This window comes from Pseudomonas sp. WSY_20, from assembly GCF_043104335.1.
Lineage (GTDB): Bacteria > Pseudomonadota > Gammaproteobacteria > Pseudomonadales > Pseudomonadaceae > Aquipseudomonas > Aquipseudomonas parafulva_B.
Genome location: NZ_JBICKP010000060.1, coordinates 1 through 55,998 on the forward strand (window position 1 = coordinate 1; position 55,998 = coordinate 55,998).

At 64.0% G+C, this 55,998-nt stretch carries 53 protein-coding genes and 1 pseudogene (1 of these 54 only partly in view); 16 read left to right on the forward strand and 38 right to left on the reverse strand.

The genetic code is table 11. The features are described 5' to 3' along the window. Positions 1–240 precede the first annotated feature (240 nt). The 11 genes from ACF8E5_RS14500 to ACF8E5_RS14550 all read right to left on the reverse strand — a co-directional run bounded on the left by ACF8E5_RS14500 (position 241) and on the right by ACF8E5_RS14550 (position 12,423). Positions 241–1,077 (reverse strand): beta-carotene 15,15'-dioxygenase, Brp/Blh family, encoded by an 837-nt coding sequence (locus ACF8E5_RS14500; protein WP_392475437.1) that lies wholly within the window; start codon positions 1,075–1,077, stop codon positions 241–243. A gap of 2 nt (positions 1,078–1,079) precedes the next feature. Continuing rightward, positions 1,080–1,772 carry a bacteriorhodopsin gene (locus tag ACF8E5_RS14505; RefSeq protein WP_197844866.1) on the reverse strand — a complete coding sequence of 231 codons (693 nt, stop codon included), beginning with the start codon at positions 1,770–1,772 and terminating at the stop codon, positions 1,080–1,082. Between the two features lie 322 nt (positions 1,773–2,094). Continuing rightward, positions 2,095–3,687 carry an argininosuccinate lyase gene (locus ACF8E5_RS14510; RefSeq protein ID WP_392475438.1) on the reverse strand — a complete coding sequence of 531 codons (1,593 nt, stop codon included), beginning with the start codon at positions 3,685–3,687 and terminating at the stop codon, positions 2,095–2,097. Between the two features lie 147 nt (positions 3,688–3,834). Further along, positions 3,835–5,118, reverse strand: a complete 1,284-nt coding sequence (gene dctM / locus ACF8E5_RS14515; RefSeq protein WP_058605875.1) for a C4-dicarboxylate TRAP transporter large permease protein DctM — start codon at positions 5,116–5,118, stop codon at positions 3,835–3,837. Further along, on the reverse strand, positions 5,115–5,750 hold the full coding sequence (locus tag ACF8E5_RS14520) for a TRAP transporter small permease (RefSeq protein WP_078477963.1): 636 nt from the start codon (positions 5,748–5,750) through the stop codon (positions 5,115–5,117). Before ACF8E5_RS14520 ends, dctM begins: the two co-directional genes overlap by 4 nt. 63 nt (positions 5,751–5,813) lie before the next feature. After that, positions 5,814–6,812, reverse strand: a complete 999-nt coding sequence (locus ACF8E5_RS14525) for a TRAP transporter substrate-binding protein (protein WP_058638410.1) — start codon at positions 6,810–6,812, stop codon at positions 5,814–5,816. 156 nt (positions 6,813–6,968) lie between these two features. Next, complete coding sequence (locus tag ACF8E5_RS14530; protein WP_392475439.1) at positions 6,969–7,796, reverse strand: HpcH/HpaI aldolase/citrate lyase family protein; 828 nt, start codon at positions 7,794–7,796, stop codon at positions 6,969–6,971. 15 nt (positions 7,797–7,811) lie between these two features. Next, on the reverse strand, positions 7,812–9,011 hold the full coding sequence (locus ACF8E5_RS14535) for a CaiB/BaiF CoA-transferase family protein (protein WP_058638412.1): 1,200 nt from the start codon (positions 9,009–9,011) through the stop codon (positions 7,812–7,814). A 20-nt stretch (positions 9,012–9,031) separates the two neighbouring features. Beyond that, positions 9,032–10,381 (reverse strand): MmgE/PrpD family protein, encoded by a 1,350-nt coding sequence (locus tag ACF8E5_RS14540; RefSeq protein ID WP_058638413.1) that lies wholly within the window; start codon positions 10,379–10,381, stop codon positions 9,032–9,034. Positions 10,382–10,395: 14 nt separating this feature from the next. Next, positions 10,396–11,559: an acyl-CoA dehydrogenase family protein gene (locus tag ACF8E5_RS14545; RefSeq protein WP_058605881.1), complete on the reverse strand. Its 1,164-nt coding sequence runs from the start codon at positions 11,557–11,559 to the stop codon at positions 10,396–10,398. Positions 11,560–11,589: 30 nt separating this feature from the next. Further along, positions 11,590–12,423, reverse strand: coding sequence for a MaoC family dehydratase N-terminal domain-containing protein (locus tag ACF8E5_RS14550; protein ID WP_196124371.1), 834 nt, complete (start codon positions 12,421–12,423; stop codon positions 11,590–11,592). 169 nt (positions 12,424–12,592) lie between these two features. Between ACF8E5_RS14550 and ACF8E5_RS14555 the strand changes: the two genes are divergently transcribed. Next, positions 12,593–13,480 (forward strand): LysR substrate-binding domain-containing protein, encoded by an 888-nt coding sequence (locus ACF8E5_RS14555; protein ID WP_058605883.1) that lies wholly within the window; start codon positions 12,593–12,595, stop codon positions 13,478–13,480. A gap of 389 nt (positions 13,481–13,869) precedes the next feature. Here ACF8E5_RS14555 and ACF8E5_RS14560 read toward each other — a convergent pair. The 15 genes and pseudogenes from ACF8E5_RS14560 to ACF8E5_RS14630 form a co-directional block, all read right to left on the reverse strand. After that, positions 13,870–16,261, reverse strand: a pseudogene (locus ACF8E5_RS14560) (TonB-dependent siderophore receptor). Between the two features lie 121 nt (positions 16,262–16,382). Next, entirely contained in the window at positions 16,383–18,326 is a 1,944-nt protein-coding gene (locus ACF8E5_RS14565) for a response regulator (protein WP_197844423.1), read from the reverse strand. Beyond that, complete coding sequence (locus ACF8E5_RS14570) at positions 18,323–19,165, reverse strand: sensor histidine kinase KdpD (RefSeq protein ID WP_078477957.1); 843 nt, start codon at positions 19,163–19,165, stop codon at positions 18,323–18,325. The genes ACF8E5_RS14565 and ACF8E5_RS14570 overlap by 4 nt, the downstream gene beginning before the upstream one ends. Continuing rightward, complete coding sequence (locus ACF8E5_RS14575) at positions 19,158–20,177, reverse strand: ATP-binding protein (protein WP_392475440.1); 1,020 nt, start codon at positions 20,175–20,177, stop codon at positions 19,158–19,160. The genes ACF8E5_RS14570 and ACF8E5_RS14575 overlap by 8 nt, the downstream gene beginning before the upstream one ends. Beyond that, on the reverse strand, positions 20,168–20,572 hold the full coding sequence (locus ACF8E5_RS14580) for an anti-sigma regulatory factor (RefSeq protein WP_058603627.1): 405 nt from the start codon (positions 20,570–20,572) through the stop codon (positions 20,168–20,170). The genes ACF8E5_RS14575 and ACF8E5_RS14580 overlap by 10 nt, the downstream gene beginning before the upstream one ends. Next, complete coding sequence (locus ACF8E5_RS14585; protein WP_058638419.1) at positions 20,569–20,931, reverse strand: STAS domain-containing protein; 363 nt, start codon at positions 20,929–20,931, stop codon at positions 20,569–20,571. Before ACF8E5_RS14585 ends, ACF8E5_RS14580 begins: the two co-directional genes overlap by 4 nt. Positions 20,932–20,934: 3 nt before the next feature. Further along, positions 20,935–21,786, reverse strand: a complete 852-nt coding sequence (locus tag ACF8E5_RS14590) for an STAS domain-containing protein (RefSeq protein WP_392475441.1) — start codon at positions 21,784–21,786, stop codon at positions 20,935–20,937. 606 nt (positions 21,787–22,392) lie between these two features. After that, entirely contained in the window at positions 22,393–23,784 is a 1,392-nt protein-coding gene (gene gabP / locus ACF8E5_RS14595; RefSeq protein WP_058638422.1) for a GABA permease, read from the reverse strand. A gap of 341 nt (positions 23,785–24,125) precedes the next feature. After that, positions 24,126–24,887: an ABC transporter ATP-binding protein gene (locus tag ACF8E5_RS14600; RefSeq protein WP_058638423.1), complete on the reverse strand. Its 762-nt coding sequence runs from the start codon at positions 24,885–24,887 to the stop codon at positions 24,126–24,128. Next, positions 24,884–25,945 (reverse strand): iron ABC transporter permease, encoded by a 1,062-nt coding sequence (locus ACF8E5_RS14605; RefSeq protein WP_058638424.1) that lies wholly within the window; start codon positions 25,943–25,945, stop codon positions 24,884–24,886. Before ACF8E5_RS14605 ends, ACF8E5_RS14600 begins: the two co-directional genes overlap by 4 nt. Further along, positions 25,942–27,057: an ABC transporter substrate-binding protein gene (locus ACF8E5_RS14610; RefSeq protein WP_392475442.1), complete on the reverse strand. Its 1,116-nt coding sequence runs from the start codon at positions 27,055–27,057 to the stop codon at positions 25,942–25,944. Before ACF8E5_RS14610 ends, ACF8E5_RS14605 begins: the two co-directional genes overlap by 4 nt. Positions 27,058–27,185: 128 nt before the next feature. After that, positions 27,186–28,196, reverse strand: coding sequence for an NAD(P)-dependent alcohol dehydrogenase (locus ACF8E5_RS14615; protein ID WP_145128902.1), 1,011 nt, complete (start codon positions 28,194–28,196; stop codon positions 27,186–27,188). A 48-nt stretch (positions 28,197–28,244) separates the two neighbouring features. Beyond that, positions 28,245–28,835, reverse strand: coding sequence for an HAD family hydrolase (locus ACF8E5_RS14620; protein ID WP_058638427.1), 591 nt, complete (start codon positions 28,833–28,835; stop codon positions 28,245–28,247). Further along, positions 28,832–29,701 carry an acyl-CoA thioesterase II gene (tesB, locus tag ACF8E5_RS14625; protein WP_058638428.1) on the reverse strand — a complete coding sequence of 290 codons (870 nt, stop codon included), beginning with the start codon at positions 29,699–29,701 and terminating at the stop codon, positions 28,832–28,834. The genes ACF8E5_RS14620 and tesB overlap by 4 nt, the downstream gene beginning before the upstream one ends. 141 nt (positions 29,702–29,842) lie before the next feature. Beyond that, on the reverse strand, positions 29,843–30,415 hold the full coding sequence (locus tag ACF8E5_RS14630; RefSeq protein ID WP_167338682.1) for a GNAT family N-acetyltransferase: 573 nt from the start codon (positions 30,413–30,415) through the stop codon (positions 29,843–29,845). 181 nt (positions 30,416–30,596) lie between these two features. On the opposite strand from ACF8E5_RS14630, the gene ACF8E5_RS14635 reads away from it, so the two are divergent. The 3 genes from ACF8E5_RS14635 to ACF8E5_RS14645 all read left to right on the forward strand — a co-directional run bounded on the left by ACF8E5_RS14635 (position 30,597) and on the right by ACF8E5_RS14645 (position 33,711). After that, positions 30,597–31,283 (forward strand): histidine phosphatase family protein, encoded by a 687-nt coding sequence (locus ACF8E5_RS14635; RefSeq protein WP_326384346.1) that lies wholly within the window; start codon positions 30,597–30,599, stop codon positions 31,281–31,283. A 111-nt stretch (positions 31,284–31,394) separates the two neighbouring features. Then, positions 31,395–32,309, forward strand: a complete 915-nt coding sequence (locus tag ACF8E5_RS14640; RefSeq protein ID WP_326384345.1) for a histone deacetylase — start codon at positions 31,395–31,397, stop codon at positions 32,307–32,309. Between the two features lie 148 nt (positions 32,310–32,457). Beyond that, positions 32,458–33,711 (forward strand): TIGR03862 family flavoprotein, encoded by a 1,254-nt coding sequence (locus tag ACF8E5_RS14645; protein ID WP_392475443.1) that lies wholly within the window; start codon positions 32,458–32,460, stop codon positions 33,709–33,711. 190 nt (positions 33,712–33,901) lie between these two features. Here ACF8E5_RS14645 and ACF8E5_RS14650 read toward each other — a convergent pair whose 3' ends face one another. The 5 genes from ACF8E5_RS14650 to ACF8E5_RS14670 form a co-directional block, all read right to left on the reverse strand. Next, positions 33,902–35,233, reverse strand: a complete 1,332-nt coding sequence (locus ACF8E5_RS14650; protein WP_144967808.1) for a DEAD/DEAH box helicase — start codon at positions 35,231–35,233, stop codon at positions 33,902–33,904. 81 nt (positions 35,234–35,314) lie between these two features. Beyond that, positions 35,315–36,208 (reverse strand): drug/metabolite exporter YedA, encoded by an 894-nt coding sequence (yedA, locus tag ACF8E5_RS14655; RefSeq protein WP_100852575.1) that lies wholly within the window; start codon positions 36,206–36,208, stop codon positions 35,315–35,317. 130 nt (positions 36,209–36,338) lie between these two features. Continuing rightward, the gene (locus ACF8E5_RS14660; protein ID WP_058603609.1) at positions 36,339–36,944 is read right to left on the reverse strand and encodes a PolC-type DNA polymerase III; all 606 of its coding nucleotides are present in this window, start codon (positions 36,942–36,944) and stop codon (positions 36,339–36,341) included. A 7-nt stretch (positions 36,945–36,951) separates the two neighbouring features. Further along, positions 36,952–37,431, reverse strand: a complete 480-nt coding sequence (locus ACF8E5_RS14665; protein WP_023534583.1) for an NYN domain-containing protein — start codon at positions 37,429–37,431, stop codon at positions 36,952–36,954. 71 nt (positions 37,432–37,502) lie between these two features. Then, positions 37,503–38,264, reverse strand: a complete 762-nt coding sequence (locus ACF8E5_RS14670) for a DUF2076 domain-containing protein (RefSeq protein ID WP_392475444.1) — start codon at positions 38,262–38,264, stop codon at positions 37,503–37,505. 168 nt (positions 38,265–38,432) lie between these two features. Between ACF8E5_RS14670 and ACF8E5_RS14675 the strand changes: the two genes are divergently transcribed. Then, positions 38,433–39,089 carry a hypothetical protein gene (locus tag ACF8E5_RS14675; protein WP_392475445.1) on the forward strand — a complete coding sequence of 219 codons (657 nt, stop codon included), beginning with the start codon at positions 38,433–38,435 and terminating at the stop codon, positions 39,087–39,089. Positions 39,090–39,105: 16 nt separating this feature from the next. On the opposite strand, the gene ACF8E5_RS14680 is transcribed toward ACF8E5_RS14675, so the two are convergent. Continuing rightward, positions 39,106–39,885 carry a helix-turn-helix transcriptional regulator gene (locus ACF8E5_RS14680; RefSeq protein WP_325942600.1) on the reverse strand — a complete coding sequence of 260 codons (780 nt, stop codon included), beginning with the start codon at positions 39,883–39,885 and terminating at the stop codon, positions 39,106–39,108. Positions 39,886–40,202: 317 nt separating this feature from the next. On the opposite strand from ACF8E5_RS14680, the gene ACF8E5_RS14685 reads away from it, so the two are divergent. After that, a complete protein-coding gene (locus tag ACF8E5_RS14685; protein WP_325942601.1) occupies positions 40,203–41,027 on the forward strand; it encodes a carbon-nitrogen hydrolase family protein in 825 nt (274 codons plus the stop codon). Positions 41,028–41,110: 83 nt separating this feature from the next. Next, the gene (locus ACF8E5_RS14690; RefSeq protein ID WP_392475446.1) at positions 41,111–42,433 is read left to right on the forward strand and encodes an APC family permease; all 1,323 of its coding nucleotides are present in this window, start codon (positions 41,111–41,113) and stop codon (positions 42,431–42,433) included. A 126-nt stretch (positions 42,434–42,559) separates the two neighbouring features. Here the strand turns inward: ACF8E5_RS14690 and ACF8E5_RS14695 are convergent, their stop codons facing one another. After that, on the reverse strand, positions 42,560–43,180 hold the full coding sequence (locus ACF8E5_RS14695) for a LysE family translocator (protein WP_392475447.1): 621 nt from the start codon (positions 43,178–43,180) through the stop codon (positions 42,560–42,562). 189 nt (positions 43,181–43,369) lie between these two features. Continuing rightward, complete coding sequence (gene hrpB, locus ACF8E5_RS14700; RefSeq protein ID WP_392475448.1) at positions 43,370–45,892, reverse strand: ATP-dependent helicase HrpB; 2,523 nt, start codon at positions 45,890–45,892, stop codon at positions 43,370–43,372. Between the two features lie 117 nt (positions 45,893–46,009). Between hrpB and ACF8E5_RS14705 the strand changes: the two genes are divergently transcribed. Further along, positions 46,010–46,429 carry a polyribonucleotide nucleotidyltransferase gene (locus tag ACF8E5_RS14705; RefSeq protein ID WP_078477945.1) on the forward strand — a complete coding sequence of 140 codons (420 nt, stop codon included), beginning with the start codon at positions 46,010–46,012 and terminating at the stop codon, positions 46,427–46,429. A gap of 21 nt (positions 46,430–46,450) precedes the next feature. Beyond that, entirely contained in the window at positions 46,451–47,320 is an 870-nt protein-coding gene (locus tag ACF8E5_RS14710; protein WP_058603559.1) for a cation diffusion facilitator family transporter, read from the forward strand. A 4-nt stretch (positions 47,321–47,324) separates the two neighbouring features. Here ACF8E5_RS14710 and ACF8E5_RS14715 read toward each other — a convergent pair whose 3' ends face one another. Beyond that, entirely contained in the window at positions 47,325–48,119 is a 795-nt protein-coding gene (locus tag ACF8E5_RS14715) for a DUF6515 family protein (RefSeq protein WP_392475449.1), read from the reverse strand. Between the two features lie 94 nt (positions 48,120–48,213). Between ACF8E5_RS14715 and ACF8E5_RS14720 the strand changes: the two genes are divergently transcribed. The 3 genes from ACF8E5_RS14720 to ACF8E5_RS14730 all read left to right on the forward strand — a co-directional run bounded on the left by ACF8E5_RS14720 (position 48,214) and on the right by ACF8E5_RS14730 (position 49,251). Then, positions 48,214–48,372 carry a hypothetical protein gene (locus ACF8E5_RS14720; protein ID WP_153302480.1) on the forward strand — a complete coding sequence of 53 codons (159 nt, stop codon included), beginning with the start codon at positions 48,214–48,216 and terminating at the stop codon, positions 48,370–48,372. 143 nt (positions 48,373–48,515) lie between these two features. Continuing rightward, positions 48,516–48,992: an Lrp/AsnC family transcriptional regulator gene (locus tag ACF8E5_RS14725; protein ID WP_023534579.1), complete on the forward strand. Its 477-nt coding sequence runs from the start codon at positions 48,516–48,518 to the stop codon at positions 48,990–48,992. A 55-nt stretch (positions 48,993–49,047) separates the two neighbouring features. Then, a complete protein-coding gene (locus ACF8E5_RS14730; protein ID WP_023534618.1) occupies positions 49,048–49,251 on the forward strand; it encodes a DUF2788 domain-containing protein in 204 nt (67 codons plus the stop codon). A gap of 36 nt (positions 49,252–49,287) precedes the next feature. Here the strand turns inward: ACF8E5_RS14730 and ACF8E5_RS14735 are convergent, their stop codons facing one another. The 3 genes from ACF8E5_RS14735 to ACF8E5_RS14745 form a co-directional block, all read right to left on the reverse strand. Then, complete coding sequence (locus tag ACF8E5_RS14735) at positions 49,288–49,926, reverse strand: pseudouridine synthase (protein ID WP_078477943.1); 639 nt, start codon at positions 49,924–49,926, stop codon at positions 49,288–49,290. Positions 49,927–49,932: 6 nt separating this feature from the next. Next, positions 49,933–51,396 (reverse strand): AMP nucleosidase, encoded by a 1,464-nt coding sequence (gene amn, locus ACF8E5_RS14740; protein ID WP_023534634.1) that lies wholly within the window; start codon positions 51,394–51,396, stop codon positions 49,933–49,935. Positions 51,397–51,507: 111 nt separating this feature from the next. After that, positions 51,508–53,151, reverse strand: coding sequence for an acyl-CoA dehydrogenase family protein (locus tag ACF8E5_RS14745; RefSeq protein ID WP_392475450.1), 1,644 nt, complete (start codon positions 53,149–53,151; stop codon positions 51,508–51,510). Between the two features lie 296 nt (positions 53,152–53,447). Here ACF8E5_RS14745 and ACF8E5_RS14750 point away from each other — a divergent pair, with 296 nt between their 5' ends. The 4 genes from ACF8E5_RS14750 to ACF8E5_RS14765 form a co-directional block, all read left to right on the forward strand. Then, positions 53,448–54,854, forward strand: a complete 1,407-nt coding sequence (locus tag ACF8E5_RS14750) for a PAAR domain-containing protein (RefSeq protein ID WP_392475451.1) — start codon at positions 53,448–53,450, stop codon at positions 54,852–54,854. Then, a complete protein-coding gene (locus ACF8E5_RS14755; RefSeq protein ID WP_392475452.1) occupies positions 54,847–55,224 on the forward strand; it encodes a hypothetical protein in 378 nt (125 codons plus the stop codon). The genes ACF8E5_RS14750 and ACF8E5_RS14755 overlap by 8 nt, the downstream gene beginning before the upstream one ends. 217 nt (positions 55,225–55,441) lie before the next feature. Continuing rightward, positions 55,442–55,819, forward strand: coding sequence for a hypothetical protein (locus tag ACF8E5_RS14760; RefSeq protein WP_196124397.1), 378 nt, complete (start codon positions 55,442–55,444; stop codon positions 55,817–55,819). 170 nt (positions 55,820–55,989) lie between these two features. Beyond that, positions 55,990–55,998, forward strand: the 5' end (the start) of a protein-coding gene (locus tag ACF8E5_RS14765) for a hypothetical protein (protein WP_196124399.1). The gene runs 378 nt beyond the window's last position; only the first 9 of its 387 coding nucleotides appear in the window; it begins with the start codon at positions 55,990–55,992; the stop codon falls past the right edge of the window.

Sequence of the window (55,998 nt, forward strand, 5' to 3'; positions counted from 1 at the left end):
GCGATACGTTATTGATCTGTCCCGCAAGGTACCGAGATGTCGGTTTGAAAAAGATCGATAGCTACGTCCATCGCTGTATTGCGTTGTCCGAGGCCAAGGTGCACGTCGCCGCCCCTGTCTCAAGCGACGATGTCGCGACGGAGGCCAAGCCGAATTGATCCGGCACCCTTCGTTTCATTGTTGATTGAACACCGGAGCGCCTTAGGGGGCTGCCCCCGGCGCACGTACGCGCCGGGGATGTCAAACCGGGCCCGGCACCTGAGGCAATGCTCGCCCCGAAAGAAAACGCGGCAACACCACCATATGCGGCAATGCAAACGCCGCCAGCACCACGAACAGCGCCCGAATGCCGGTCTGTTCCTGCTGCCAGAACACAGCCCCACCCACCAGGGCAAATACCCCTGCCCCAGCGAGCACTGGCCAGGTGCGATGCAGGTAGTCGCCTATCGACAAGGCACCTACCATTCGCTCGCGCACACGGGTCTGGGGTTCGGCATGCAGCAGGTAGAACCCGAGCGCAAACCCGATCAGCGGCGGTGTGACCACCACCAGCAGCAAGGTCACCGCCAGGCGCAGGTCACGCCGTTGCCAGGCGCTCATCAGCAGCACACCGAACGCAATCAGCCCGCTACACGCCAGCGTCACCGCCAGCCATCCACCCAAGGCAGAAGAGGCACCGGCCGCCATCGCCAGGTTGAGCAACTCGGCTACCGCATTACGGTGCAACACTGCAGGCCCGCCCAGGATGAACAGCCCCAGCGCAATCTGCTCATGCCGCCGCTGAAACACCTCATCCTCATGGGCGAAGTGCCAAACCGACAGCAATAAAAAGGCGGTAAGCGCCAACGCCCCCGCCACTTGCCAGACCAGGGCGCACACCATGGCCACGCCCAGGTAGCTGAGCACAAAGCGCCTGCGCTGACCGTGCTCGACCAGGTACAGGTCGCTGGCCCCATGCAGCAGGCCAAGCCCGAGCCCGACCAGCAGCACGTAGGCCAGCGGCGCCAGCCCGCCTGCAAGGCTGGCCGCTATCGCCAGCCCCACAAGGGCGCGCCAGCTGCGCCCTGTGCAGGTCATGCTCAGTAGCCTCGGCCTACCGGCACGGCGCGCAGGTTACGTTCCGAGGTAAAGGCGTAGACGACCTTGGCCAGCACGTCGAGCACCAGGAATACCCACACGGTGGTGGCATCGCTCACGGCCCAGAAGCCTTCGGGGCCGACGGCGAAGACCACGGGGTAGATCAGCCACAGCACGGTGAGAAAGCCTACGTTGCGGCGGTAGGCGGGGCTGACGCCGGGTTGTTGGTTGGCGATGCTGGCGACGGGTTTCCACAGCAGGTACAGCACGCCAGCAAACGCGGCGCAGGACCAGGCGAAGAACACCCACTTGATCACGCCGTAGGGGGCCAGGGAGGCGATCAGGCCGGTGACGATCATGATGACGTCGAGGGTGACGATGGCGGTGATGTAACCGCTTTTGCCGTACAGGTCGCGGGTGCCGTAGTAGGCGGAGCTAACGACGCCTGCCAACAGCAGTGGGGTGGTGAAGGCCCAGTCTACGTAGCGGGCCAAGTAGGTGACGCTGCCGTCGACTTTGATCAGGTTACCGACGCCCAGGTACATGCACAGGTAGGCGGTGGCGGCGATGAAGGGGACGGCGGCGTGGATGAGGGTGTGGCCGAGCAGCGGGCCGTAGTGTGCGCCTTTGATGTAGATGGCCAGTGATGCCAGGGCCATGACGATGAAACCGATCAGCAAGGGGGTTTGGATCATTTGAGGCTCCGCTACCAGCAGTAAAAGGCCCGGGGTGCATGCAAGGGGGTGCCGGGGTTCGCCGCGGTTTTTTTAGCCGCTTCGTTTACGGATGGAGAGCGGGGTGAGATTTTTGGTTCAAAATGTTTCGGGGGTCGGTTGAGATCTTTTCCAGGTCACGCGATCTAGTACTGTTGGAGCGGCCTCGCCGGGGCGCCGGACCGGCCGCGATGGGCTGCGAAGCGGCCCCAGGATTTCAGCCCGCACCTCAAATCGCCGGGGCCGCTATGCGGCCCATCGCGGCGCAAGGCCGCTCCCACACGGATCGCGTGCTCCCGCCAGATCACCGCCCCATCAACCCATCAAACGCCTTGTCCAACCCCACATCCGCATCCACCAGCTTCTGCCGCCGCTGCTGCATCCACGCCTGATCCTCCTTCAACCGCGCCTGCGCCTCAGCCAACATGCGCCGCACTTCTTCAGGCTGTGGCCCGCCAGTGCCCTTGCGGCTTTGCACCATGGCGCGGGGGGACAGGCTGGCGCGGAAATCTGCTTCGCTCAGGGGCAGGGTGTTGTCCTTCCATTTGTATTTGTCCGCTGCCTGGGTGAACAACGCCTGCGCATCGGCGTAGGCGAAGTCTTTGGGCAAAGTGCCGTCGGCGCGGGCTTTTTCGACGATTAGCGAGGCGAAGCTGTGACCAATGCGGAAGGGGACGTGGTGCTTGCGCTCCAGGGTGTCGGCCAGCTCCATGGAGGTGGTCCAGTCGGCGTCCAGTTCTTCTTCGGCGCGGGCGGCATTGATCTTCAGCGCGTCGAGCACCTGGTCCAGGCGCTTGAACATGTCGCCGGTGGAGCGGAACAGGCCCAGGTCGTCGAAGGCGGCCTTGTAGTCGGTCATGCCGGTGGTGACGTTGTGGGCGCGCAAGGTGGTGGCGTTGGCCAGGCCGACCACGTCGGAGGCGGCTTCGCGGGTGCGCATCAAGAGGCCGGGGTTGCGCTTTTGCGGCATGGCGCTGCTGGTGTAGGTGGCGCCTTCGTCGAGCAGCAGCCAGGGGCGGGTCTGGTGGTACTGGGTGTGGATGTCGCCGATGAAGGCGCCAATGCGGATGGCCGAGGACGAGACCAGGCCGGCGGCCTCCAGCGGGATGTCGTAGGTCGAGACTTGGCTTGCGTCCAGCGAGTTCTCGCGCACGCCGTCAAAGCCCAGCAGCTGGGCCAGGCGCTCGCGGTTGATGGGGTAGCCGGAGTTGGCCAGCACGGCGGTGCCCATGGGGCTGAGGTTCAGGCGGGCGTACAGCTCGTGCAGGCGCTGGGCGTCGCGCTCGAACGAGGCCTCGTAGGCCAGCAGGTAATGGGCATAGCTGATGGGCATGGCTTGTACGCCGTTGGTGTAGGCCGGCACCAGGGTGTCGACGTGCTGGGCAGCCAGCGTGAGCAGGCGCTGGCGGGTGGCGTCCAGGGCGTCGCCATAGGCCAGCACGTGGTTGCGCAGCGAGGCCAGGCGGTAGGTGGCGTACATGTCCTGGCGGCTGCGGCCCGAGTGAATCAGCGAGGCCTCGGGGCCGACCTTGTCGGTGATGATCTGCTCCAGTTGCAGCACATCGCTGGGGCGCTTGCCGTCTGGCTGGGTGGCCTGGTCGATGGCGTGGCGTACGCCGCCTGCAATGGTCGCGGCCTGTTCAGCGGTGACGATGCCGGCTTCCTTGAGCATCACCAGCGAGGCTTTGTTGATGCGGTTGAGGTAGTCGAACTGGGTCTCGCCGTGGCGCTGGCCGTCGGGGGTCTTTTCCACGAAGGCGCCGATCTTGCGGGCCTGCTCGGCGCACTCGGCGGTGGTCTTGCATGGGTTGTCGGCGGTGTTGGCGGCGTGGGCTGCGGGGCTCGTGAGCCAGGCGCAAGCGATGACAAGGCAAAGCAGTGATCTGGTTGTTGTCATGGTGGGTCCGCTCGGGGCTTGTGGAGGGCTGGCGGGCTGGTGGCACCCTGGAGGGTCAACCTACACCCCTGCCCCCCTGGCCGAAAGTGAAACCACCGCCGGGTAGGCGGTGGCGTCGGTGCACTGGCGGGTTGATCGAGCCGCCGGTCAGGGCATGCCGAGAAACTCCGGCAGCGCCAGGGAGATGTACGGCACATAGGTGACCAGAATCAGGAACAGCAACAGAATCGACAGCCACGGCAGCGCTGCGCGAATGGTCTGGCCCAGTGTCAGGCCTGTCACGGCACTGGTCACGAACAGGTTCAGCCCCACCGGCGGGTGAACCAGTCCGATCTCCATGTTCACCACCATCACGATGCCCAGGTGGATCGGGTCGATGCCCAGTTCCATGGCGATGGGGAAGAAGATCGGCGCCAGAATCAGGATGATCGCCGACGGCTCCATGAAGCTGCCGGCAATCAGCAGCACCACGTTGACCATGATCAGGAAGCCGAGGGGCGTCAGGCCTTCGGAGAGCACCCACTGGGTGATCTGCTGCGGGATCTGCTCGGTGGTCAGCACATGGGCGAACAGCATGGCGTTGGCGATGATGAACAGCAGCATGATGGTCAGCCGCCCAGACTCCAGCAGCACCTTGGGGCACTCGCGCCAGGTCATGTCCTTGTACACGAACAGGGCGATGAACGCCGAGTACACCGCCGCCACCGCTGCTGCTTCGGTGGGGGTGAACATGCCGCTGTAGATGCCGCCCAGAATGATCACCAGCAGCAACAGGCCCCAGAAGGCCCGCCGCGCAGCCGTCAGCCACTCGCGAAAGCTGGCACGTGGCTGGGCAGGCAGTTTCTTGACCCGCGCCACGATGTAGATGGCGATCATCAGGAACACGCCCAGCAAAATCCCAGGGATCACGCCGGCCATGAACAGCTTGCCCACGGAGGTCTCGGTTGCGGCCGAATACACCACCATCACGATCGACGGCGGGATCAGGATGCCCAGGGTACCGGCGTTGCAGATGATCCCGGCGCCGAATTCCTTCGGGTAGCCCGAGCGCACCATACCCGCCACGGCAATCGAGCCCACCGCCGCCACCGTGGCCGGCGAGGAGCCGGACAGCGCGGCGAACAGCATGCACGCCAGCACGGCGGCAATGGCCAGGCCACCGCGAATGTGCCCCACGCAGGCGTTGGCGAAGTCGATCAGCCGCTGCGCCACGCCGCCGGTGGTCATGAAGGCGCCGGACAGCAGGAAGAACGGAATGGCCAAAAAGGTGTAGCTGTCGGAGGTCTCGAACAGCTTGATCGCCAGCGAGCTGAGCGAATCCTGGCTGAACAGCAGGATCGACACCGCCCCCGACAGGCCCAGGGAAATGGCGATGGGCACGCCCAGGAACATGAAGATGAACAGCAGCAGGAACAGGCAGATAACGGTCATCGCGGCGACTCCTCACCGGGGTTGGCCAGCTTGCTCGCCTCGGCCGCTTCGTCGGCCAGGCCCAGGTTGGTCTGGCGATGGGTGTAGATGCGGTAGAGGATCTCCAGATAACGCACGATGATCAGCGCGAAGCCAAAGGGCACGATCATCGCGATGTGACCGATCTTGATGCCGTAGCGGTCCAGGTCTTCGGCGCCGATGCCGGCGGCCAGCACGGCGCTGACCCACTTGATGCTGGCGACCAGGAACAGCCCGGCATAGGCCAGGCAGCAGGCGCAGGCGAGCATGGCCAGCACGCGCTGCACCGGCTTGCGGGTGCGCCTGACCAGCACATCGACCCCAAGGTGCCCGGCGGTGCGCACGCCATAGGCGATGCCGAAGAAGATCAGCCAGCCGAACAAGGCCTTGGTCAGGGCGATGCTCCAGGTCATTTCCTGGGCGTAGCCCATCAGGTGATCGCCGATGTTCAGCAGCGGCTCGCTGGCAAAGGTCCAGCGGTCGCTCAAGCTGTAGAACATCGTGTAGAGGTTGTTCAGCGCCACGTAGATGAAGGTGATGAGGGTCATGGCCGCCAGGAGAAAGGCGATCATGCCTTCCTCGAAGCGCTCCCAGACGCGCCGTAACGTTTGCATGGGCATTCTCCGCGCACAATGAGGCTGAGCCGCCCACGCAGGGGCGGCTGCAAGCAGAACGGATCAGGAAGCGGTGTTGGCGTCCTGGGCGGCCTTGATCAGGTCAGCGCCGATCTGGCCTTCGAACTTGTCCCACACCGGACGCATGGCTTTGCGCCATTCATCACGCTGCTCGGGGGTGAGCGCATCGACCTCGCTGGTCTTGGCGTCGATGATCTTCTGCCGCGAAGCCTGGTTCAGCGCCTCGGCCTGCTTGTTCACCTCGACGGTGACCTTGTCCATGATGCCCTGCAGTTCGGTGCGCACGTCTTCAGGCAGGCCGTTCCAGAACTTGGCGTTGGTGATCACCATGTAGTCGATCAGGCCATGGTCGGTCTCGGTGAAGAACGGCTGCACTTCGTTGACCTTCTGGCTTTCGTAGTTCGACCAGGTGTTCTCGGTGCCGTTGACGGTACCGGTCTGCAAGCCTTGGTACACCTCGGCAAAGCTCATCTTGCGCGGGTTGGCGCGCACGGCCTTGAACTGTTCTTCCAGCACGCTGGAGGCCTGCACCCGGAACTTCAGGCCGCGGGCGTCCTTGGGCAGCAAGATCTTCTTGTTGGCCGACAGTTGCTTCAGGCCGTTGTGCCAGTAGGCCAGGCCGCGAATGCCCTTGTCCTCCATGGAGGTGAGCAGTGCCTTGCCTTTAGGGCCTTGCTGGAAGCGGTCGACCGCCGCCAGGTTGTCGAACAGAAACGGCAGGTCGAAGATTTGCACCTGCTTGTTGTAATGCTCGAACTTGGCCAGCGAGGGCGCCAGCATCTGCACGTCGCCCAGCAGCAGCGCTTCCATTTCCTTGCCGTCGCCGAACAGCGACGAGTTGGGGTAGACCTCGACCTTGACCTTGCCCTTGAGCTTGTCATCGGCCTCCACGAGCTTCTGGAACATGAGCGCGCCCTGGCCTTTGGGCGTGCTGTCGGCCACCACGTGGGCGAACTTGATGATGACCGGGTCCGCGGCGTAGGCGAACGAGGTCAGGGAGACGGCGGCGGCGCAGAACAGCGCCTGGGTCAGCTTCAACATGGGTTTCACCTGTTATTGTTGTTGGTAAGGTCAGCAGGGAAGCGTAGCCAAGGGTACGGTGGCCCAGTATAGGTGTTTGGGGAATCTGCTTTTGTGTAAGCCTGCGTTCGGCAAACCCGAACGCAGGCCATCGCGATACGGCCGTAACTATAGCCACTAGCCAGCATGGGCCAATGCCAGCAGACGCTGCGCACGCAACACCACCGGCGCATCGACCATCTGCCCGTCCAACTGGAAAGCCCCTGCCCCGCCTGCCGCTGCGCTGCCCTCGATCACGCGGTGCGCCCAGGCCAGTTCGTGCTCACTGGGCTGCAAGGCCTGATGAATCACCGACACCTGGCTTGGGTGAATGCACAACGCCCCGCCGTAGCCCATGTCGTAGGCATGGCGCATGGCCTCGCGCTGCCCCTGCGGGTCGCGGATCGCTGGAAACACGCCGTCCAGCGGTGGCGCCAGATCAGCCCCTCGGGATTGCAACTGCACGGCCATGCGGGCCTGGTCGATGAAGCGTTGGCCTGCCGGGCTGTCGGTGTTAAGGCAAAGGTCCAGCGCCAGGTCTAGGCTGCCGAACGAAAGGCGTTCGACACCCTCGGCGCCCGCGATACGCTCAAGGGCCAACAGCCCCTTGGCGGACTCGATGATCGGCACCACGGCCTTGCCCGTGCGGGCGGCGACCGCCACCTGTGCGGCGCTTTCGACCTTGGGCAGCAGCACCGTGGTCACGCCCAGGTGCTGCGCGCAAAACTGCAGGTCCTCGGCGTGGTTTGCGTGGCTGGGGGCATTGACCCTCACCCACACCCGGGCATCCAAGTGTTCGGCCAGAAAGCGCGCCAGGTGCTCGCGGGCCTGGGCCTTGAGCGGCTCTTCGACCGCGTCTTCGAAGTCCACGATCACGGCATCGGCACCGGCAGCCAAGGCCTTGGCAAAGCGCTCCGGGCGGCTACCGGGCACGAACAGGGCGGAGCGAACGATGGGGTACGGCATGCTTTTGCTCCTCTGCTAAACCACGCCTGCGCTGTTCAATTGCGCCTGCTGATCGTCGCCATACCCCAGCTCGGCCAGGATCGCGGCAGTGTGTTGGCCCAGTGCAGGCACCGGGTCCATGCGCGGGCTGAAGGCCGCGTTGCGCCCCGGCGGCAGCAGCGACGGGAGCTTGCCCGCCGGGCTGTCCACCTCGCGCCAACGGTCACGGGCCTGCAACTGAGGGTGCTGCCACACCCCTTGCATGTCGTTGACCCGGGCGTTGGCGATCTGCGCGCTTTCCAGGCGTGACACCACGTCTTCAAGGCTCAGCGCGGCAAAGCCCTCGACGATGATCTGACGCAGCGCATCGCGGTTCTCCGAGCGCCGGTAGTTGGCGCAGAAGCGCTCGTCGGTGGCCAACGCCGGGTCGAGCAAGACCTTCTCGCAGAACACCTGCCATTCACGCTCGTTCTGCAGGCCCAGCATGACCGTGCCGCCGTCGCCCGTGGGGAAAGGGCCGTACGGGTAGATGGTCGAGTGGGAGGCACCGGCCCGCGGTGGCGGCGGTGCGCCGTTGTAGGCGTAGTACATGGGGTAGCCCATCCATTCCACCAGGCTTTCGAGCATGGACACGTCGATGCGACTGCCCACCCCCGTGCGGTCGCGCAGCAACAGGGCCGAGAGCACGCCGGTGTAGGCGTACATGCCAGCGGCGATGTCGGCCACCGAACACCCGGCCTTGGCCATCCCCTCCTCCCCTGGGCTGCCAGTGACCGACAAGAAGCCGCCCTCGCTCTGAATCAGCAGGTCGTAGGCTTTCTTCTTCTCGTACGGGCCACCTTCGCCGTAGCCGGAAATGTCGCACACGATCAGCCGTGGAAAGCGCGCGTGCAGTGCGTCGAACCCCAGGCCCATGCGCGCGGCGGCGCCGGGTGCGAGGTTCTGTACCAGCACGTCGGCCTTGGCCAACAGTGCTTCGAGAATGGCGTCGGCCTGGGGTTGTTTCAGGTCCAGGGTCAGGCTTTCCTTCGAGCGGTTGGTCCACACGAAATGGGACGCCAGGCCATCGACGCGCTGGTCGTAGCCACGGGCGAAATCACCGCTGCCGGGGCGTTCGACCTTGATCACGCGGGCGCCCAGGTCGGCCAGTTGGCGGGTGCAGAACGGCGCGGCAATGGCGTGTTCCAGGCTGACGACAGTGATGCCGTCCAGGGGGCGGGGGGCAGATGCACTCATGGCAAGGTCCTGTGCGCAAGTTATGGCAGGTCGGCCAGCGAGCGGGTATCGCGCAGCTGCCAGACACGTTGAATCAAGGCACGGCCGTCGGCCGCACTGCGCTGCCCGGCGTAGGCCAGCAGGCGCTGGAACTTGTCCTCCAGTTCCGCGCGGGACAAGGTGTTGCCGGGGTCGCCCTTGGGTTCGTCGATGGCGGCGGTGAAGTGGCGCCCGTCCGTGCAGCGCACCTCCACCCGGCCCAGCCAGCGCGCCGGGTAGGCCGCATCCACTTCCGGGTCCAGTTGCATGCGCACCTTGTCGCGGAACGCGGCCACATCCGGATCGCTCAGGGCCAGGTCCCGGAATGTCAGCAACTGCGCGCTGCCATGCACGGCAATCAGGCCGAGCACCGTGCCCATGGAGAACTTGGCCTGGTGCACGCTGGTGGGTACTTTCACCCGGCCCAGCACATCGATAGCGCCTTGGTGCACGTGGGCGATCACGTCGGCGATGTCGCCGTGGCGCAGCCCTTCGCGCTGCATCAGTTCGAGCAAGGCATCGGCCGCCGGGTGGGTGTGGCGGCACGAGGCGTGGAACTTGAACGAGGTTTCGGTCAATGCCCAGCGGCTGCCCAGGCGGTCCGACAGGCGCGCCGGGTCGGCGTCGCTGGACATGCCGGCCGCCAGGCCCTGGTCGCCTTCCAGAATATTGCGCGCCCCGCTCAGGCCATCGGCGGTCAGGTAGGCCGCCAGCAGTCCGTCGGCAGCGGCCTTGGCGGTGTGCAGCTGTTTCGAATCGGCCGCATCGCGCAAGAACTCCCACAAACCGGCCGCCTGCGTGCCGGCACTGCCCAGCACATGGATGAACTGGGCCTGGTCGAAGTCCATCAGTTTGCCCACCGCCACGGCGGCCGCCAGGGTGCCGACGGTGGCGGTGGTGTGGAAGATGCGGTAGTGCGAGCGGCCCATGAATTCGCCGATGCGAATGCCGGCCTCATAGCCGGCCACGGCGGCCAGCAGCAGGTCCGGCCCTGACTTGTCCAGGTCCTGCGCGGCGGCCAGGGCAGCGGAGAACACCACCGTGGCCGGGTGCAGCACCGAGCTGTTGTGCAAATCGTCCTGCTCCACCAGGTGGGACGCTGCGCCATTGACCAGCGCGGCGAAATACGGCGAGGTGCCACGGCCGGTGCTCATCAATCGGGCTTTACCGGCAGGGGGCCCCATGCGCTCGGCGTAACGCTCGAACAGCGGCACCGGGTGCGCGCCCTGGCTGGCCAGGGCCGAGCCGAGCCAGTCGAGGAACAGGTCTTCGGTACGCGCCAGCACGGCGGGCGGGATGTCCTGGTAGCGCAGGTCGGCCAGGAAGGTGGCCAGTGCTTGGGTATCACGCATGGGCATGGCCTCCTTCAGAAGCTGCGCGGCAGCTCGAGCAGGTGCTCGGCCACGTACGACAGGATCAGGTTGGTGGAAATCGGCGCCACCTGGTACAGGCGGGTCTCGCGGAATTTGCGCTCCACGTCGTACTCGTTGGCGAAGCCGAAGCCGCCGTGGGTTTGCAGGCAGGCGTTGGCCGCCTCCCACGAGGCCTTGGCCGCCAGGTACTTGGCCATGTTCGCGGCCGCACCGGCGTTGGCGCCGCTGTCGTACTCGGCGCAGGCCCGCCAGCGCATCAGGTCGGCCGCCTCCAGCTCGATGTGGGCTTCGGCGATGGGAAATTGCACACCCTGGTTCTGGCCGATCGGGCGGCCGAACACCACGCGGTCGCGGGCGTACTGGCTGGCCTTTTCGACGAACCAGCGCCCGTCACCGATGCACTCGGCAGCGATCAGCGTACGCTCGGCGTTCAAGCCGTCGAGGATGTAGCGAAACCCCTTGCCCTCCTCGCCGATCAGGCTGCTGGCCGGAATGCGCAGGTTGTCGAAGAACAGCTCGTTGGTTTCGTGGTTGACCATGTTGGCGATCGGCTGCACGGTCAGGCCGTTGCCAATGGCCGTGCGCAGGTCCACCAGGAAGATGGACATGCCTTCGGACTTGCGCGTGACCTGCGCCAGCGGCGTGGTACGTGCCAGCAGGATCATCAGGTCCGAATGCTGGATGCGCGAAATCCACACTTTCTGCCCGTTGATCACGTAATCGTCGCCCTCACGCACGGCCGTGGTCTTGAGCTGGGTGGTGTCGGTGCCGGTGGTCGGCTCGGTCACGCCCATCGATTGCAGGCGCAGCTCGCCGCTGGCCAGCTTGGGCAGGTAATGACTTTTCTGCTCCTCGCTGCCGTGGCGCAGCAAGGTGAACATGTTGTACATCTGCCCGTGGATGGTGCCGGAGTTGCCACCGCAGTGGTTCACTTCCTCGAGTATCACCGACGCCTCGGCCAGGCCCAGCCCTGAACCGCCATAGGCCTCGGGGATCATCGCCGACAGCCAGCCGGCGTCGGTCATGGCCTTGACGAAGGCTTCGGGGAAGGCCTTCTGCTCGTCCAGGGTGCGCCAGTATTCGGCCGGAAATTCGGCGCACAAGGCGCGCACGCCTTCGCGGATGGCGTTGAGGTCATCGCTGTCGTAGCTGTGCATGGCAGGCTTCTCTACGGTGCTGAAAAGGGGTCAGTCGAAGGTGACGTCGGCGCTTTGCGCCACGCCGGCGGCATTGCCAGCCCACAGGCGCGCCTGGCCTGGGCCGTCGAGGCAGCCGCTGAGTTCGAAGGGCGTGGGCAGGGTCAGCGGGCGCAGGCTGCGGTAGCTGTAGCGGCGCAGGCGGGCACCGGGGTTGGCGCGCAGAAAAGCCCGCAGGTTGAGCGTGGCGATCAGCGGGCCGTGCACCACCAGGTCCGGGTAGCCTTCGGTGGCAGTGACATAGGGGTAGTCGTAATGGATGCGGTGGCCGTTGAAGGTGACCGCCGAATAGCGAAACAGCAGGGTCGCGGTGGGCGTGACGGTTTCGCCCCAGGTGCCGGTTTCACAAGGCTCGCCCGTGCTCGCCTTGGGCGGGGTCGGCTCGCGGTAGACGATGTCCTGCTCTTCACGGATGCACAGCTGGTCGTGCTGGGTGTAGTCATGGCGCACGGTCACGAACAGCAAGGCGCCGCTGCGGCCGTGTTTCTCCTCGATGTGCAGGATGGTCGAGGTACGCTGCGCCTCGCCGCCGACCACCAGCGGGGCGATGAACTCGACCCGGCCACCGGCCCACATGCGGTTGCGCCCATCGGCCGGCGGCAAAAAGCCCCCGCGTGCCGGGTGCCCGTCGGTGCCCAGTTGCGCTTCGGGCACAGGGTCTTGAAAGAAGCACCAGGTCCACAGCGGCGGCAATGCCTCGCCGTGGGCCGGGGCGGTCTCGCCGAACGTCGCCGCGATGCGCTGCACCAGGTTGCGGCTGAGCACATCCCAGGCTTGCTCGGTGCGGCCGAGCCACGGGCTGTAATCAAAGGGCGGATTGGGCATGGGTGGGCCTCTGGAATTGTTGTTATGGCAGGCCACCTGCGGGCGCGTCATCGACGCTGCGCAGGCGACAGGGACGATCATGCGACCCTCTCGCGCATTCTGTGAATTTGCATTTCCATAACCCGGCGTTCATAAATACCGAACGCCTTCCCGACTCCAGGACTTGCCCATGCACTTCGATCTGGCTGATTTGCGCCTGTTCATCCACATCGGCGAATCCCCCAGCCTGACCCAGGGCGCCCGCCGCGCGCACCTGTCCCCGGCCGCCGCCAGTGCACGCATCAAGGCACTCGAAGCGCAGCTCGACACCCGCCTGCTGTACCGCGACAGCCGCGGCGTCGAACTGACCCCGGCCGGGCACACGCTGCTGACCCACGCACGTCTGGTGATGCGCCAGGTCGATTACCTGAAGGCGGAGTTCACCCAGTTCGGCGGCGATTCGGCGGGGCATATCCGCATCTTTGCCAACACCACGGCGGTGACCGAGTTCCTGCCCGAGGTACTGGCAGGCTTTCTGGCGCAACGGCCGGGGGTCACGGTCGACCTGCAGGAACGCCTGTCCCGCGACATCGTGCGAGGCGTGCTCGATGGCAGCACCGACATGGGCATCATCGCCGGCCCTGTGGAGGCCAGCGGCCTGCAGGTGATGCACTTCAGCACCGACCGGCTGGTGCTGATCGTGCCCACCGGCCACGAGCTGGCCAGCCGCCGCCAGGTGACGTTGAAACAGACCCTGGCCTACCAGCACATCGGGCTGCACGACGGCAGCACCCTGCTGACCTTTCTGCGTGACCAGGTCGAGCGCATGGGTGAAACCCTGGCCCTGCGTATCCAGCTATCGGGCTTCGAAGCCATCTGCCGCATGGTCGAGGCCGGTGTGGGCATCGGCATCATTCCCGAGTCGTCCGCATCGCGTCACAGCCACACCATGAACCTGGTGACCATCGCCCTTGATGAACCCTGGGCCGAGCGCGAACGCAGCATCCTTGTCCGGGAACTGGAGGCCCTGCCGGGAACGGTGCGCGCATTGATCAAGACGTTGATGCCTGGGAAGTAGGCAAGCCATCCCGCACAGTGTCGCCCCCTGTTGGAGCGGCCTTGTGCCGCGATGGGCCGCAAAGCGGCCCCGGTGATTTGTGATGCTGGCTGCAATCCTGGGGCCACTGCGCGGCCCATCGCGGCCGGTCCGGCGCCCCGGCAAGGCCGCTCCAACAGGGGATCATTCAAGCCTTCAGAGGCGGCACAAGCTGGTTACTCTGCAGGTTCAGCGCGCAGCTCAAGATAGCGCAGTGTGGGAGCGGCCTTGTGCCGCGATGGGCCGCACAGCGGCCCTAGGATTGCAGCCGGGCATCAGATCCCAAGGCCTACCGCGTTGCCCATAACGGCTAACGCGCGCAGGCTATCCATTGCAGCCCGCCCAGCCACCGTGATTCCCCCAATCATCGATTACCAGCTATAACTCACTCGCGCCGTCACCTCACGCCCAGGGTTGTAATAATCGGCCGTCCCCGAGCCCACCACGTGCTGTTCATCGAACAGGTTGCTCACGTTCACCGCAAGGTCAGTGCCCTTGGCGATCTGGTACTTGAAGGCCGCGTCGAACAACGTGGTCCCATCGCTCTTCTTGGTGTTGGCCGCATCCATGTAGTAAGCCCCCACGTACCGGGCACCCAGCCCGACACTCACGGCGGTCGCCGGAATATCGTAGTACGTCCACAGCGAAGCCGAATGCTTGGGCGCGGTGGCGAAGGCGTTGCCCTTGAGCGAAGAGCCGTCATACAGCGACCCGCGCTTCACGTCGGTGTCCATGTACGAATAAGCGCCAATCACGCTGATATCAGCCGTCACCTGGGCTTTGGCCTCCAGGTCCAGGCCGCGTGCGTGAGACTCACCGACGGTTTGCTGCTCGATGATGCCGCTGGGCAGTACCACAGCAATGGTGACGTTTTCCTGGGTCAGGTCATACACCGCAGCGGAGAACATCGCGTCCATGCCGATGGGCGAGTACTTCACCCCCACTTCGTACTGCTTGCCGGTTTGCGGAGTCACGCCCACCTGGGGTGGGGACACCGATTCCACCATGCTCACGTACGTCGACACTTCGTCGTTGACGATGTAGGTGAGCGCAGCGCGATATGAGGTCTCCGACAAGTCGTCGCTCTGCTTGGCCGCCCCGCCCACGTACTCGGTGCTGGACAAGTCCATGGAGTCGTTGCGCACGCCAGCGGTGGCGATGACGCGGTCGTAGAACGACAGGTTCTGCTGCATGAACACGGCCTTGGTGGTCACGTCCTGCTTCTTGCGGCTGTAGGGCTCGATGCCACGCGGCACGCCGGTGAACACCGGGTTGGCGATGTCGATCGGGGTGGCCAGGCTGTAGACCGAGCGCTGCTTGGTCGAGGAGTCGAGGTACTCCACCCCCACCAGGGTGCTGCTGTCGATGTGCTCGAACTGCGCATCGTATTGCAGCATCAGGTTGCCGTTGAGCTGGTCGGCGTCGCTGTCGGTGCCGAACACATAGCGCGGGATGGTCGTGCCAACGCGCGAAGGGCTGTCGCTCAAGTAGGCGTAGCCGAAATCGTCGGTCAGTTCGCTGTAGCGCAGGTTGCCGCGCAATACGAAGCCGTTGTCGAAGTCGTGGGTGAGGTTGCCGGACAAGCTTGTGCGCTCCACATCGTGGAAGTTGTAGCCAGGCTCGCCGAAGAACTTGCTGCGGTCGTATTCCTTGTCCAGCGGGTAGCCACCGCTATTGGGCGAGCTGTTGGTCTTCAGGTAGTCCAGCACCACGGTGGCCGAAGTGAAGTCGCTCGGTGCCCAGGTCAGCCCGCCCATCACCAGGCGGCTGTCGTCGCGGGAGGTCGTACTCACGGTCGCTGTCCTGCAGCTTGGCCGTGAAGCGCCCTGCCACTGTACCGCCTTCGTTGAGCACATCGCCCACGTCGATGCCGGTCTCGGCATGGTCGTACGAACCGTAGGTCACATAGCCCTGGCCGAAACGTTCGAACCGCGGCTGCTTGGTCACGAAGTTGACCGAGCCACCCGGGTCGGCGGGGCCGAACAGGGTGGAGTTGGCGCCGCGAATGATCTCGATACGCTCGTAGGCGTACGGGTCTTCGCGCACGCCACGCATGGAGCTGAGCGTCAGGCCGTCACGGTAGGTGGTGGCCTGGAAGCCGCGAATCTGGAAGTAGTCGTTACGGTCGTCCGACCCATAGAAGTCGCTGATCACCCCAGGAGTGTACTGCAGCGCCTCTTCGGTGGTGCTGACGCTGCGCTGTTCCATCTCCTTGCGAGTCACCACCGACACCGAAGCCGGGGTATTGAGGATGCTGGTGGCGACCTTGCCCCCTACCCATAGCTCCTTGGCCACAACCGAGTTGATGTCGTCGTCGGCGCTGGCCTTGACCTTGGCATTGACGATCACCGGGGCCAGGCGGTAGTCCTCGGTGGCGCCCAGCTCCAGGGGGCCGGTGGACTTGGGCTGGGGCAGCAGCAAGTAGGCGTTGGGGCCTTGCTGTTCCGATTGCAGGTCACTGCCCTGCAACAGCGCAGACAAGGCCGCGGTGGTACCCAGCGAGCCCTGGACGCCCGGCGTTGTCCGGTTGGCCACGCTTTGCGCGTCGTACGACAGGCTGATGCCGGCTTCCCTGGCAAAACGATCGAGCGCTGGCGCCAGCGGACCTGCCGGGATGTTCCACTGCTTGAGCGGGCTGCTGCTGTCAGTGGCTGCAGGCTGGGCCAAGGCTGGCAGCACATGGCTGCCGACCACCAGCCCGAGCAGGGCGCCACGCAGGGCTCGGTTCAGGGGGTGGCGCGGTGAAACCGGGGTAGAACTCATTCTCTCGCTCCGTAGCGTGTCGGCGGGCGGCCTGTATTCCGGCCTTCCCTACCTGCCGAACGAGAATGAGAAAACACCTCATTTATTTTCAGATTAATTAACTTCGATTGTAGGTTGCTTCCTACGCCTTACGGATAGCCTGCTTCACTTTGCGCAGCAGCTCACCCATGCGGAAGGGCTTGATCAGCATGTCCATGCCATCGCCGAGAAACGCCTGCCGGTCCAGCGCGGCATCGGCATACCCGGTCATGAACAGCACGGGCAGGTCGGGCCTGTAACCACGGGCAAGGTCAGCCAGCTCCCGGCCGCTGAGCGTGGGTAGACCAACGTCGGTCAGCATCAGGTCCAGGCTCGGGTCGTCGCGCAGGTATTCCAGCGCCTGGTCGGTGGTCGAGGCCAGTGTGCAGTGGTAGCCGGCATCGGCCAGCGCTTCGGCCACCGACAGCCGCACCGACGCCATGTCCTCGACGATCAGCACATGCTCGCCGTTTCCTTGCAGGTCGAGCCCACGCTCGCGCACCACGGGCACGGCTGCCTGTGCGCTGGCCGGCAGCATCAGCGCCACTTCAGTGCCCTGCCCCATCACGCTGCTGAGCATCACGTGGCCGCTGGACTGCCGGGCGAAACCGTAAATGGTCGACAGCCCAAGGCCGGTGCCCTGGCCGACGGGCTTGGTGGTGAAGAACGGGTCGAATACCTTGTCCAGCAACTCAGGTTCGATGCCGGTGCCGTTGTCGCGCACGCTGACCATCACATAAGGGCCGTCGGCCAGGTTGGGGTTTTCCTGGGACCAGATGGCGGCCGTGTCCAGCCAGATCCGCCCGCCCTTGGGCAGTGCGTCGCGGGCGTTGATCACCAGGTTGAGCACCGCGCTTTCCAGTTGCACCGGGTCGACCAGGGCAATGACCGGTTGCGTGGAGAGGTTCAGGGTCAGTGTGATGCGCTCGCCAATGGTGCGGGTCAGCAGTTCTTCGAGCGAGCGCACGTGGCGGTTGACGTCCACCGGCCGGGTATCCAGGGGTTGCTGGCGAGCGAAGGCCAGCAACCGATGGGTCAGCGATGCCGCGCTATTGGCCGAGCTGAGCGCAGCTTCGGCATAGCGCGGCACTTTGTCGATGCGGTGCTCGGCCACTCGTTTGCAGATCAGTTCGAGGCTGGTGATGATGCCAGTCAGCAGGTTGTTGAAGTCGTGGGCGATGCCGCCGGTCAAGCTGCCCAGTGCCTCCATTTTTTGCAGTTGCACCAGCTGCGCCTCGGTGCGTTCGCGCACGGCCACTTCGTGGGCCAGCTGGCTGGTGGCGTCGTCCAGCCGGGCTAGGTGCGAGCGTTCGCGGTGACGGTGCTCGGTGATGTCCTCGACGAACACCAGGCACAAACCTGGCGCCTGATACGGCGAAAGCTGCCACTCGGTCTCGCGTACATGGCCATGCACCTGCATGCTCAAGGTGCCCTGCCAGCGCTCGCCGGCCATCAGGTGCTCGCGCAGGCTGGCCAGTGCCGCTTCCTGCCCATCGGCAAAGCATTCGTGCAGCTGCTCGGGGTGGCGGTTGTCCTGGATCAGGTAGCTGAATGCCTGGTTGCATTCGTGCACCTTCAGCTGGGCGTCCATCACGGCAATCGGCGCCGACACGCTGGTGAATATCTCGCGAAAGCTTGCCTCGCTCTGGCGCAGTGCGCGCTCGGTGTCGCGCACGCGCAGCAAGGTGCGCAGGGTGGCCAGCAGCACGTCCGGGTCGACGGGGTGAATCAGGTAGGCGTCGGCACCGGCGTTCAGCCCGGTAATGATGTCGCCACTCTGGATCGAAGCGGCCGACACATGAATCACCGGCAGCAGGGCCGTGCGTGGGTCCTGACGCAGTAGCCGGACAATGTCGAAGCCGCTCATGTCCGGCAGGTTCACGTCCAGGATCAAGGCGTCGATCTGGCTGTCGCGGATCAGCGCCAGGCCCTCGCCGCCCGTGCCGGCCTCCAGTACCTGATACCCGTGCACCGCCAACCGCCTGCGCATGGCATAGCGGGTGGCAACGTTGTCATCGACGATCAGCAAGCGCACATCGGCATTCATTCAGCGCTCTCCGGAGCGAGGGCAAGGGGGATCACCACGAAGAAGCAGGAGCCGACGCCCGGCTCGCTCTCAACGCCCACATGACCACCCAACAGCTCGGCAAAGCGTTTGCACAGCGACAGGCCCAGGCCCGTACCGCGCAGGCGCTTTTGCAGCGGCGAGTCAACCTGGGCAAAGTCTTCGAACAGGGTGCCCAGCAGTTCCGGTGCGATGCCGATACCCGTATCGCTCACGGCAAAACGGATACTGTCATCGCCTTCCAGGCAGGCGGAAATACGCACTTCGCCCTGGGAGGTGAACTTCAGGGCATTGGAAATGAAGTTGCGCAGGATCTGCGCCAGCTTCTTGTCATCGGTGTACAGCCGCGGCAGGCCGGCATGCTCTTCGAAGATGAGGTCCACGGCCGAGGCATCGACAATGGGCCTGAACATGCCTCGCAGGGCGGCGAACAGGTCGAACATGTCGAACCAGGCCGGCGAAATGGTGATGCGGCCGGCTTCGATCTTGGCAAGGTCCAGCAGGTCGTCGACCATGTCGGACAGCTCGCGGGTAGCGGTGCTGATGAACGTGACCTGACGGTGCTGTTCGGCCGACAACGGCCCGTCGAGCTCGTCGGTCAGCAGGCCGGTGATGCTCAAGATCGAGCCCAGCGGCGTGCGAAATTCATGGCTCATGTAGGACAGGAAGCGGCTCTTGAGGTCCGAGGCCTGGCGCAGGTGCTCGGCCTGGGTATCGAGCTCGGCATACAGCGCCAGCACGCCCTGGTTGGTTTCATCCAGCTCGGCGCGCAAGGCGTCGTTCTCGGCTTGCAGGCGGGCAATCATGGCAGCATCAGACATTGGGCAACTCCAGGTCGATGACAAGCACGGTGACATCGTCCCGGCCTCGGCAAAAGTCGCGATGCAGCACGGCAGCGATCACGGCCGGATGGCGGTGCACCAGGCCAGGGTAATCCTTGAGGTTCCACCGGGACTGCAGGCCATCGCTGTACATGATCAACACATTTCCGTTCAGATCAGCGTAGTCGAACACTTGGGTTTTTCTGAATTGCCCGCCAACAATGCCGGGCATCGACGCCAGGCCTCGCGATTGGCTGCCATTGACCAGGCTCGCGCCGATGTTGCCAATGCCGGTGAAGCTCAGCCGTGCATTGCAGCCATCGTAATGCGCTAGGGCTACGGCGCCACCGCGCGTGCCCGTCATCGCCTGGTGCATGGCCAAAAGTTGCTGCTGCGCCTTGGCGAACGGTGCCTGTGCAAACACGGCCGCACCCGCCTGGGCTGCCGCTTCGGCTTCGCTGCCATGCCCCAGCCCGTCGATCACCAGGGCGCTCACGTGCTGCCCGTCGAAGGCCAGGTGCCAGGTGTCGCCGCAGGCCGGGTCGCCATTGAGGGCATGCTGGCTGACGCCGAAGCGCAGGTCAGTGCCTGGGTCACCCTGGGCATACAACCGCGCCAGGACAACAGCTCCCCGGGTATCGGCATAAACGTCGAAGACTTGAGCCTGGCGGGCGATGGCGCCCATGCCGATACCTTGGGTGCCCGCCGACGAATAGCCGTCGGCCAGGCAGGCTTGGGCATCGAACCCTTGGGCGCGATCGAGGGTGAGCACTTCGATACCAAACCTGCCGTCACCGCGCGGCAGCGCGCGCAGATGAAGCTCGCCGTGCCCGGCATGCTTGAGCACATTGGTGCACAGCTCGGTCACCACCAGCGCGACACGTCCGGCGTCCGTCTCGTCATGCCCGTGGGCCTGTGCGAGCTTTTGCGCGATCCGTCGAGCGTGGCCAACGTCACTGGCATCAGCCAACGGTACGACGCAGGTCTGGCTCGCGGCGATGCTCACGCCCATCGAGTGATCGTCACGCGAGTACCCTGGCCAGGCGCGGTGTCCAACTCGAACTCATCCACCAGGCGCCGTGCCCCGGTCAAGCCCAGGCCCATGCCACCGCCCGAGGTCCAGCCGTCGGTCAACGCCAGGCCGATATCGGGAATGCCAGGGCCTTCGTCACGAAAATGCAGGCGCAGGCCCACCCGACCGAAGTCCTCCAGCACCTGCCAATCCATGTCGCCGCCACGGCCATAGACCACGGTGTTGCGGGCCAGCTCGCTGACGGCGGTGACCAGCTTGGTCAGGTCAACCAGGCGCATACCGCACTCGCCCGCCAGCTTGCGGGCCAGTTGGCGGGCAAGCACCACATCCTGCTCGATGCGCACCGGCAGGCTACCGCTGTCGCGCACGTTCATTTGCGGGCCACACGCTGACGCAGCACGTGCATACCGCGCTCCACATTCAAGGCCGTACTCACGCCAGGCAACGTCAACCCCAGCTCCACCAGGGTGATGGCCACGGCCGGCTGCATGCCGACCACCATGGTTTCGGCGTCCATGATGCGCGACAGGCCCGAGATGCTGGCGATCATCCGTCCGATGAACGAGTCGACCATGTCCAGCGCCGAGATGTCGATGAGTACGCCACGGGCGGAGGTGCTGCTGATGCGGTCGGTCAGGTCTTCCTGCAGGGTGAGGGCCAGTTGGTCATGCATGTCCACCTGGATGGTCACCAGCAGAAATTCCCCCATCTGCAGGATCGGGATACGCTCCATGGCTCAGGCTCGCTGGCCGAGGTCGCTGCCCACACGGGTCAGGGCCAGCTTCAGGGCGTCGGCCAGGTTGGCCTTGGTGGTCAGGGTGCCAAGGTCCAGGCCCAGGTGCACGATGGTCTGGGCGATCTGCGGACGAATGCCGCTGATGATGCAATCGGCGCCCATCAGGCGAATGGCCGTCACGGTCTTGAGCAGGTGCTGCGCCACCAGGGTGTCCACGGTGGGCACGCCCGTAATGTCGATGATGGCGATTTCCGAACCAGTGTCGACGATGCGCTGCAGCAGCGACTCCATGACAGTCTGGCTGCGCTGGGAGTCCAGGGTGCCGATCAGTGGCAATGCCAGCACACCGTCCCACAGCTTGACCACGGGCGTGGACAGCTCCAGCAGTTCTTCCTGCTGGCGGCGGATGACGTTTTCACGGCTCGCCTGGTACGTGCGCATGGTGTGCATGCCCATGCTGTCGAGCAGCTCGGACACGCGCCAGAGTTCCTCGGCAAGCGTGGCCGGGTCGTCGCCGTAGTGCGATTGCAGCAAAGCGAACAGCGGACGCTTCAGGGCGTAGATGAAGTACACGGTCTGGTGGGAGTCATGGCCCATCTGCGCGCGCGATAACGACAGCTTTTCGAGGAACCGGCGCACGGCCTCCCAATCGGCGGCTGCCAGGTTGGCGCCGCCTGGGCCCTTGAAGCCTTGCACCAGCAGTTGCAGAAACTCGCGGGTTTCCTGGGCCAGCACCTGCTCCTTGACATTGCGCGTGGCACCGTTGGCTTCCAGGCCTGCTATCCATTGGGTCAACAGCTGTTCCTGGTTGTTTTCGACCGCGTCCAACGTACTGCTCTGCAGTGCTGCCATGTATCTGAGCTCCTGTGGTGAAAGCGGGCACTTTCACACTATGACCGGGTTTTTTTGAGTGACAGTTACTGGCCGGAATAGTTGTCCGGGTGGCGCATTTAATTGCATTAGGCCATCGGATGGTAGCCCATTGCGCAAAGAAATTTGACAGGTTGGATCAAGGGCAAGTGGGCGGCATCGGCAAGGATGACCTGGGGAATTTCCATCATTCGGTGGAGGGGTAGGCCAGCGGGTGTGTGCTCGGCCAGCTTGGCCGGGCCATTGAATGCGCGGGGGTGGGTGCGCTACGACCCACCGCCAGCAACAAGACTCCACTGGCCAGGTATACGCTCGGTGAGTGCACACGCTCGGCCGAGGATATTGGCGTCGCGGCGCATATTGCCGGGGCTGCTTTGCAGCCCATCGCGGCACAAGGACCGCTCCTACTTGGATGGGTGTCTGCCTTCGGGCTGGCGCGAGCCGGTTGCTGCGTAGCGAAAGGTTGCACGGTATTTGTGGGAGCGGCCCTCGTGCCGCGATGGGCCGCAAAGCGGCCCCAGCACCATGAGTTGCGAAGCTGAAACCCTAGAGCCGCTTCGCAGCCCGAAGGTTCCAGCAAAGCTCATCTCAACCCAACGACCGCGCCCCCATCGGCTGCGCATGACCGCGTGTCGTCACAATGCCCAGGAAGGAAATCATGATCGCAAGCCCCAGCGTGGCGCTCACCTCCGCCCGGTGCTCGGGCGTGTACATCATCACCGCCAAGGCCAGGGCAATGAAGATGATCACCGCCCAGGTCAACCAGGGGAACAGCCACATGCGGAACTTGAGCTCGGTATTCTCCCGCTCAAGACGGCGGCGCATGCGCAGCTGGGAGATGGCGATGACCATGTACACCAGCAGCGCGATGGCGCCTGAGCTTGCCAGCAGGAACTCGAACACGCCCTTGGGTGCAAAGTAGTTGAGCACGGCGATGAACGCACCGATCAGGGTGCTGCCGAACACCGCAGCGCGTGGTACGCCGACTTTGGACGTGTGCTTGAGCATTGCCGGCGCATCGCCGCGCTTGGCCAGCGAGTACATCATGCGCGAGGCGATGTAGATCGAGGAGTTCATGCAGCTGGTGACCGCCACCAGCACCACCAGGTCGACCAGCAAGGCCGCGTTGGGGATGTTCATGATTTCCAGTGCACGCTGGTACGAGCCCACCACAGCCAGCTGCGGGTCATTCCACGGCACCACGGAAATGATCACGAAGATGGAGAGGATGTAGAAGGTGCTGATGCGCCAGATCACCGAGCGGGTGGCCTTGGCGATGTTGCGCGACGGGTCGCTGGACTCCGACGCTGCGATGGTCACCGCCTCAGTGCCGATGAAGCTGAACATCACAGTGATGAACGCCCCCACCACCGCGGCCCAGCCCTTGGGCGCGAAACCACCGTGGTCGGCCATCAACCCACTCAGGCCGCTGACTTCGCGGTTGGGCAGCCACCCCATCAGCGCCGCGAACCCGAGGCTGATGAAGGCAAGGATCGCGGTCACCTTGAGGATGGCGAACCAGAACTCGAACTCACCGTACTTGGCCACGCTGAACAGGTTGGTACCTGCCAGCAGCAACACCGACGCCAGGGCGAATATCCAGCTGTCTATCTGCGGGAACCAGGCATTGAGCACATGCCCTGCCGCGAGGGCTTCGATGGGGATGACCAGCACCCAGAACCACCAGTACAACCAGCCGATGGTGTAGCCGGCCCAGCGACCGATGGCCTGGTCGGCGTAGGTGGAGAAGGAACCGGTATCGGGGTGCGCGACGGCCATTTCGCCGAGCATGCGCATGACCAGGACGACCAAGGTCCCGGCCACGAAATAGGAGATTATGGTAGCCGGGCCGGCTGCCGCAATGGCGTGGCCCGAGCCGACGAAAAGTCCGGCGCCGATGATGCCGGCGATGGACAGCATCGTTACATGACGTGGCTTGAAACCTTGTGCAAGGTTGCCATCAGATCCCACGGTGTTCATGGATGTTGTTCTCTTTTTGCTGACACAAGGATGGACGGGCAGGCGTAGGCGAAAATAGCTCCTTGAAGGGTTCAGGTCGACAGGTTGCTTGCGCTCTGTTGTTGATCTTTGCAGCGCATCACAAGGCAACGTGCCGGTGGGGGTCGGGCTTCATTTAAGCCCCGCAGGGGGGAGGGAAATTACACGAGAACGCCCCGGAACTGTTCGATCACGACAGCGCTTTTGTGCAAGCGACAAATGTCGCGATTGGCATATCCGAACGCGCCATGCACGCCAATGGCGCTTGGGTTTTTCATTCGAGTGTGTTGCACCCGCTGCCTGTCCAGCAGGCAGCGCGGGCATCAGGCCAGTGCGTGGTCGACCAGCACCTGCAGCCGCCCCTGGGAGCAGCGCTCGACCCGCGCCTGGACGCCATACACCTGCGCTAGCAGGTCAGGCACCAATACATCCTGCGGCGTACCACTGGCCACCACCCTGCCCTCGCGCAGCACCACCAGCCAGTCGGCATGGCTGGCGGCCAGGTTGATGTCGTGCAGCACCGCCACCGCCAACAGGCGATGCACCTGCACCCGCTCACGCACGGCGTCCATGACCCGCAATTGATAATGCAGGTCCAGCGCGCTGGTGGGCTCGTCGAGCAGCAGCACTTGCGGGTTGCGCGCCAGCAACTGGGCCAGCGCCACCAATTGCCGCTGCCCGCCGGACAAGCTGTCCAGCGAGCACTGGGCCAGATGCTCGATACCCAGCTGGCGCAGGGCCGCAAAGGCCTGGCCCAGCAGATCGTCCGCACTGCCTACGCGAAGTGCCGCCATGATGCTTTCCAGCACACTGAGGGCAATGCCGGGGGGCAACTGCTGGGGCATGTAGGCCAGTCGTCGCGAACGGTCGGCAAAGGCCAGCCGGGTCACGTCCTGGCCATCCAGGCGCAGGCCGCCGCGCATGCGCTCGAGCCCTGCCAGGGCCCTGAGCAGCGTGGACTTGCCTGCTCCATTGGGCCCCACCAGCGCCACCAGGCTGCCTTCGGGCAAGGCCGGCAGGCTGACCTCGTGCAGGATCTGCCGCGCACCGTAGGCGACCGAAACCTTGTCGATCACCAGGCTCACAGCTTTCTCCCCCGCCGGAACACCAGCGTCACGAAAATCGGCACTCCCACCAGGGCGGTGACGATGCCGACCGGCACAATCACGCCTGGCATGATCAGCTTGCTGGCAATGGAGGACAGCGACAGCATCAGTGCGCCCACCAGCGCGCTGGCCGGCAGCAGGAACCGCTGGTCTTCACCGACCAGCAGGCGCGCAATGTGCGGCCCGACCAGGCCGACGAAGCCGATGGTGCCGACGAATGCCACGGCGGTTGCCGACAACAGGCTGATGCGCAGCAGCGAGGCAAAGCGCAGCCGCCGGGTGTCCACGCCGAAGCTGCGCGCCCGGTCCTCGCCCATGCGCAGCAGCGTCATCGCAGGTGCTGCGCGCAGCGAAAACGGCAACACCAGCGCCACGACCAGCGCCAGCATGCCGAGCTTGTTCCAATCGGCCCGGGCCAGGCTGCCCATGGTCCAGAACACCAGTTGCTGCAGCACGTCCTCGGTGGCCAGCAGTTGCAACAGCGACACCAGGGCATTGCAGCTGAACACTAGGGCGATGCCGAACAGCACCAGGCTCTCCACGCCCGCCCCGCGAAGCCGCGACATGGCCTGCAACAGCACCACCGACAGGCAGGCGAAGACGAAGGCCATCACCGTCACCTGCACACCCGCCGTCATCCAGGCGACGCTGAGCGGGTAGGCGATGGCAAGCGAAGCCCCCAGTGCCGCTGACGAGGACACTCCCAAAGTGAAGGGGCTGGCCAGCGGGTTGTCGAGGATCGCCTGCATCTCGGCCCCTGCCAGCGACAGTGCCGTGCCCACCAGCACGGCCATCAGCGCGTACGGCAGGCGAACGTTCCAGATAATCACCCGCTCCGTGGCGCTGAGGGTGGTCGGGTCGAACAGGCCTTGCACCAGTCGCCCCAAGCTCATGCCCGATGCACCGCTGGCCAGGTCGCTCAAGACCGAAACCAGCAACAGCACGGCCAGCCCGGCCACCAGCCCGGTACGCCGCCACAGCAGCCGACGGTAATGCCAGGCGGCCTGCTGCACGCCTGGCAGCGCCTGTGCGGTCACTGGGCGTCGACCCAGTACTGACCGTCCAGCCCTACCTTGAGCATGCGGTTGATCTCGGCCATGGTCGCTTGCGGGTCAATGGCCTTGAACCGCTCTGGATGCACCCAGCGCGCCATCGCTTCAATTGCCAGGATGTTGAACGGCGAGTTGTAGAAGTCATGCCACAAGCCATGGGCCTGGCCGGCCTGGATGGGGCGCAAGGGGGCGAATTCCGGGCGGGCCGTGATCTTCGCCAAACTGTCCCGGGCCGTTTCTTCGGACACCCCGGCACCCAGCAGCACCCCAGGGGCGCGGTTGCCGGTGGCGATGTAGACGTCGGGGTCGGCTTGCAGCACGTACTCGACGCTGACATCGCCCAGCGCACCGGGCACCACGTCGGCGCCAATGTTATGGCCACCCACCGCCTGGACCACACTGCCCAAACCGCTTTTGCCAGTGGTATGGCCGGGCGCTTGCCATACCCCGGCCAGCAGTTCCAGAAACACCTTGGGCCGCTCGCTGTCCTTGATGCCGGCCACGCCCGCTTTCACCCGCTCCAGGTGACGGTCGTACAGGTCAAGGTACTGCTGCGCCTGCTGTTCACGGCCCAGCAGCGTGCCCAGCGCCTGCATGCTGACGTGGGTGTTGCGCATGGGGTGCACGCGAAAATCGATGAACAACACCGGCACGCCGGCCTTGGCCAGCAAGTCGGCCACCGGGCTGTGCTGGGTCGGGCCTTCACCGGCGATGCTGAAAATGGCCAGGTCCGGCTTGAGCGACAGGATCTGCTCGGCGCTCACGCTCTGCTCGGAGGCCTGCCCGATCAAGGGCAGCTTGGCGATCTGCGGGTAGTGCTGGGCGTAGACCTCGTAGGTGTGCGGGTCCAGCAAGCGCATGTCGTTCTGCCAGCCCACCACGCGCTGGAACGGGTTGTCCCGGTCGAGCAGCGCCAGGGCGAAGAACAAACGCCCCTCGCCCAGCACGATCCTCTGCGGGGCGTGGTCAAGCTCGACGGTACGCCCCAGCACATCGGTGACTTGCAGGGCGTGGGCGGTATGGGTAAAGCCGAGGCAGGACGCCAACAGCAACAAGGCAGGCAGCAGGCGCTGCCGCAAACGGGGGAACAGGCACATCGGGGCGTCCTCTTGAAGAGAGAATCAGTCGCAACGGAGCCGGGCATTCTAGCCAGCCACCTGTGCGCACGATGTGCGCGAATGTATTGGCCTGCTCGCCAGCCATTACATCCCGTTACCCCAAGGCGTTACCAGGTCAGGCAGATCTTGCCGAAATGGCGGTTGCTTTCCTGATAGCGAAACGCCTCGACGATCTGTTCGAGTTCGAAGTGCTTGTCCACCACCGGGCGCAGGCCGTTAGCCTCGATGGCCCGGACCATGGCTTGCTGCTGAGCACGGCTGCCCACCAGGACACCCTGCAAGCGGATCTGCCGCACCAGTGCCTGCACCAGCGGCAGTTGCCCCGCCACACCGGTCAGAATACCGATCAGCGACACATGGCCCCCGATGCGCGCGGCAATCATCGACTGCTCCAAAGTGGCAGGCCCGCCCACTTCGATCACATGGTCCACCCCACGGTTGTCGGTCAGTTCACGCACCTTTTCGCCCCAGGCCGGCGTGCGCGTGTAGTTGATCACGTGGTCGGCGCCCAAGGCTTTGAGCCGCTCGAGCTTGGCATCGCTGGAAGAAGTGGCGATCACCGACGCGCCGGCCAGCTTGGCGAACTGCAGGGCGAAGATCGAAACCCCGCCGGTGCCCTGCACCAGCACCGTATCACCGGGCTTGAGGTGATCGTCGCTCATCAGCGCGCGCCAGGCCGTCAGCCCGGCAGTGGTCAAGGTCGCCGCCTCGGCGTGGCTGAAGCCCTTGGGCGCGAGAGTGAACGCCGTGGCCAGCGCGGTCACATGGCCACGGGCATAACCGTCCAGGCCATCGCCCGGCACCCGGGCAAAGCCCTCGACATTGGCCTGCCCATCCAGCCAGTCAGGGAAGAAGGTGCTGACCACGCTGTCACCGACCTTAAAGTCGCTGACACCGCTGCCCACGGCTACGACCTCGCCAGCACCGTCGGCCATCGGGATGCGGCGTTCGGCCGGGCCCCACATGCCGCTGACCACGGCAAAGTCATGGTAATTGAGGGAGCTGGCATGCAAGCGCACGGTGATTTCACCCACGCCTGGGGCAGTGGCTTCACAGGTGCCGACCTCGACCTTGTCGTAGCCGCCGCCGGGTTGAACGTAAATCGCCTTGCTGCTCATGGTCGAGTGCTCCATCTGTAAAAAGGAAAGTGGCCGGCGAGCGTCGGTTCAGCCCAGCATACGCTTCAAAGCATGGCAGTCGGGCGCATGTCGATCGGCAAGGCCCGGCCAGGCGTCGTGCGGCTGGTTCACGAGTACCGTGCCTGCACCGGCGGCTCGCCCGCAGTCCAGGTCGAAGCGGTGGTCGCCCACCATCACCATCGCCTGCGGCGCGACGCCCCAGGCACCGGCGATCTTGAGCAGCCCATCGGGGCTGGGCTTGGGCTGCGCTTCATCACGCCCAAGAATGTGCGCCACCGGAAAACAGTCGGCAAGGCCAATGGCCTCGAGCGTGATGTGCGCCAGCTCGCGGGCATTGCGGGTAAGGATGCCCAGCTGGCAACCACGGCTGGCCAGCTCACGGACCAACTCCACCGCCCCTTGGGCGGCTCTGGAGGCAAACGCCAGATGACGCTCGTGCTCCAGCAGCCAGGCATGCTTGGCGGCGGCTTCGTCGGCGGGCAAGGCCGCCAGGTGCGCCAGGATGTCGTCCTTGGGCGGGATGCCCAGCTTCACGCGGATAGCGGCAAAATCGTGCGCGGCCACGGTCAGGGTGCCGTCCATGTCGAACACCCAGTGGCGCACCTGGCCGAGGTTCATACCCAGTCCTTGCGATGACGAATCAGGCCTTCCTGGCTGGACGAGGCCACCAGCTGGCCGGCCTGGTTGAAGATACTGCCCCGGCAGAAGCCACGGGCATTGCCTGCCCAAGGGCTGTCGGTGGCATACAGCAGCCATTGATCGGCGCGCAGGTTGCCGTGGAACCACAAGGAGTGGTCCAGGCTTGCGATCTGCATGTCGCGCTGCCAGACCGACTTGCCATGGGGCAGCATCGAGGTGGTCAACAGCCCGAAATCAGAGGCGTAGGCCAGGATGTACTTGTGCAGCGCAGGGACGGCCGGCAGGTTGCCATCGGCGCGGAACCAGGCGTATTTCACCGGGTCGCCGGGCTTGGGGTTGAACGGATCACGTTCGGTCACCGGGCGAATCTCGATGGGCTTGGCGCACAGCACCTTGTCGCGGATGCGCTCAGGCAGCTGATCGGCCATGGCGCTGGCCAGTTCCACTTCGGTGGGCAGGTTTTCAGGGCCGACTACATCGGGCATCTGCGCCTGGTGGGTGAACCCTTCTTCGTCGTATTGGAACGACGCGCTGCAGGTGAAGATCGTCTTACCCTTCTGAATCGCCGTGACGCGGCGGGTACTGAAACTGCCACCGTCGCGCACGCGGTCCACCGAATACACCACCGGCAGGCTGGCATCGCCCGGGCGCAGGAAGTAGCCGTGCAGCGAGTGCACATGGCGGGCATCCTCTACCGTCTGGCTGGCGGCCGACAAGGACTGGCCCAGCACCTGGCCGCCATACAGCTGGCGAAAACCCAGGTCCTGGCTGCGGCCGCGGAACAGGTTTTCTTCAATGGCTTCGAGGCTCAACAGGTCGACCAGGTCGTCCAACACATGACTCATCGGGGTTCTCCGTAGACGCAAGGCGTGCTCACAAGGCGCCGTGGGCCGGCGCTCGATTCAACCGGCGCGGCCCCTGCATGAGCCCCACCGTCCAATAGCGCAAATGATACAGGGTTTGACACCGCTGGCCCCCCTGGCGGTTCACTCGGCCCGCAAGGTCTGCTCCCACCGCGAGCGATCGATCCGGTACAGCACATGCGGGCGCAGTGGATGGCCGAGGGCGACACGCGGGTGGTCGAAGCTGCCTGCCAGGTCCTGCTCCATGCCGATAGCTTGCATGACCTTCTGCGAGGGCAGGTTGAGGGTACTGGTGAAGGACACCACCTCTTCGACCTGCAACTGGGCGAACGCACAGCGCAAGCACGTCCAGGCCGCCTCGCTGGCAAACCCCAGGCCCCAGTGCCGGCGTGCCAGGCGCCAGCCGATCTCGACCGCCGGGGCGAAGGGCGCGTCGAAATTGACGTTGAGCAGGCCCGTCATGCCGATGAACGCGCCACTGTCCTTGCGCTCAAGCGCCCACAGGCCAAACCCGTACTCATGAAAATGCCCGCGGATGCGGCCGATCAAGGCAGCCGCTTCCAGACGTGTGAGCGGCGCGGGGAAATACCGCATGACCTGGGGGTCGGCGCACAGGGCAGCGAACTCGCGCAGATCCTCGTCCTGCCATTGGCGCAGGATCAGCCGCGCGCTTTCCAGTTCCAGAATGGGGGTCATGGGGTTCGCTCCGTTTTGGCGTGATGCAGTGTACAGCGTAGGCGCAGCCACGGCAGGGCACCGGGTGACGGGTAGCCGAATGCATTTTTCACATGCGCTTCACCGGCTGGCAACACGTCGGTTAGCAAAATGCCGCCATCCCTGCCGCGCCCAGCGCGCGGTTTTCTTGTCGGAGCCACCCATGCTGTCGAGCAACACCCTGCCGCCCTACGCCTTGCATTCACCGCGCAAGCGATGGCTGCCCCGCCGCGCCGTGACCGTCGCCTTGAGCCTGAGCCTGGCCGTGGCGGCATCGACCTCCTGGTTTATGACGAGAACCTCCATCGTGGACCTTGGTAGCCAGCAACAACTCAGCAAAAGCGGCCTGCTCCAGGCCTGGGCCAACGGTGCGGTGATCGTCATGATCCGCCATGCCGAGCGCTGCGACAGCGCACCAGGCCCTTGCCTGGACGACCCAGCGGGCATCACGGTGGCCGGTAGCCAGGCTGCCGGGCGCGTGGGCGAAGGTCTCAAGCACCTTGGGCTGGCCGATGCCGACCTGTTAAGCAGCCCGAAGGTGCGCACCCAGCAGACGGCGCATTTCATTCTGGGGCAGCCGGTCGCCACGCGGGAATGGATCGGGCAGTGCGACGGCAGCTTCCCGGCCCAGGCGCTGGCCGCCAAACGCACCGAACACAACTTGGTGCTGGTAACCCATAGCGGCTGCGTCGATCAATTCGCTCGTCAGCAGAACGTTGCCGGCGGCGAACGGGACAGCGGTTATGCCAGCGCCCTGTTCGTTTCCGTGGACGACAGCGGCAAGGCACGCATTCTGGGGCGCTTGAACGAGCCTGCATGGCAGCGCGTGCTGGCCAGTGCCGCACGTTGAAAGTGCCCACTGCATGGGCCGCCACCGGCTTCTAGTTAGCGACAGCAAAGTTTTCCACAGCCGTAGGCCACTCATGGCAAGATCGAGGCTGTTCCCTGCTGTGGATAACCCATGTCGCTGCCGCTGATCTACCACGAAGACTACAGCCCTGAGTTTCCGCCGGACCATCGTTTTCCGATGGACAAGTTTCGTCTGCTGCACGATCACCTGATCGACAGCGGGTTGACCACTGACCAGGCGTTGCTGCGGCCCGACATCTGCCCCAATGACATTCTCGCGCTGGCCCACGATCGCCATTACATCGAGCGCTACATGCACGGCGAGCTGTCGCGCGAGGACCAGCGCCGCCTGGGCCTGCCGTGGAGCGAAGCGCTGGCGCGGCGCACCGTGCGCGCGGTCGGGGGGTCGTTGTTGACGGCCGAGATGGCCCTGCAACACGGGGTGGCCTGCCACCTGGCCGGGGGCACTCACCATGCCCACTACGACCACCCGGCCGGCTTCTGCATCTTCAATGACCTGGCCGTGATCAGCCGGTACCTGCTTGAAGCCGGTCGCGTGCATCGGGTGCTGATTTTCGATTGCGATGTCCATCAAGGAGACGGGACTGCGCGCATGCTTGAGGACACACCCGACGCCATTACCGTCTCCCTGCATTGCGAGCAGAACTTCCCGGCCCGCAAGGCACAAAGCGATTGGGACATTCCCCTGCCACGCGGCATGGGGGACGACGCTTACCTGCAAGTGGTGGATGAGGCGCTCAATTACCTGCTGCCGCTCTATCAGCCTGACCTGGTGCTGTACGACGCCGGAGTCGATGTTCACAAGGACGATGCCCTGGGTTATCTGCAAATCACCGATGCAGGGCTGGCCGCACGTGACGAGCGCGTGCTCGGCCAGTGCCTGGGGCGCGATATTCCGGTCATGGGTGTGATCGGGGGCGGCTACAGCAAGGACCGCAGAGCACTGGCCAAGCGTCACGGTGTGCTTCATCACACGGCAGCCAAAGTCTTGCGTTGTGCACAATGACTGTGGAACCGCTTGTGGATAACCTGAGCGAAACAGGCTGTAGCCCTTTGATGGCGCTGTTTGCGCGATCTTGATCATTTTTTGATCAGTGCTTGTGGGAGGCGTGCTGCGTTAGAATGCGCGTCTTTTCCACAGCCTGCAGCCGATCATGTCCGAAGTAAGTCACCCCGCCCTTCCTGTCGCCGCTGTCATCGGGGGCGGCCCTGCCGGCCTGATGGCGGCTGAAGCCCTGGCACAGGCCGGGCTTGCGGTGGAAGTGTTCGACGCCATGCCTTCAGTAGGTCGCAAGTTTCTGCTGGCGGGCGTGGGTGGCATGAACATCACCCATTCCGAGCCCTACCCTGCCTTTGCGGCGCGGTATGCCGAGCGCCGGGGCGAGGTTGACGGGCTGCTGCGCGATTTTGATGCCAACGCCTTGCGCCAGTGGATTCACGCGCTGGGCATTGCCACGTTCGTAGGCAGCTCGGGCCGCGTGTTCCCCACCGACATGAAAGCCGCCCCGCTTTTACGCGCGTGGCTCAAGCGCCTGCGTGAAAGCGGCGTGGTTATCCACAACCGTCATCGCTGGCTGGGCTGGAGCGAGGACGGCGCGCTGCGGATTGCTTATCCACAGGGCGAGCGGCTGGTCCGACCTGCGGTGGTAGTACTGGCGCTGGGTGGCGGCAGTTGGGCGCGGTTGGGGTCTGATGGGCGCTGGCAAGCAACCCTGGCTGACCGGGCTGTGGATATCTCACCCCTACGACCGAGCAATTGCGGGTTCGAGGTGGCGGGCTGGAGCGCAGTGCTCACCGACAAGTTCGCAGGGGCGCCGGTCAAGAACATTGCGTTGAGCGTACCCGGCAGCACACCGCGCAAAGGCGAATTCATCCTGACCGCCCAGGGTGTGGAAGGCAGCCTGGTCTACGCCTGGTCGGCGCAGGTGCGCACGGCCATCGAGCAGCGTGGCAGCGGTGTGCTGGTACTGGACCTGCTACCGGACAAGCCTGTGGACAAAATTGCCCAGGCGCTGGCACGGCCGAGGGGCTCGCGGTCCATGGCCAAGCACTTGCAAGGGCAATTGGGCCTGGACGGAGTCAAGGCAGCGCTGCTGCGTGAACTGACCGACCCGGCAACCTTCGCCGACCCGCCCTCCCTTGCTCGGGCGATCAAGGCCCTGCCGATCACGCTGGTGCGCACTCGCCCCCTGGACGAAGCGATCAGCAGTGCCGGCGGGGTCCGCTTCGAAAGCCTGGATGAGGGGCTGATGATAAAGCACATGCCAGGGGTGTTCTGTGCAGGCGAAATGCTGGACTGGGAAGCGCCAACAGGCGGGTACCTGCTGACTGCCTGCTTCGCCAGCGGGCTGCGCGCCGGGCGGGCGGCGGCGGCTTGGGTGGGGCGGCGGGGGAAGACGCCGGGCTGATCGCGGGGTTGGGTGGGGTGAGGGGTTGCGTTGTGGTCTGAAGGTCTTCTGTTCTGTATTCAAGCCCGTTGGGGGCCGCTGCGTGGCCCCAGAGTTTCAGCCCCGTATGACAAATCGCCGGGCCGGCTGTGCAACCCTGCACGACACCCGCAAACAACCAGGGCCCTGCCCTAGACCTGTCCAAACCCGCTCAAGGCTTGCGCTTGCGCGGCCCCCCATTGAAGCTAGGCACCTTGCGCACCGCCTTCACCGCAGGTGGCGCGGTACCTGCCTCGTCACTGTCCATCCACCGCCCCAGCCCGCGCTTGGCACTGTTTTCCTTGGGCTTCTTCGGTTTCTTGGGCTTTTTCATCACTTGACCACTGGCATCGGTCAGCGGTACCCGGTGATCAGGAATGAAATCAGGCTCTTCATGACGCGCCAGCGTCTGGCGGGTCAGTACCTCGATGGCCGCCAGCAATTGCACCTCGTCGGCGCACACCAGCGAAATCGCCTCGCCCGTGTTGCCCGCACGGCCGGTGCGACCGATACGGTGCACGTAGTCTTCGGCCACGATCGGCAGGTCCAGGTTGACCACCAGCGGCAGGTCGTCAATATCCAGCCCGCGCGCAGCCACGTCGGTGGCCACCAGCACCTGCACTTCGCGTGCCTTGAAGCTGTCCAGCGCCCGTTGCCGGGTCGCTTGCGGGCGGTCGCCATGGATGCCGTCGGCCTTGACCCCTTCGGCCAGCAAACGCTCGACCAGCTGATCGACACCGTTGCGGGTCTTGGCGAAGACCAGCACCTGTTTCCAGCGCTGCTTGCGCAACAGGTGGCAGAACAGGTCGACCTTGCGCTTCTTGTCCACCGTCACCAGCCATTGCTTGACGCTCGCGGCCGTGGCATTGCGCGGGCTGACTTCGATGCTGAGCGGGTCGTTGAGCGCGAGCCCTGCGAGCATGCGGATCTGGTCCGAGAACGTCGCCGAGAACAACAGCGTCTGGCGTTTGCGGGGCAGCGCGGCATAGACCGATTGCAGCTCCTCGGCAAACCCCAGGTCGAGCATGCGGTCGGCTTCATCGAGCACCAGAATCTGCACCTGGTTGAACTTGATCGCGTTCTGGCGATACAGGTCCAGCAGCCGGCCCGGGGTCGCCACCAGCAGGTCCACACCGCGGCGCAGGCGCATCATCTGCGGGTTGATGCTCACCCCGCCATACACTGCATAGGTGCTCAGCGGCAGGTGCTCGGCGTATTCGCGCACGTTGGTATGCACCTGCTCGGCCAGTTCACGGGTGGGCACCAGGACCAGGGCACGAATCGAGTTGGCCGCGACCTTCTCGCCTTCGAGCGCCAGGCGTTGCAACACGGGCAGGGCAAAACCTGCGGTCTTGCCGGTGCCGGTCTGGGCGGCGGCCATCAGGTCGCGGCCGGCCAGCACGGCGGGGATGGCCTGGGCCTGTACCGGGGTCGGGGTGGTGTAATCGCGCTGCTCAAGGGTGCGCAGCAAGGGTTCGATCAGGCCGAGTTTGGCGAAATTCATGGCAATACCATCAGGGGTTCAGCGAAGCCGGCAAGTCTACCGCATCCCCCCTGTGCACTTGCAGGTTTCCCGGTCGAGCGGCTACGCGACGGGTCGCGCCTTGCGCCACTGCGGCAGGCCGATCAGGACCACCGCGCCGATGATCACGGCCATGGCAACGCACTCCTCGGCACCGATCTGCTCGCCGGCGAACACGATGCCCAACAGCACCGCCACGGCCGGGTTGACGTAGGCATAGCTGGTGGCGGCCGCCGGGCGAACGTGCTTGAGCAGGTACATGTAGGCGCTGAACGCCAGGATCGAGCCGAAGAACACGAGGTAGGCCAGCGCGCCCCAGCCGGCAGCGGTGGGCATCTGCGTCATGCGTTCGCCCGACAGCAGGCTGCCCAGCAGCAATGCCGTGCCGCCGACCAGCATCTGTGCAGCGCTGGCCATGGGGCCCGGTGGCATGGGCAGGCGCTTGCTCCACACCGACCCGAACGCCCACGAGGCGGCGGCGAAGATCAGCAGCGCCGCGCCAAGCGGGCTCGCCTGCAGGTTGGAGCCCAGGTTGAGCAGACCGATGCCAGTCAGGCCCAAGACGATGCCCGCCCATTCGAGCGCCGAGTTGCGGTAACCGAACATCAGCCCAAACACCAGGGTGAACAAGGGCACGGTCGCCACCGCCAGCGCTGCCACCCCGGACGCCACGCCCGCATGTTCGGCGATGGTCACGCCCCCGTTGCCACAGCTGAGCAGCAAAAAGCCCACCAGCCCCGCTGCCCGCCACTGCGGCCAGGACGGCGATGGCGCCCCTCGCCAGCGCATGAAGCCGTACAACAGCCCTCCGGCAATCAGAAAGCGGACCCCGGCCATGAGCATGGGCGGCCAGCTTTCCACACCGATGCGGATAAACAGGTAGGTTGAACCCCATACGAAATACAGGGCCACGAAGGCCCCGATTAGCAGAAGCGGGAAGCGGCGGGTGCTGGACATGGTCGAGTCGAAAATCCTTTTGCGGGTGACGCAGTCTAACGGCGTGAAGCGCAGCGGCAACCCTACAGTGGGGCGCTGGATCAGCAGCACACTTGCAACCTGGGGCGTGCGACGCCAGGCGCTGCCCGCTTCAGCGATAGATTGCCAGCGCGTCGCGCACCTTGGCGGCGGGGGTTTTCTGCAGGCGGCAGAACAAGTCGTGGGAAGGCTGCTGCACCCCGTGGTCCTGGCGCAGTACGCCGGCCAGGTGCTGGACCAGGTTGGCGGCCATTTCCGCGTCGGCCATGGCCCGGTGGGCCGTGCCAGTGTTGGGCAGCCCGGCCCAGCGGGTCAGTGTGCCCAGCTTGTGGTTGGGGGCTGCCGGCAGCAGGCGCCGGGACAGCAACAGCGAGCAGGCGAAGGGCTGGCTGCGGCTGCGGCCGATGCGGCCCAGCTCGAAGTCCCAGAACTTCTGGTCGAAGGCGGCGTTGTGGGCCAGCAGCGGCGTTGCCCCCACGAACTCGGCCACCTCGTTCATCACCTGCTCCACCGGGGGTGCCTTGCGCACCATGGCAGTGGTGATGCCGGTCAAGCCCGACACGAAAGCAGGCACCGACACCCCCGCGTTCATCAGGCTCTGATAACGCTCGACGATTTGCCCGCGCTCGAGCATCACCACGGCCACCTCGGTGGCGCGGCAACCGGTGCCTGGGGAAATGCCGGTGGTTTCAAAGTCGATGACAGCGATACGTTCCATAAAAACCTTAGTGCTTGAGCAACAACGGGCCCTCGATGGGCACATAGCGGGTGGCGGCGCGGATCAGCGACATCGCCGTCAGCCCAGGCACGCCATAGACCACCGCTTCGGTGCCGTGACGCTGGATCACGCGGTCGAGCAGCAGGTCGAAATCCCCATCACCCGACGCCAATACCACCTGGTCCACGCGGCTGGCCGCATCGATCACATCCAAGGTGATGCCGACATCCCAATCGCCCTTGGCCGAGCCATCGCTGCGCTGGATGAAGGGCTTGAGGCGCACATCGAAACCCAGGTTGCGCAGTATCTGCTGAAACTGCTGCTGCTTGCTGTCGCCCCGATCGATGGCATAGGCCACCGCCTCGACGATCTGGCCTTCGCGGCTGACCTGGTTCCACAAGGCGGTGTAGTTGAAATGGCAACCGTGGGCCTGGCGCACGGTGTAATAGAGGTTCTGCACGTCGGCGAACAGCGCGATCTTTTTCACCTTGGCACCTCGTCTGGCCGGATCGGGGGCGGGTTCAGCGCCCCGCGAAGGCCAGCAGTATGCCAGAGCCGTCAGACGTAGGAATCGTCGTCGGAGAATAATCCCCCGTCATCACCGCCGTAATCGGCGTCACTGTAACCGCCCTGGTCGCTGCCCCAGCCGCTGTTGTCGGCCACGTGCTGCTGCTCGCTCTGGTCGTTCCAGCCGCCGCTGTCACTGGCCTGCGCAGGCGCTTCCTTGATCACTTCGACCACCTCTTCGGGCTGGGAATTGTGGTTGAACAGGCTGCTGATGCCCTGGGCCAGCAAGACACCACCGGCTACACCGGCAGCAGTCTGCATGGCGCCGCCCAGAAAGCTACTGGCGCCGCCGCGCGCGGGCGCTGCGCCAAAGCCCGGCTGCTGGGCCGGCGGCTGCGAGAAGCCAGGTGCCGCGGGTTCGCGCCAGCCGCCACCGGCGGGTGCGGACGGTGCGACCGAACGCTGGGGCTGAGAAGCAGGTGCCGGCGCCGAGCTACGCCCGCCAGCGCCGAAGAGGCTGGACAGAAAACCGCCGCCGCCTGTGTTCTGCGAGGCGCCGGCCTGCGCAGCTTCGGCCTGGGCGCGTGCCTGCTTGAGTTCCGCTTCGAGCTGTTTGTTTTGTTCGTCCAGGCGCTTGATGGCCGCTTCCTGCACCAGGATCGCCTGGGCCATGTAGTAAGGGGCCGCCGGCTGCTGGCGCACATGCGCCTCGATGCAGGCCTGGGCCTGCGCATCACGTGGCTGGCTTGGGTCTTCGGCCTGCTTGATGCGGCTGAACAGGCCATCGATCAGGGATTGTTCTTCGGTATTCATGGGGCGACCTCGTGGGTAGCGGGACTACGGACAGGCTCAAAGATGGGGCGTCGACGCGGCTGATTCAATCACCGGCGGGGTGAAACTTTTTTCAGCAAGTAACGGATCAAGGGTCGCTTTGGGCTAGAGTTAGACCCCCTGTTTCAACTGCCATGCGATGTTGACCCCATGAATCCGCTGAGTGTTTTGCGCGACTCCTTCCACTTCTTCACCCGCCACCTGGCCGGTATTGCCCAACTGTGCCTGCCGCTGGTGGTGCTCGAAGCCGTGCTGACCCAGGTGCTGTATCGCCAGCTGGGCGAGCAGGCCTCCCCGGCCTACGGCATGCTGATCTACGTGCTGTGCTACCCGCTGTACAGCGCAGCACTGATCCTGTACCTCGATACCCGCAGCAATGGCCAGGCCATCGCCAAGCGCGACCTGTTTGCCCGTGCGGTGCAGCTCTGGCCGGCGCTGACGCTGCTGGTGCTGATCAGCTCGTTGCTGATCATGGCCGGCATGGCCTTGTTCGTGTTCCCAGGGGTGTGGATCATGGTCAACCTGGTGTTCGGTGAATACCTGCTGGTGCTGCGCGGCTTGCCCGTGGTGCAGGCGATGCGCGAAAGCGCCCGCATGACCACTGGCCATTTCATGCGCATTCTGGTGTGCCTGCTGGCCGTGCTGGCGTCGATCTGGCTGATCGAAGGCCTGATCCTGATGGCCATCCCCGACCCATCTCCTGGCGTGCAACTGCTCGTGGACAGCCTGGCAGGCTTCCTGCAATTGTTCGGCACGGTGGTCATGTACCGGCTGTTCATGCTGCTCGAGGTTGAGCAGCGCACGTGAACCCAGCTACCGGCTGCTAGCGCTGGGCCTTGAGAAACAAGGCGAACAGCTCTGACTGGGACTTGATGCCCAGCTTGCGGTAGATGTGCTTGCGATGGACCCGCACGGTTTCCGAGGAGATGGCGAGTTTGCGGCCAATCTCCTTGCTGGAACAGCCGCTGAGCAGCATGCGGCCCACCTCCAGTTCGCGGGCGGTGAGCGGCGTTTCCAGGTGGCCGAAGCCCTCGGCCAGGTGGTTCTGCCACGCAGGCGCCGGGGTGACTTCGTCGACATCGTGCTCGAACCGAAAGCGCTGGCGCATGGTGGCCAGCACCCAGGGTTGCAGAAGGTGCAGCAGCGCAATCTGCTCGCCCGCAAAGCGTGAGCGGCTACCCAGCGACAGGCACAGCGTGCGCCCGGCATCCAGGGCCACGTTGTACTGCACCTCGTCGGCCACCACGTTGAGGCGGAAATAACGCTGGTAATAGTCGGTGCGCTCGAAGCATTCAGGGGCCACGTCGGCCAGCTGCACCAGGCCGCTTGCCGGCGTCTCCCGGCTGGAGATGTAGAACGGGTCCAGCAGGTAAAGGCCCTTGAGGTAATCCTGAAATAACGGGTCCAGCCCGCCATCACTGCCGGGGGATTCGGCATACACCAGCGGGCGATGCTCGCTGAAAAGAAACGCGACCCAACTGTCGAACGCCACGTATTGCTCCAGCAACCGCACCAGGCGCAGCCAGAAACCGGGGTGGTCCAGCGCATCGATCACCTGGCCGACCGACCGATGCCAGGCAATGTCCTGAAGTGTGAGGTTCATGTCCGGGCTCTGTACCAAAAGGTGAGATGCAGGTCAGGGTGAATACAACTGAGCAGGCAAAGTGTACTGGAGTGCATGGGCATTGCGGCGCTGTTTTCGGCGCAGCGCTGGCCAGTACCGAAGGAATGTGTACAGGGCTAACCCCTATGGGTTACCTCAAGGGCGTAATTACCCCGCCGCCGATGGCAGCGGCATACTCGGGCAATCACCGTCCGCCACAGCAAGTGGCAGGCACGTTATCTCAGCCGGTGCAGTGCGCTGGTTTCACGCCGCGTCGATCACCTGGCAGCCGTTTGGCTGCGCAGTCAGGAGTTGCAATGAAAGTAGAACTCGTCCAGCTGGACGGTCGCGACGGCGACACCGCCTACAACCTGGAACGCACCCTGGAGGCGATCCACCGCGCCGCAGCGGATGTGGACCTGATCGTGTTCCCGGAAACCCAGCTGATGGGCTTTCCGACGCAAGACAACATCGCGGCCATCGCCGAGCCCCTGACCGGCCCGACGCTTGCCGCCGTCGCCCAAGCGGTGACCGACAAGGGCGTGGCAGCCGTGGTCGGCCTTGCCGAGGCGGGCGAAGACGGGCACTTCTACAACACCACCGTGCTGATCACCCCGGACGGTGTCGCGCTGAAGTACCGCAAGACCCACCTGTGGGCCTCCGACAAGGGCATCTTCACGGCGGGCGATCGCTACGCCACGGCGCTGTACAAAGGGGTGCGCGTAGGGCTGTTGATCTGCTTCGACATCGAATTCCCCGAAAGCGCCCGCGCCCTGGGCCAGCTGGGGGCCGAGCTGATCCTGGTGACCAACGGCAACATGGACCCGTACGGCCCCACGCACCGCACCGCTATCAGCGCTCGCGCCATGGAAAACCAGGCCTATGCGGTGATGGTCAATCGCGTCGGCCAGGGCGATGGCAACCTGGTGTTTGCAGGCGGCAGCGCGGTGGTCGACCCTTACGGCCAACTGTTGTGCGAGGCAGGGCGCAGCGCCTGCCGGCTGCAGTTGAACCTCGACATGGCGCTGATCGGGCAAGCGCGCCATGACTACAGCTACCTGGCCGAGCGCCGCTTCGAGCTGCCAGGCCAGCAGGTCGAGCACCCAGGCGGCTTGCGAGAACTGATCCTGACCACCGTCTGAACCCTTGCGCCACGGCTGGCGCCCAGGGCCCAGGCCGGGCCCTGAAACTGAACTCCATAAAAAACACAATCCGGAGTAACACCATGGCCCACTTGAAACGTACCCTGTCGCTGGGTGCGGTGACGCTGTTCGGCATCGCCTACATGACCCCCATCATTGTGCTAGGCACCTTCGGCATCCTTGCCGACACCACCCAAGGCGCTGTGCCCTCGGCTTACTTGGCCGCCTCCATCGCCATGCTGTTCACCGCCCTGAGCTACGGCAAGATGGCCAGGGCTTTCCCCGTCGCCGGCTCGGCCTACACCTACGTGCGCAAGTCCATCAGCCCCAAGCTGGGTTTTCTGGCCGGTTGGGCGGTGCTGCTGGACTACCTGTTCCTGCCCATGGCGATCTGGCTGATCGGCGCGGCCTACCTGCATTCGGCCTTCCCGGCGGTGCCGCACCCAGTGTGGGTGCTGGCCTTCATTGCCGTCACCACGGCCATCAACATCGTCGGCCTGCAACTGGCCAAGACCGTCAATGGCGTACTGATGCTGCTTCAGTTCCTGGTACTGGCAGCCTTCGTGGGCCTGGCCGTGCACTACGCCACCGGCGAGCTGAACCAGCCGTTGTGGTCGCTGGCACCCTTTCATCAGGACGGTTTCCAACTGCCTTTGATCATGAGTGGCGCCGCCATCGCCTGTTATTCGTTCCTGGGCTTCGATGCGGTCAGCACCTTGACCGAAGAAACCCATGAACCGCGCAAGACCATCCCTCGCGCCATCCTGCTGATCACCCTGCTGGGCGGCTTCATCTTCATCGTGGCCAGCTACTTCGTCCAACTCGCCCACCCTGGTGCGACCTTCAGCAACCCGGACTCGGCCGCCTACGAAATCGCGAAGGCCATTGGCGGGGATATTTTCGTGAGTTTCTTCCTGATCGGCCTGATCGTGGGGCAATTCACCTCGGGGCTTTCGGCACAAGCCAGCGCCTCGCGCCTGCTGTTCGCCATGGGCCGCGACGGTGTATTGCCCAAGCGTTGGTTCGGGCGACTGAGTGCACGGTTCGGCACACCGGTCATCAGCATCGTCCTGTGTGGCGTAGTCGCGCTGCTGGCCTTGCGCATGGACGTGACGACCTCCACCTCGTTCATCAACTTCGGCGCTTTCCTGGCGTTCAGCCTGGTCAACCTGTCGGTGGTCTTTCACTACTGGATCGCCCAGGGCGAGCGCGGGCTCAAGGCTGCAACGGTGTACCTGGCCTTCCCCTTGATTGGGCTGGTGGCTGACCTATGGCTGATGGCAAGCCTGGACCACATGGCCATCTACCTTGGTTTGGCCTGGCTGGCCATGGGGTGTCTGTACCTGCTGGTCATCACTCGTGGGTTGCGCCAACAGCCGCCAGAGATGCATTTCGAGGAAGCTTGAGGATGGGCGGGCAGTGTGGCTGGCGGGGCTTGGAGGTATGCCCCGCGGGCTTGGGTATGTTGGGATTGGATGACTAGGGTCTTATGGTAAGCCTGCGGGCAATAGACCGCGCCTTACTCAAGGGCATCAACGTTTGCTAAAGGCGAGACGCGCCGCAAAAAGAACGAAGATCATACCTGTTGCACGATCCATCCAGGCAACGACCTTCACACGACGCAGTAGCCCGGCCAATGGCTGGGTGGCGGCGATCAGAATAATCGACCATAGCAGCCCAATGGCCACGTGAATGCTGACCAAACCGAACGTCCAAGCAACCAATGGCTGACCTTGGGGGATGAATTGGGGCAAGAAGGATACGTAGAAAATACCAATCTTGGGATTCAGGATATTTCCCGTCATTCCCTTCAAGAACCAGTTATGGCTTGGCTTTACTGCCGCCTCGACAGGCGACAATGATTGACGCGGACGTAGAAGCATATTCAGCCCAAGCCAGGCTAGATAGGCGGCGCCACAGTATTTCAAAACGTTGAACGCCAACGCTGATACAGCAATCAGTGCGCCTAGCCCAAACGCCACAGCGGCGCCCCACAGCAAGCAACCTGTGTTGATGCCTAGCGCGGCGCGAAAGGCCTGCTGCTTTCCTTCTACAGTAGCCGTTCTCAATATCAGAGTTGTGTCGAGGCCGGGGGTCAGGGTTAACAGTGTTGCTGCGAAAGTGAACGCAATCAGGTTGTCAATAATTGACATAGGGAGATGGCCTCGGCGTGCTTGAGTGGGGCAGTTAACCTCAAAAGGCTGTCTGCTAGAAGTCGTCTCTCTAACGCAGAGGGCAAAGCCTACGCACTTCAAATATGGCCGGTTAATTCCGACGCAAAGCCAGACTTGCAAAAGAGGTGAACGTAAAAGGCTGGGAGCGTGGTTGAATCGCCCACGCCCCTACGTCCCTCTTGGCTTGGCACGAGCCGTGGCTTCGGCCACCAATGGGTCTTCAGGCCAGTAGTGCTTCGGGTATCGCCCCTTCAGATCCTTCTTCACCTCCACGTAAGTGCTGCGCCAGAAGTTCGCCAGATCCTGGGTGACCTGCACAGGCCTGCGAGCCGGCGACAGCAAGTGCAGCACCAGCGGCTGCCTGCCCTGAGCAATACGAGGGGTTTCTGCCAGGCCAAACAGCTCCTGAAGCCGCACGGCCAAGATGGGCGGATGCTGCGAGTAGTCGATACGGATATTCGAGCCGGACGGCACCTGGATCGCCTGGGGTGCCTGGGTGTCCAGCTCCTGTGGAAGTGGCCAGGGCAGAAGGTTTCTGATGATCGAGGGCAGGTCCAGCTGGCTGAAGTGGCTGAGCCTCGTGACTTTACCCAGGTAGGGCGTGAGCCACTGGTCCAGCGTGTCCAGCAGGTTGGCATCGCTCAGGTCAGGCCACTTGCTGTGTGCCTGCCCACCCTCGATATCCAGCTGGCGCAACAGACCCACTCGGGCCTGCCACTGCCGCAGTTCAGGGTTCCAGGGCAGAAGCTCGATGCCCTTGCGCCTTACCAGGTTGACCAGGGCAAGCGAACGGGTGTGCTCATCAAGACTCGGCAGCGCTTTCGTCGACAAGATCAGCTGCCCCACCTTCAACTGCCGCTCAGCCTTCAGCACCCCTTCCCTTTCGTCCCAGTCAACCTCATCGACAGACTTCACAAGGTCAGCCAGCTCGTCATCGAACAGAGCAGGCTCGAGGTCACTCGCCAGGTAGATCCGCTCCTCACGCTGCCCTTGCCGGCTACCCAGGTCGGCAACCACCAGCCACTCATGCTTGGTTAGCGCATCGGGCTCTGAGAACACCGCAGCACGACCGTTGGAGAGACGGTATTCGGATGCACTTGCATGCCTCTGCTGGCCGATTCGGTCAGGGTAGGCAAACGCCAGAAGGCACCCTACCCACCGTGGGTGATCGGGCTCGCTGACAGGGCTGAAGGCCTTCCCACGCAGTAGGGATCGGTACTGCCGAGCCGACTGCTTCACCCGCTGGAGAGAACCGCCGCTACGACGTGAATGTTGCTCCCCTGACAGGGCACTCAGCCGGGTGTGAAGGTCAGCACCGGCCCCACGCAGAATGTCCTTTTCGCCCAGCAGTGCCGCGATGTTGCACGCGAGGTCATCCAGGCCCATCGCATTGCCCTTGATGAGCATGTGGGCGATCCGGGGGTGGGCTGGCAGCGCGCTCATGGCCGCACCGTGTGGGGTGAGCTGCCCAGCATCGTCGAGGGCGCCCAGGCGCTTGAGCAAGTCTCTGGCTTGAGCGAATGGCGCTGCTGGCGGTTGGTCGAGCCAGGTCATCTCTTGCGGCTTCATACCCCATCGGGCCAACTGGAGCGCCAAGGCTGCCAAGTCTGCCTGCAGGATTTCAGGGGTGCTGTAGCCGGCCATCTGTTCGTGTTGGGACTGCGACCACAGCCGATAGCAGATGCCGGGCTCCAGGCGCCCAGCCCGCCCCGCACGCTGGGTAGCGCTGGCTTTGGAAATGCGCTGTGTGTCGAGTCGGGTCATGCCGCTGCGGGGGTCGAACCTGGGCACTCGTTCAAGGCCGCTGTCCACCACCACCCTCACCCCTTCGATGGTCAGGCTGGTCTCGGCGATGTTCGTGGCCAATACGATCTTGCGCGACCCCTTGGGTGCGGGGTCTATCGCCGCACGCTGCGCCTGCAGGTCGAGGTCACCGTACAGTGGGCACACGATCACCTCTGGACGGCTGCCGAGCAGCGCCTTGAGGTCCTCTGCCACCCGCCGAATCTCTGCCTGCCCCGGCAGGAAAACCAGAAGGCTGCCAGGTTGTTCATCGATGGCAGCCAGGCACGTGTCCGTGATGCGCGCATCGATTCGCTCGCCCGGCTGATAGGGGCTGCCCCATACCGTCGAGACGGGATACATCCGCCCTTCACTGGTGACCACGGGTGCATCGTTCAGCACCTTCGAGAGCCGAGCACCCTCCAGTGTTGCAGACATCAGCAGCAGCTTGAGCGGGGGTTCATCGCGCAGCAGCTCACGGGCGCTCAGGCACAGCGCCAGCGCCAGGTCAGAATCGAGGTTGCGCAGGTGGTACTCATCGAAGATGACCACCCCCACACCCTCCAGCGCCGGATCATCCTGAAGCCGGCGAGCCAGGATGCCTTCGGTGACCACTTCGATCTGCGTACGCGGCCCTGCCTTGCTTTCAAGGCGAATGCGGTAGCCGACCGTCTCACCCACCTGCTCACCCAGCTCACTGGCCAAACGCTCCGCCGCCGCCCGTGCAGCCAGTCGGCGAGGTTCGAGCATCAGGATCTTTTGCCCGGCCAGCCAGGGTTCATGCAACAACGCCAGGGGCACCCGAGTGGTCTTGCCAGCACCCGGGGGCGCTTCGAGGATCACTTCATTGCGACGGGCCAGGGCCTGTCGCAGATCTGCCAGTACAAGGTCTATAGGTAATGAAATCATGGTGGCCCTCGAACAAGCAGGCGAGTATAACGGCGAACCGACGTTGTCCTATCATGGTCTTAACTGCGGGCTCAGGCGCCTTGCCTGGCCTGCCGAACGCCACGCCCGGAGATTTACATGCGCATTGCTTCCCGCCTGATCGGTGCTGCCCTCGTGGGCACCTTGCTGACGCAACTGACGGCTTGCGGCTCTATCTTCTATCCAGACCGTCGCGGCCAGATCGACGGCAAGGTCGACCCGGCGATCGCCGTGCTGGACGCCGTTGGCCTGTTGTTCTACATCATCCCCGGGCTGATCGCCTTCGGTATCGACTTCGCCACCGGCGCCATCTACTACCCGCCAGGGCAAACCGCGCAGGTGGACCCTGCCAAGCTGAAAGACGCCGTCAATGCCGATGGCACCGTGGACAACCTCAAGCTGCAGGCCATTCTGGAGAGCGAACTGGGGCAACGCCTGCCGCTGGACGACCCACGCCTGATCCAGCACCGCGGCAGTGCTGAACAACTGGCCAGCCTAGGGCTGGTGCCTGCCGCCTGATGCCAAGGACAACCGCCTGACATGACTACCTCGGCCGAACACAAACGGTTGCTCCGCCTGGCCACGCGCGCCTCCCTGGCGGTGGCCAGCATCCTGGTGGTCAGCAAGGCGCTGGCCTGGTGGTTGAGCGGCTCGGTGAGCCTGCTGGCCGGGTTGACCGATTCGGCACTGGACGCCGTGGCGTCCTTCCTCAACCTGCTGGCCGTGCACTACGCCCTGCGCCCGGCCGATGACGACCACCGCTTCGGGCACGGCAAGGCAGAAGCCCTGGCCGGTATCGCCCAGGCGCTGTTCATCGGCGGCAGTGCCGTGCTGATCGCCTTGCAGGCGTTGGAGCGTCTGCGCAACCCGCAGCCGTTGGGCGATACCGCCATCGGTATCGGGGTAATGCTGTTGTCGTTGGTGCTGACCGTCGCGCTGCTGGCCCTGCAACGCAAGGTCATCCGCGCCACAGGCTCCACGGCGGTACGCGCCGATTCCCTGCACTACCGCTCCGACCTGTTGCTCAACGGCAGCATCTTGCTGGCATTGCTGCTGGCGCGCTTCGGCTGGCCGCAACTCGATGCGCTGTTCGGGTTGGGCATCGCGTTGTACATCCTGTGGAGCGCCCTGCAGATCGCACGCGAAAGCACGGCGATTCTCATGGACAAGGAGCTGCCCGTGGATGTCAGTGAAGACATGGCCAACCGCGTGCTGGCTATCGATGGCGTGCTGGGCGTGCACGACCTGCGCACCCGGGTATCGGGCAACCAGTGGTTCGTGCAGTTGCACATCGAGCTGCCTGGGCAACTGCCGCTGCATCACGCCCATGGCCTGTGCGTGCAGGCCTCGGAGGTGATCCGCGATCAGTACCCCAAAGCCGATGTAATGGTGCACGCCGACCCGGTGTAGCCCTTCAGTTGATGCTGTAGCCCCGCCCGGACAAGCACGCGCCAAGCGCCCGTTGGTAGGTACTTGCAACCGCAGGCGCCGGCGCATAGGCAGCCATGGCAGGATCGAACCCCGACTGGCTGACCGCCCAGCGGTGGCACTGGTAGCGATCCTGATCCTGCTGTTCCTGCCCTTGCCCATAACGCGGATAAGCCACCACGTCATACCCCGGCGCCGCTGCTGGCGCAGGTTCTGGGGGATTGACCACCACGTACTCGCGACTGTTTTCCAAGTACCGATAGTAGGTGTCGGCGACCAGGTACATCATCGCACCGTCCACGCGGAACTTGTGCGCATAGGGCGGCAGGTAGCTGACTCGCGCACCTGGGGGCGGCACCACGACCTGGTAACCCCGTTCCCAGGGGCGATACCAGTACCCGCCCGAGTAGAAATAGTCCTGCCCTTGGTAGGGCACCTTCCAGAAGCGGTCAGGGAACCGGTCCACGGTCTGGCCAGGCCGGTAGTGCGGGCCGGGGCCCCAGCCTTCACCGTGGCCACCAGGGCGGCCCTGCCACCGCGGGCCATCACCGGGGCGGCGGGGAATATCCTGGTAGAACCCTGGCCGTGGGGGCTGCGTCTGCCCGACTTCGTCCCGTGAATTGAGCGCACGCCCAGGCGCAGGCCCTGCCTCGACACCTGGCCCTGTGGCGGCGGGAGGCAACGCACCGGGGCCGTCGTTGGGCCCGGCCGCCAGGGCTGCCACGCTGATGCCCATGCCCAGCAAACCAACACCTGCCCACTGCCAGATGTGCGACTTCATGGTAGTCCTCTCGACGGGAAAACGGCTGACTGCGCCAGTCTACCGCGCCCCACCGCGCCGCCCATTAAATTTCAGCCATGAAAAAAGGGAGGCCATGTGGGCCTCCCTTCAGCAATTGTCGTCCGTGCTCGGCGCTTGTGGCCCCGGCTCACCTCACACCGTCTTCTGGAAGGTGCGTAGCCCGGGGGCCTGGCCCATCCTGTTGGATGGCTTGGCCGCGAGCGCCCGTCTGGGGCGCATCGCCGTGGACTGATGTCCGGGCAGTGATTCTGGTGATAAAGATACCGGGCGCGCACCGGCACGGGATTGCGAAGATTGCTCAGATAAATAGCACTTGCGCAATTTTTAACCCTGGATTGATAATTCGCCGCAATCCGAACAGAAAAGGCATGATTCATGAGCAAGCTGGACCGATACGACCTGAGCATTCTGGCTGAATTGCAGCGTGACGCGCGCATCTCCAACCAGGAGCTGGCCGAACGCATCGGCCTTTCACCCTCACCCTGCTCGCGCCGCGTCAAGCAACTCGAAGACGATGGCTACATTTCCCGCCAGGTGGCCTTGCTCGATCGCAAGAAGCTGGGTTTGAGCCTGACCGCCTACGTGCTCATCGGTATGGACCGGCACACCCCCGAGCGCTTCGAAACCTTCGAGGCCACCATTCGCAATCTGCCCCAGGTGCTGGAGTGCAGCCTGGTCACCGGGATGGACGCCGACTACCAGCTCAAGGTCGTCGTGCCCGACATGGACCATTACCAGAAGCTGCTGCTCGGTAGCCTCACGCGCATCGAGGGCGTCACCAGCGTGCGTTCAAGCTTCGTGCTCAACCAGGTATTGGCCAGCACCGAGCTTCCATTGACCCACCTTCGCTGATCGGTTGCCACCTCACGCGTATACTTGCCCCCCTCAACCCGCCTGGAGCACTGCAATGGATCCTGCCGTATTCGAAGAGTGGATGATGATCATCCTGGTGACCGCCTTGATCGGCTTCATGGGCTTCATCGTCTGGGACCTGGCGAAAAAATCCCAGGCGGGGCGTTTCGGCACCCTGATCCTGTTCTTCGTGCTCGGCCTGGGTGTGCTGGCGTTCATCATCAAGAGCGTGGTGGTGGGGTTCATCGAGGGGGTGTAGCCGGCGCGGTCTTCACGTCCGCGCCGGCCATGACGCCTAGCGCCGCAGGGTCGGCGCCACCTCGCGCCAGCAGCCCTGCTCCAGCCCATCGAGTGCCCAATCGCCAATGCGCACGCGCACCAGGCGCAAGGTGGGCAGGCCCACAGCGGCGGTCATGCGCCGTACCTGGCGATTGCGGCCCTCGCGAATCACCAATTCAAGCCAACGGGTCGGGACGCTTTTACGAAAGCGTACCGGCGGGTTGCGCGGCCACAGCGTGGGCTCTTCCAGGCTGCGGGCCTCGGCGGGCAGCGTTGGCCCGTCATTGAGCTGCACGCCTTCGCGCAGCTGGCGCAGCTGCTCCTCGGTGGGCTCGCCCTCGACCTGCACCCAGTAGGTCTTGGGCAGCTTGTGTTTGGGGTCGGCAATACGCGCCTGCAGGGCGCCGTCATTGGTCAACAGCAGCAGGCCTTCACTGTCCCGGTCCAGCCGGCCGGCGGGGTAGACGCCCGGGATGTCGATGAAATCCTTGAGCGTGGCCCGCCCCTCGCCGTCGCTGAACTGCGTCAGCACGTCAAAGGGTTTGTTGAACAGGATCAACCGCGGCTCGGCGGGTGGCGCCTTGGGCTGGCGATGAGCGCCAGGCGCAGGCCGCCCCTGGGGGCGGCGCGGCTTGGAACGGGGTGGCAGTGACATGGATCCTCAGCGGAACGGCGGCTCGTCGAAGCTGCGCAGTTTACGCGAGTGCAGCGAATTGAGCTCGGTGCGCAACAGATCCAGCGCCGCAATACCGATCTTCAGGTGCTGGCTGACCGCGCGGTTGTAGAACGCGTTGGCCGAGCCCGGCAGCTTGATCTCGCTGTGCAGCGGTTTGTCGGACACGCACAGCAAGGTGCCGTACGGCACCCGCAGGCGATAGCCCTGGGCTGCGATGGTGCCGCTTTCCATGTCCACGGCAACGGCGCGGGACAAGTTGATCAAGGGCCGTTCCTGAGCCCAGCGCAGCTCCCAGTTGCGGTCGTCGTAGGTCAGCACGGTACCGGTGCGCAGGCGCTTCTTGAGCTGCTCGCCCCGCTCGCCGGTCACCTGGGCGGCGGCTTCCTGCAGGGCCAGTTGCACCTCCGCCAGCGCCGGGATTGGAATGTTCGGCGGCACCACGCGGTCGAGGATGCCGTCGCGGCGCATGTAGGCGTGGGCCAGCACGTAGTCGCCAATGGTCTGCGACTGGCGCAGCCCGCCGCAGTGCCCGATCATCAGCCAGCAATGCGGGCGCAGCACTGCAAGGTGATCGGTGATGTTCTTGGCGTTGGACGGGCCGACGCCGATGTTGACCAGCGTGATGCCGTCGCCGTCCCCTGCAATCAGGTGATAGGCCGGCATCTGGTAGCGGTGCCAGACCACACCGGCGACCAGCGCCTGGGCCTCGCCGTGGTCCATGCTCTTTTCGATCACGACGTTGCCCGGCAGCACCATGCGCACGAAACGCGGATCATCGCGCAACTGCTCAAGGCCATGGCTGATGAACTGGTCCACGTAACGGTGATAGTTGGTCAGCAGGATCCAGGGCTGCACGTGGCGCCAGTCGCTGCCGGTGTAGTGCACCAGGCGCCGCAGCGAGAAGTCCACGCGCGCGGCATCGAACAGGGCAAGGGGCAAGGTATCGGTGCTGTCCCAGTCGTAGAGCCCATCGGCGATGTTGTCGGTGGCCGAGGACAGGTCGGTGCTGGGGAACACCCGCGCCAGCTGCGCGGCGGTGATGCCGCTGCCGGCCAGCTCGTCGCCCTGGTCGACCACGTACGGATACGGGATGGGCTGCTCGCTGACCCCCACTTCAACGGTGACGGTGTAGTCGTGCATCAGCGGGCGCAACTGCTCCAGCAGGTAGCCGCGAAAAGCAGCCGGCTGGGTGATGGTGACGCTGTAGGTGCCAGCCACCTGGACCTTGGCATAGGCCCGCGTGGTGGCAGCGACCTCGCCATTGCTGTGGTAGGTCAGGCGCAGCGCCGGGTAGCGGAACAGGTCACGCTCCTGGGCGTCGGGCTCGGTGCGGTCCTTGAGGTAACGCTTGAGGGCCTGGCTCAGGGCACCGGTGGCCTGCTCATGCAAGGCCGCCAGACGATCGACGGCCTGTTCGGGAGTATCAACGACTTCAAACGCGTGGCTCACACTGTGCTTCCTGTCTGGACATGCATGCGAACCATCTTGCCTGCCTTCTTGGGTAAATTCATCCCCTTGATGATGCAGGGAGGCGCAGCTGGGGCGTACAGGGCCGGCCTGTCAGATGGCCATGGCCCGCGCCATCACGGCCTGTACGTCCACACCGCGCGGCAACGTGCCATAAGTGCGCCCCGTCCCTGTGAGGCGACTGGCGATGAACGCATCGCTGACCGCAGAATGACCAGCCTCCAGCAGCAACTTGGCCTGCAAGGCCAAGGCGATGGCCTCGGTCAGTTGTCGCGCCCGGTACTGGATATCGCCGGTATCGAGAAACGCATCCTTCAGGTTGACGATGCAGGTGGCCAGGCGCTTGTCGCCGTGCCCGTCCCCCAGTTCGGCGAACAACGCCTCCAGCACACCCGGCTCCTTGGACAAGGCGCGCAGCACATCCAGGCACTGCACATTGCCCGAACCCTCCCAGGTCGAGTTGACGGGCGCCTCGCGGTAAAGCCGCGGCAGGATGCTGTCCTCCACATACCCTGCCCCGCCCAGGCACTCGGCCGCTTCGTTGATCATGGCCGGGGCACGCTTGCAGATCCAGTACTTGCCCACCGCCGTGACCAAGCGCGCGAAATGCGCCTGCTGGGGGTCGTCGAGCTGTTCGAGGGCGTGGCCCATGCGCAGGCTCAGGGCCAATGCCGCTTCGCTTTCCAGCGCCAGATCGGCGAGCACGTTCTGCATCAGCGGCTGCTCGGACAACAGCCGGCCCGCCACCTGCCGATGCGCACAGTGGTGCAGGGCCTGGGTCAGCGCCTGGCGCATCAGGGCACTGGAGCCGACCATGCAGTCGAAACGGGTCATGGCCACCATTTCGATGATGGTCGGCACGCCCCGGCCCTCCTCACCGATCATCCAGGCCAGCGCACCGCGAAACTCCACTTCGCTGGAAGCGTTGGAGACATTGCCCAACTTGTCCTTCAGGCGCTGGATGTAGAACTGGTTGCGGCTGTCGTCCGGGCGGTGGCGGGGCAGCAGGAAGCAGCTCAGGCCGCGCTCGGTCTGGGCCAGGACCAGGAAGGCATCGCACATGGGCGCCGAGCAGAACCACTTGTGACCCACCAGCTCGTAGGCCTGGCCGGGCCCCGGCGCGCCCACGGGGTAAGCACGGGTGGTATTGGCGCGCACGTCCGTGCCGCCTTGCTTCTCTGTCATCGCCATGCCCAACGTGACGCCGGCCTTGTGCCGGTCGCCGACGTTGCGCGGGTCATATTCACGCGACAGCGCCTTGGGCAGCCAGTAGTGGGCGATCTCCGGTTGCACGCGCAGGGCCGGCACCGCAGCGAAGGTCATGGTCAATGGGCAGCCCGTCCCGGCCTCGGCCTGGCTGTGCAGGTAGGTCATCGCCGCGCGGGCCACATGGGCGCCCGGGCGCGGCTCGGCCCAGGGCAGCGACGGCAGCCCATGCTCGACGGCGGTGCGCATTAATTGGTGATAAGCGGGGTGAAATTCGACCAGGTCGATGCGATGGCCGTATCGATCATGGCTGCTGAACACCGGCTTGTGCGCATTGGCCAGAAAGCCTGCCTGCATCAACGGCCCACCGGCCAGCGCGCCGTACGCATCGATCCGCGACTGCGCCCAGTCGGCGCCAAAGCGCCTGGACCACTCCTGTAGCGGCAGGTCCAGGCGGTACAGGTTGGCCCCGTCCAGCGGTGGCGGCTGGTTGGTGACCTCGTGGGTTTCAGCGAACTGGTGCAGGTTCATGGAGGCGCTCCTGAATCCGGGCAGGCGTGAGATACCCAGTGAAGCACTGTCTGGTCGGTGGACAAAGGGGCATTCCTGACTAAAGGCAGGGGTGCGTGATGAGCGGCGCTTTTGAGACCTGCATTGTCGGGGCTGCCAGCGGCGTGTTCGTGCGACGCCCGAACAGGTGAGGCCGTCAAGAACTTGTAATCCGGTTCCCAATAGTCCGTGGGAGTCTTCCTAGAAGCTGAATCAAGCGCACATAAGTGGATACCGCCTGCTAGGTTGCGGGTTCTTTCATGAACAGCAGGCAAGCCATGAGTATGCGCATCAGCATCCTGGGTCGGTACCAAGGCCTGGACAGCGATGAAACCACCACCGGCGCCATTTGCATTGCCGGGCAATCCAGAGGTCGCGTCCATGGCCGCAACTGGCTGCTGCAAGGCGACAAGACCACGCCCTGCCCCCGCTGCGGGCAACCTGGCACGCTGGTGGAGGGCGAGCCCCGATGGAAGCAGGACGGCATACCTACGGTCCTTGACGGCGCATTGGTGGAGTGTGGGTGCCCTACAGGCAGCAACCGCGTAATTGCAGGCGGATCTGCAGTACCTGCAACGTTCAGGGCACCTGCATCTGAACCGGTCAGTGACGCACTGCGACATCCTCAAGCACGCAATAGGGCGATCAGTCCGGAGCGGTTCCGGGACGCCGCGCCTTCAGCGGCTCAGCACAGCAATGAACCTGGTTTCTACATCGTGCCGCGCAGCATGTCGTATGAAGAGGTGCTGGTAGAACTCGGTTCGCCCCACGCGCACCTGTCTCGGTCAGCATTGGAACGGCTTAATCCAACCTTCCGGAACGGATTCAAACCGGGCGAGATATTCGTCGTGGGTGAAGAATCGAGGTACCCGATGTGTACCCGGCAGGAGATGTCGGTTATGAGTGCAGCGGAGCAGGCGCGCGCTGCATTGGCCGGCCTCACAGAGGAGGAAGCCGGCTTCATGATGCAGCATCAGGCCGAGATAGCCGCGCTGTTTGGTGATACCAGTCTGGCCATGGGCGTAGCCGAGACAGTGGCGGGTAAGTCACTGGATGAGATCACCAGCCTTTTGCGCAAAATCGAAGACCTGCACAAAGCGCAATTTGCCAAGCACGGGCACCTTCGCCACCCGGAATTCTTCGCCCAGCGCCAGCAGCTGTTCAATCAGTTGAGTGCCGGTTTGAAGGCCACCCTTCTCAATAAGCGGCTTAATCTTGGAGATTACTCAACACTGCGCCGAGACTTGGGTATCTCTTCCAAAAGCCTGGTGCACCACTGGAGCAAAGCAGGCGGGCCCACGGACATACCGGGGTATTCCACTCACTTGGACAAACTGGCAAGGATGGCCAAGTATTTGAAGGCTGGAGGGGCAGTGGGTATTGCGCTCGGGGGTATTGGATCAGCGATTAATATTGCCGATGCGTGCCGGGTGGGGAATACGAAAGCGTGTAGAAGGATCCGCTTTACTGAGGCTGGTAATTTTTCGGGTGGACTAGGCGGTGGTTGGTTGGGTGCCAACATAGCTAAAGAAGTGTCCATTCGAGTTTGTTGGAGGGCTGGACCGAAAGCGTTGATATGCGGCATCGCGATTACCGGAATAGGGGCTTTGGCGGGAAGCATTGAAGGTATGCAATTCGGCGAATATTTCGGCGACATAATTTTCGAGGCATTGGAAGATGATTAAGAACCTCGATATCAAGCTTCAATTAATTTTCCTTGCCACCCCCTTCGTCCTTGGACTGATCGGCCTCGCTATAGATTTGCGTATCGCAGGCTCCAAAGAATATAAAGTCATGATTGCAGCCCTGCAGCGCAGTGCGTGCCTACCCTTTATTGTCACCCTTTGGGGTGAAAAGACTTTGCGTGCGAGAATGCTGGTGACATTCATGGTAGCCGCGCTTATCAAATATCCAAAATCAAGTATTCGACAAGGTATGCTTGACGCACAAGACTATGAGCAATTTCCACCATCCATGAAAAAGCGGATTGTGGCCGCCTCATGGCTGAACACAGTCGCCTTCGGCTGGTTGATTATAGGCTCATATTTTCTTTGAGCTTACAGCCTGTCTATCCTAAAGTTTTACCGGACACAGTGGGCATCGCCAAGACTGCAGCGGGTAAGTCACTGGATGAAATCAAATGCCCACCAGGCACAACAGACGGACGAACGAATGGAACGGGGCATTAGAAACGCATGGATGAACTGACAAAGATAGCCAAATAATTGAAAGCCGAAGGGGATGATAGCAGTGATTTTCGATATATTGTTTTATGAATGATCTCGACAATACGCTGAAATTATTTTGGGTGGCCTCCCCATTTGTCCTGGGCTTCACCGCGCTCGCAATGGACCTGCACATCGCATGTTCCAAAGGATATGCAACCATGACCACAGCGCTGCAGCGCAGTCCATGCTTAGCTGTTTCTGTCGCAACATGGGGCGATAAAAGCGTGCGTGCAAGAATGCTCGTGATTTTTTTGGTAGCGGGCGCCATAACCTCTCCAAAATACAGCATCCGTAAAGGCGCGCTTGATCCCCGAGACTATGATCAATTTCCATCTCGTTTGAAAATACAGATCATCACAGCGTCCTGGCTTAATACCATAGCCGGCTTCTGGCTTTTTGTAATTTGTTTGATCTACGGATAACAACGTTACCGACCCATACTTGCTGCATGCCGCTAATCTTGGTGACGGGACGGCCTCAGGCATGAGTTGATGCAGAAGTGGTTACTGGCATTGGAGCTGCGACTGGTCTGAATGAATTGGAATGGACATCGACGAACACGCAGGAGAGGTAATCTTCGAGGCTTTGCAGAATGATTGAC

Excerpts from the sequence above, each read along its gene's own strand:
- ACF8E5_RS14500 (WP_392475437.1), bottom strand. The coding sequence starts at position 1,077 with ATGACCTGCACAGGGCGCAGCTGGCGCGCCCTTGTGGGGCTGGCGATA.
- ACF8E5_RS14505 (WP_197844866.1), bottom strand. The coding sequence starts at position 1,772 with ATGATCCAAACCCCCTTGCTGATCGGTTTCATCGTCATGGCCCTGGCA.
- ACF8E5_RS14510 (WP_392475438.1), bottom strand. The coding sequence starts at position 3,687 with ATGACAACAACCAGATCACTGCTTTGCCTTGTCATCGCTTGCGCCTGG.
- dctM (WP_058605875.1), bottom strand. The coding sequence starts at position 5,118 with ATGACCGTTATCTGCCTGTTCCTGCTGCTGTTCATCTTCATGTTCCTG.
- ACF8E5_RS14520 (WP_078477963.1), bottom strand. The coding sequence starts at position 5,750 with ATGCAAACGTTACGGCGCGTCTGGGAGCGCTTCGAGGAAGGCATGATC.
- ACF8E5_RS14525 (WP_058638410.1), bottom strand. The coding sequence starts at position 6,812 with ATGTTGAAGCTGACCCAGGCGCTGTTCTGCGCCGCCGCCGTCTCCCTG.
- ACF8E5_RS14530 (WP_392475439.1), bottom strand. The coding sequence starts at position 7,796 with ATGCCGTACCCCATCGTTCGCTCCGCCCTGTTCGTGCCCGGTAGCCGC.
- ACF8E5_RS14535 (WP_058638412.1), bottom strand. The coding sequence starts at position 9,011 with ATGAGTGCATCTGCCCCCCGCCCCCTGGACGGCATCACTGTCGTCAGC.
- ACF8E5_RS14540 (WP_058638413.1), bottom strand. The coding sequence starts at position 10,381 with ATGCGTGATACCCAAGCACTGGCCACCTTCCTGGCCGACCTGCGCTAC.
- ACF8E5_RS14545 (WP_058605881.1), bottom strand. The coding sequence starts at position 11,559 with ATGCACAGCTACGACAGCGATGACCTCAACGCCATCCGCGAAGGCGTG.
- ACF8E5_RS14550 (WP_196124371.1), bottom strand. The coding sequence starts at position 12,423 with ATGCCCAATCCGCCCTTTGATTACAGCCCGTGGCTCGGCCGCACCGAG.
- ACF8E5_RS14555 (WP_058605883.1), top strand. The coding sequence starts at position 12,593 with ATGCACTTCGATCTGGCTGATTTGCGCCTGTTCATCCACATCGGCGAA.
- ACF8E5_RS14565 (WP_197844423.1), bottom strand. The coding sequence starts at position 18,326 with ATGAATGCCGATGTGCGCTTGCTGATCGTCGATGACAACGTTGCCACC.
- ACF8E5_RS14570 (WP_078477957.1), bottom strand. The coding sequence starts at position 19,165 with ATGTCTGATGCTGCCATGATTGCCCGCCTGCAAGCCGAGAACGACGCC.
- ACF8E5_RS14575 (WP_392475440.1), bottom strand. The coding sequence starts at position 20,177 with ATGGGCGTGAGCATCGCCGCGAGCCAGACCTGCGTCGTACCGTTGGCT.
- ACF8E5_RS14580 (WP_058603627.1), bottom strand. The coding sequence starts at position 20,572 with ATGAACGTGCGCGACAGCGGTAGCCTGCCGGTGCGCATCGAGCAGGAT.
- ACF8E5_RS14585 (WP_058638419.1), bottom strand. The coding sequence starts at position 20,931 with ATGGAGCGTATCCCGATCCTGCAGATGGGGGAATTTCTGCTGGTGACC.
- ACF8E5_RS14590 (WP_392475441.1), bottom strand. The coding sequence starts at position 21,786 with ATGGCAGCACTGCAGAGCAGTACGTTGGACGCGGTCGAAAACAACCAG.
- gabP (WP_058638422.1), bottom strand. The coding sequence starts at position 23,784 with ATGAACACCGTGGGATCTGATGGCAACCTTGCACAAGGTTTCAAGCCA.
- ACF8E5_RS14610 (WP_392475442.1), bottom strand. The coding sequence starts at position 27,057 with ATGTGCCTGTTCCCCCGTTTGCGGCAGCGCCTGCTGCCTGCCTTGTTG.
- ACF8E5_RS14615 (WP_145128902.1), bottom strand. The coding sequence starts at position 28,196 with ATGAGCAGCAAGGCGATTTACGTTCAACCCGGCGGCGGCTACGACAAG.
- ACF8E5_RS14620 (WP_058638427.1), bottom strand. The coding sequence starts at position 28,835 with ATGAACCTCGGCCAGGTGCGCCACTGGGTGTTCGACATGGACGGCACC.
- tesB (WP_058638428.1), bottom strand. The coding sequence starts at position 29,701 with ATGAGTCATGTGTTGGACGACCTGGTCGACCTGTTGAGCCTCGAAGCC.
- ACF8E5_RS14630 (WP_167338682.1), bottom strand. The coding sequence starts at position 30,415 with ATGACCCCCATTCTGGAACTGGAAAGCGCGCGGCTGATCCTGCGCCAA.
- ACF8E5_RS14635 (WP_326384346.1), top strand. The coding sequence starts at position 30,597 with ATGCTGTCGAGCAACACCCTGCCGCCCTACGCCTTGCATTCACCGCGC.
- ACF8E5_RS14640 (WP_326384345.1), top strand. The coding sequence starts at position 31,395 with ATGTCGCTGCCGCTGATCTACCACGAAGACTACAGCCCTGAGTTTCCG.
- ACF8E5_RS14645 (WP_392475443.1), top strand. The coding sequence starts at position 32,458 with ATGTCCGAAGTAAGTCACCCCGCCCTTCCTGTCGCCGCTGTCATCGGG.
- ACF8E5_RS14650 (WP_144967808.1), bottom strand. The coding sequence starts at position 35,233 with ATGAATTTCGCCAAACTCGGCCTGATCGAACCCTTGCTGCGCACCCTT.
- yedA (WP_100852575.1), bottom strand. The coding sequence starts at position 36,208 with ATGTCCAGCACCCGCCGCTTCCCGCTTCTGCTAATCGGGGCCTTCGTG.
- ACF8E5_RS14660 (WP_058603609.1), bottom strand. The coding sequence starts at position 36,944 with ATGGAACGTATCGCTGTCATCGACTTTGAAACCACCGGCATTTCCCCA.
- ACF8E5_RS14670 (WP_392475444.1), bottom strand. The coding sequence starts at position 38,264 with ATGAATACCGAAGAACAATCCCTGATCGATGGCCTGTTCAGCCGCATC.
- ACF8E5_RS14675 (WP_392475445.1), top strand. The coding sequence starts at position 38,433 with ATGAATCCGCTGAGTGTTTTGCGCGACTCCTTCCACTTCTTCACCCGC.
- ACF8E5_RS14680 (WP_325942600.1), bottom strand. The coding sequence starts at position 39,885 with ATGAACCTCACACTTCAGGACATTGCCTGGCATCGGTCGGTCGGCCAG.
- ACF8E5_RS14685 (WP_325942601.1), top strand. The coding sequence starts at position 40,203 with ATGAAAGTAGAACTCGTCCAGCTGGACGGTCGCGACGGCGACACCGCC.
- ACF8E5_RS14690 (WP_392475446.1), top strand. The coding sequence starts at position 41,111 with ATGGCCCACTTGAAACGTACCCTGTCGCTGGGTGCGGTGACGCTGTTC.
- ACF8E5_RS14695 (WP_392475447.1), bottom strand. The coding sequence starts at position 43,180 with ATGTCAATTATTGACAACCTGATTGCGTTCACTTTCGCAGCAACACTG.
- hrpB (WP_392475448.1), bottom strand. The coding sequence starts at position 45,892 with ATGATTTCATTACCTATAGACCTTGTACTGGCAGATCTGCGACAGGCC.
- ACF8E5_RS14705 (WP_078477945.1), top strand. The coding sequence starts at position 46,010 with ATGCGCATTGCTTCCCGCCTGATCGGTGCTGCCCTCGTGGGCACCTTG.
- ACF8E5_RS14710 (WP_058603559.1), top strand. The coding sequence starts at position 46,451 with ATGACTACCTCGGCCGAACACAAACGGTTGCTCCGCCTGGCCACGCGC.
- ACF8E5_RS14715 (WP_392475449.1), bottom strand. The coding sequence starts at position 48,119 with ATGAAGTCGCACATCTGGCAGTGGGCAGGTGTTGGTTTGCTGGGCATG.
- ACF8E5_RS14720 (WP_153302480.1), top strand. The coding sequence starts at position 48,214 with ATGTGGGCCTCCCTTCAGCAATTGTCGTCCGTGCTCGGCGCTTGTGGC.
- ACF8E5_RS14725 (WP_023534579.1), top strand. The coding sequence starts at position 48,516 with ATGAGCAAGCTGGACCGATACGACCTGAGCATTCTGGCTGAATTGCAG.
- ACF8E5_RS14730 (WP_023534618.1), top strand. The coding sequence starts at position 49,048 with ATGGATCCTGCCGTATTCGAAGAGTGGATGATGATCATCCTGGTGACC.
- ACF8E5_RS14735 (WP_078477943.1), bottom strand. The coding sequence starts at position 49,926 with ATGTCACTGCCACCCCGTTCCAAGCCGCGCCGCCCCCAGGGGCGGCCT.
- ACF8E5_RS14745 (WP_392475450.1), bottom strand. The coding sequence starts at position 53,151 with ATGAACCTGCACCAGTTCGCTGAAACCCACGAGGTCACCAACCAGCCG.
- ACF8E5_RS14750 (WP_392475451.1), top strand. The coding sequence starts at position 53,448 with ATGAGTATGCGCATCAGCATCCTGGGTCGGTACCAAGGCCTGGACAGC.
- ACF8E5_RS14755 (WP_392475452.1), top strand. The coding sequence starts at position 54,847 with ATGATTAAGAACCTCGATATCAAGCTTCAATTAATTTTCCTTGCCACC.
- ACF8E5_RS14760 (WP_196124397.1), top strand. The coding sequence starts at position 55,442 with ATGAATGATCTCGACAATACGCTGAAATTATTTTGGGTGGCCTCCCCA.